53 protein-coding genes and 2 tRNA genes (1 of these 55 only partly in view) are annotated in these 56,264 nt (G+C 65.5%); 21 read left to right on the plus strand and 34 right to left on the minus strand.

Features of this window, described 5'->3' with window-relative positions; translation table 11 throughout:
* The first annotated feature begins 14 nt into the window (after window positions 1–14).
* From FGU64_RS18140 to FGU64_RS18190, 11 genes are all read left to right on the plus strand, one after another.
* On the plus strand, window positions 15–1,331 hold the full coding sequence (locus FGU64_RS18140) for an extracellular solute-binding protein (RefSeq protein ID WP_139954443.1): 1,317 nt from the start codon (window positions 15–17) through the stop codon (window positions 1,329–1,331).
* 42 nt (window positions 1,332–1,373) lie between these two features.
* The gene (locus FGU64_RS18145; protein WP_139954444.1) at window positions 1,374–2,381 is read left to right on the plus strand and encodes a sugar ABC transporter permease; all 1,008 of its coding nucleotides are present in this window, start codon (window positions 1,374–1,376) and stop codon (window positions 2,379–2,381) included.
* A 1-nt stretch (window position 2,382) separates the two neighbouring features.
* On the plus strand, window positions 2,383–3,273 hold the full coding sequence (locus FGU64_RS18150; RefSeq protein WP_139954445.1) for a carbohydrate ABC transporter permease: 891 nt from the start codon (window positions 2,383–2,385) through the stop codon (window positions 3,271–3,273).
* Between the two features lie 67 nt (window positions 3,274–3,340).
* A complete protein-coding gene (locus FGU64_RS18155) occupies window positions 3,341–4,834 on the plus strand; it encodes an aldehyde dehydrogenase family protein (RefSeq protein ID WP_139954446.1) in 1,494 nt (497 codons plus the stop codon).
* Window positions 4,831–5,973: an oxidoreductase gene (locus FGU64_RS18160; protein ID WP_246671146.1), complete on the plus strand. Its 1,143-nt coding sequence runs from the start codon at window positions 4,831–4,833 to the stop codon at window positions 5,971–5,973. Before FGU64_RS18155 ends, FGU64_RS18160 begins: the two co-directional genes overlap by 4 nt.
* Window positions 5,974–6,065: 92 nt before the next feature.
* Complete coding sequence (locus FGU64_RS18165) at window positions 6,066–7,097, plus strand: histone deacetylase family protein (RefSeq protein ID WP_139954447.1); 1,032 nt, start codon at window positions 6,066–6,068, stop codon at window positions 7,095–7,097.
* Between the two features lie 223 nt (window positions 7,098–7,320).
* The gene (locus tag FGU64_RS18170; protein WP_139954448.1) at window positions 7,321–8,862 is read left to right on the plus strand and encodes an ABC transporter substrate-binding protein; all 1,542 of its coding nucleotides are present in this window, start codon (window positions 7,321–7,323) and stop codon (window positions 8,860–8,862) included.
* A gap of 96 nt (window positions 8,863–8,958) precedes the next feature.
* On the plus strand, window positions 8,959–9,873 hold the full coding sequence (locus FGU64_RS18175) for an ABC transporter permease (RefSeq protein ID WP_139954449.1): 915 nt from the start codon (window positions 8,959–8,961) through the stop codon (window positions 9,871–9,873).
* Entirely contained in the window at window positions 9,873–10,805 is a 933-nt protein-coding gene (locus tag FGU64_RS18180) for an ABC transporter permease (protein WP_139954450.1), read from the plus strand. Before FGU64_RS18175 ends, FGU64_RS18180 begins: the two co-directional genes overlap by 1 nt.
* A 2-nt stretch (window positions 10,806–10,807) precedes the next feature.
* Complete coding sequence (locus tag FGU64_RS18185) at window positions 10,808–11,800, plus strand: ABC transporter ATP-binding protein (RefSeq protein WP_246671368.1); 993 nt, start codon at window positions 10,808–10,810, stop codon at window positions 11,798–11,800.
* Window positions 11,797–12,750 carry an oligopeptide/dipeptide ABC transporter ATP-binding protein gene (locus FGU64_RS18190; RefSeq protein WP_139954452.1) on the plus strand — a complete coding sequence of 318 codons (954 nt, stop codon included), beginning with the start codon at window positions 11,797–11,799 and terminating at the stop codon, window positions 12,748–12,750. Before FGU64_RS18185 ends, FGU64_RS18190 begins: the two co-directional genes overlap by 4 nt.
* A 279-nt stretch (window positions 12,751–13,029) precedes the next feature.
* On the opposite strand, the gene FGU64_RS18195 is transcribed toward FGU64_RS18190, so the two are convergent.
* The 11 genes from FGU64_RS18195 to FGU64_RS18245 all read right to left on the minus strand — a co-directional run bounded on the left by FGU64_RS18195 (window position 13,030) and on the right by FGU64_RS18245 (window position 23,251).
* Window positions 13,030–13,488 carry a lipocalin-like domain-containing protein gene (locus FGU64_RS18195; RefSeq protein WP_139954453.1) on the minus strand — a complete coding sequence of 153 codons (459 nt, stop codon included), beginning with the start codon at window positions 13,486–13,488 and terminating at the stop codon, window positions 13,030–13,032.
* 37 nt (window positions 13,489–13,525) lie between these two features.
* Window positions 13,526–14,509 carry an SMP-30/gluconolactonase/LRE family protein gene (locus tag FGU64_RS18200; protein WP_139955438.1) on the minus strand — a complete coding sequence of 328 codons (984 nt, stop codon included), beginning with the start codon at window positions 14,507–14,509 and terminating at the stop codon, window positions 13,526–13,528.
* A 280-nt stretch (window positions 14,510–14,789) separates the two neighbouring features.
* The gene (locus FGU64_RS18205) at window positions 14,790–15,752 is read right to left on the minus strand and encodes an alpha/beta hydrolase (RefSeq protein WP_139954454.1); all 963 of its coding nucleotides are present in this window, start codon (window positions 15,750–15,752) and stop codon (window positions 14,790–14,792) included.
* A gap of 196 nt (window positions 15,753–15,948) precedes the next feature.
* Entirely contained in the window at window positions 15,949–17,097 is a 1,149-nt protein-coding gene (locus FGU64_RS18210; protein WP_139954455.1) for an ABC transporter ATP-binding protein, read from the minus strand.
* A gap of 27 nt (window positions 17,098–17,124) precedes the next feature.
* Entirely contained in the window at window positions 17,125–17,781 is a 657-nt protein-coding gene (locus tag FGU64_RS18215; protein ID WP_180375566.1) for a 3-oxoacid CoA-transferase subunit B, read from the minus strand.
* The gene (locus FGU64_RS18220) at window positions 17,778–18,488 is read right to left on the minus strand and encodes a 3-oxoacid CoA-transferase subunit A (protein WP_139954456.1); all 711 of its coding nucleotides are present in this window, start codon (window positions 18,486–18,488) and stop codon (window positions 17,778–17,780) included. The genes FGU64_RS18215 and FGU64_RS18220 overlap by 4 nt, the downstream gene beginning before the upstream one ends.
* Window positions 18,489–18,513: 25 nt before the next feature.
* Window positions 18,514–19,491: an enoyl-CoA hydratase-related protein gene (locus FGU64_RS18225; protein ID WP_246671147.1), complete on the minus strand. Its 978-nt coding sequence runs from the start codon at window positions 19,489–19,491 to the stop codon at window positions 18,514–18,516.
* Between the two features lie 55 nt (window positions 19,492–19,546).
* Window positions 19,547–20,914 (minus strand): MmgE/PrpD family protein, encoded by a 1,368-nt coding sequence (locus FGU64_RS18230; RefSeq protein ID WP_139954457.1) that lies wholly within the window; start codon window positions 20,912–20,914, stop codon window positions 19,547–19,549.
* Between the two features lie 106 nt (window positions 20,915–21,020).
* Window positions 21,021–21,425 carry an OB-fold domain-containing protein gene (locus tag FGU64_RS18235; RefSeq protein ID WP_139954458.1) on the minus strand — a complete coding sequence of 135 codons (405 nt, stop codon included), beginning with the start codon at window positions 21,423–21,425 and terminating at the stop codon, window positions 21,021–21,023.
* A 3-nt stretch (window positions 21,426–21,428) separates the two neighbouring features.
* The gene (locus FGU64_RS18240) at window positions 21,429–22,601 is read right to left on the minus strand and encodes a thiolase domain-containing protein (protein ID WP_139954459.1); all 1,173 of its coding nucleotides are present in this window, start codon (window positions 22,599–22,601) and stop codon (window positions 21,429–21,431) included.
* A gap of 2 nt (window positions 22,602–22,603) precedes the next feature.
* The gene (locus tag FGU64_RS18245; RefSeq protein WP_139954460.1) at window positions 22,604–23,251 is read right to left on the minus strand and encodes a glutathione S-transferase; all 648 of its coding nucleotides are present in this window, start codon (window positions 23,249–23,251) and stop codon (window positions 22,604–22,606) included.
* 270 nt (window positions 23,252–23,521) lie between these two features.
* Here FGU64_RS18245 and gcvA point away from each other — a divergent pair, with 270 nt between their 5' ends.
* Window positions 23,522–24,463, plus strand: a complete 942-nt coding sequence (gcvA, locus tag FGU64_RS18250; RefSeq protein WP_180375567.1) for a transcriptional regulator GcvA — start codon at window positions 23,522–23,524, stop codon at window positions 24,461–24,463.
* Between the two features lie 15 nt (window positions 24,464–24,478).
* On the opposite strand, the gene FGU64_RS18255 is transcribed toward gcvA, so the two are convergent.
* The 5 genes from FGU64_RS18255 to FGU64_RS18275 are packed head-to-tail and all read right to left on the minus strand — an operon-like array spanning window position 24,479 to window position 28,954.
* Window positions 24,479–25,642, minus strand: a complete 1,164-nt coding sequence (locus FGU64_RS18255) for a CoA transferase (RefSeq protein WP_139954462.1) — start codon at window positions 25,640–25,642, stop codon at window positions 24,479–24,481.
* The gene (locus FGU64_RS18260; protein WP_139954463.1) at window positions 25,639–26,676 is read right to left on the minus strand and encodes a CoA transferase; all 1,038 of its coding nucleotides are present in this window, start codon (window positions 26,674–26,676) and stop codon (window positions 25,639–25,641) included. Before FGU64_RS18260 ends, FGU64_RS18255 begins: the two co-directional genes overlap by 4 nt.
* The gene (locus tag FGU64_RS18265; protein ID WP_139954464.1) at window positions 26,673–27,404 is read right to left on the minus strand and encodes a dienelactone hydrolase family protein; all 732 of its coding nucleotides are present in this window, start codon (window positions 27,402–27,404) and stop codon (window positions 26,673–26,675) included. Before FGU64_RS18265 ends, FGU64_RS18260 begins: the two co-directional genes overlap by 4 nt.
* A 21-nt stretch (window positions 27,405–27,425) precedes the next feature.
* Window positions 27,426–27,821, minus strand: a complete 396-nt coding sequence (locus tag FGU64_RS18270) for an OB-fold domain-containing protein (protein WP_139954465.1) — start codon at window positions 27,819–27,821, stop codon at window positions 27,426–27,428.
* A 2-nt stretch (window positions 27,822–27,823) separates the two neighbouring features.
* Complete coding sequence (locus FGU64_RS18275; RefSeq protein ID WP_210239037.1) at window positions 27,824–28,954, minus strand: thiolase family protein; 1,131 nt, start codon at window positions 28,952–28,954, stop codon at window positions 27,824–27,826.
* Window positions 28,955–29,201: 247 nt separating this feature from the next.
* On the opposite strand from FGU64_RS18275, the gene FGU64_RS18280 reads away from it, so the two are divergent.
* The 4 genes from FGU64_RS18280 (at window position 29,202) to FGU64_RS18295 (ending at window position 34,279) form a co-directional block, all read left to right on the plus strand.
* Entirely contained in the window at window positions 29,202–30,014 is an 813-nt protein-coding gene (locus FGU64_RS18280; RefSeq protein ID WP_139954467.1) for an alpha/beta fold hydrolase, read from the plus strand.
* Between the two features lie 188 nt (window positions 30,015–30,202).
* The gene (locus FGU64_RS18285) at window positions 30,203–31,234 is read left to right on the plus strand and encodes an extracellular solute-binding protein (protein ID WP_139954468.1); all 1,032 of its coding nucleotides are present in this window, start codon (window positions 30,203–30,205) and stop codon (window positions 31,232–31,234) included.
* Entirely contained in the window at window positions 31,231–32,988 is a 1,758-nt protein-coding gene (locus FGU64_RS18290; protein ID WP_139954469.1) for an iron ABC transporter permease, read from the plus strand. Before FGU64_RS18285 ends, FGU64_RS18290 begins: the two co-directional genes overlap by 4 nt.
* Entirely contained in the window at window positions 32,978–34,279 is a 1,302-nt protein-coding gene (locus FGU64_RS18295) for an MFS transporter (protein WP_139954470.1), read from the plus strand. Before FGU64_RS18290 ends, FGU64_RS18295 begins: the two co-directional genes overlap by 11 nt.
* A 42-nt stretch (window positions 34,280–34,321) precedes the next feature.
* Here the strand turns inward: FGU64_RS18295 and FGU64_RS18300 are convergent.
* The 9 genes from FGU64_RS18300 to FGU64_RS23355 all read right to left on the minus strand — a co-directional run bounded on the left by FGU64_RS18300 (window position 34,322) and on the right by FGU64_RS23355 (window position 40,018).
* A tRNA-Phe gene (locus FGU64_RS18300) sits at window positions 34,322–34,397 on the minus strand.
* Window positions 34,398–34,579: 182 nt separating this feature from the next.
* Entirely contained in the window at window positions 34,580–34,810 is a 231-nt protein-coding gene (gene yacG / locus FGU64_RS18305; RefSeq protein WP_139954471.1) for a DNA gyrase inhibitor YacG, read from the minus strand.
* Between the two features lie 10 nt (window positions 34,811–34,820).
* Window positions 34,821–35,450: a Maf-like protein gene (locus tag FGU64_RS18310; protein WP_139954472.1), complete on the minus strand. Its 630-nt coding sequence runs from the start codon at window positions 35,448–35,450 to the stop codon at window positions 34,821–34,823.
* Window positions 35,451–35,475: 25 nt separating this feature from the next.
* Window positions 35,476–35,694 (minus strand): translation initiation factor IF-1, encoded by a 219-nt coding sequence (infA, locus tag FGU64_RS18315; protein WP_006200926.1) that lies wholly within the window; start codon window positions 35,692–35,694, stop codon window positions 35,476–35,478.
* Window positions 35,695–36,005: 311 nt separating this feature from the next.
* Window positions 36,006–36,491: a UPF0262 family protein gene (locus FGU64_RS18320; RefSeq protein WP_136360219.1), complete on the minus strand. Its 486-nt coding sequence runs from the start codon at window positions 36,489–36,491 to the stop codon at window positions 36,006–36,008.
* 6 nt (window positions 36,492–36,497) lie between these two features.
* Window positions 36,498–37,790 carry a histidinol dehydrogenase gene (gene hisD, locus FGU64_RS18325; protein WP_139954473.1) on the minus strand — a complete coding sequence of 431 codons (1,293 nt, stop codon included), beginning with the start codon at window positions 37,788–37,790 and terminating at the stop codon, window positions 36,498–36,500.
* 8 nt (window positions 37,791–37,798) lie between these two features.
* Window positions 37,799–38,233 (minus strand): DUF2948 family protein, encoded by a 435-nt coding sequence (locus FGU64_RS18330; protein ID WP_139954474.1) that lies wholly within the window; start codon window positions 38,231–38,233, stop codon window positions 37,799–37,801.
* 192 nt (window positions 38,234–38,425) lie between these two features.
* The gene (gene murA, locus FGU64_RS18335) at window positions 38,426–39,727 is read right to left on the minus strand and encodes a UDP-N-acetylglucosamine 1-carboxyvinyltransferase (protein WP_139954475.1); all 1,302 of its coding nucleotides are present in this window, start codon (window positions 39,725–39,727) and stop codon (window positions 38,426–38,428) included.
* Between the two features lie 126 nt (window positions 39,728–39,853).
* The gene (locus FGU64_RS23355; RefSeq protein ID WP_168734618.1) at window positions 39,854–40,018 is read right to left on the minus strand and encodes a hypothetical protein; all 165 of its coding nucleotides are present in this window, start codon (window positions 40,016–40,018) and stop codon (window positions 39,854–39,856) included.
* 133 nt (window positions 40,019–40,151) lie between these two features.
* On the opposite strand from FGU64_RS23355, the gene FGU64_RS18340 reads away from it, so the two are divergent.
* The 3 genes from FGU64_RS18340 to FGU64_RS18350 all read left to right on the plus strand — a co-directional run bounded on the left by FGU64_RS18340 (window position 40,152) and on the right by FGU64_RS18350 (window position 42,880).
* A tRNA-Thr gene (locus FGU64_RS18340) sits at window positions 40,152–40,226 on the plus strand.
* A 696-nt stretch (window positions 40,227–40,922) separates the two neighbouring features.
* On the plus strand, window positions 40,923–41,681 hold the full coding sequence (locus FGU64_RS18345) for a WecB/TagA/CpsF family glycosyltransferase (protein ID WP_139955441.1): 759 nt from the start codon (window positions 40,923–40,925) through the stop codon (window positions 41,679–41,681).
* Window positions 41,678–42,880 (plus strand): NAD(P)/FAD-dependent oxidoreductase, encoded by a 1,203-nt coding sequence (locus FGU64_RS18350; protein ID WP_139954476.1) that lies wholly within the window; start codon window positions 41,678–41,680, stop codon window positions 42,878–42,880. Before FGU64_RS18345 ends, FGU64_RS18350 begins: the two co-directional genes overlap by 4 nt.
* 42 nt (window positions 42,881–42,922) lie before the next feature.
* On the opposite strand, the gene FGU64_RS18355 is transcribed toward FGU64_RS18350, so the two are convergent.
* Complete coding sequence (locus FGU64_RS18355; protein ID WP_139954477.1) at window positions 42,923–44,071, minus strand: GNAT family N-acetyltransferase; 1,149 nt, start codon at window positions 44,069–44,071, stop codon at window positions 42,923–42,925.
* Between the two features lie 299 nt (window positions 44,072–44,370).
* Between FGU64_RS18355 and FGU64_RS18360 the strand changes: the two genes are divergently transcribed.
* Entirely contained in the window at window positions 44,371–45,837 is a 1,467-nt protein-coding gene (locus FGU64_RS18360; protein WP_139954478.1) for a hypothetical protein, read from the plus strand.
* Between the two features lie 9 nt (window positions 45,838–45,846).
* Here FGU64_RS18360 and FGU64_RS18365 read toward each other — a convergent pair whose 3' ends face one another.
* The 6 genes from FGU64_RS18365 to FGU64_RS18390 all read right to left on the minus strand — a co-directional run bounded on the left by FGU64_RS18365 (window position 45,847) and on the right by FGU64_RS18390 (window position 53,597).
* Window positions 45,847–46,941 carry a glycosyltransferase family 4 protein gene (locus FGU64_RS18365; RefSeq protein WP_139954479.1) on the minus strand — a complete coding sequence of 365 codons (1,095 nt, stop codon included), beginning with the start codon at window positions 46,939–46,941 and terminating at the stop codon, window positions 45,847–45,849.
* Window positions 46,938–48,341: a lipopolysaccharide biosynthesis protein gene (locus FGU64_RS18370; RefSeq protein WP_139954480.1), complete on the minus strand. Its 1,404-nt coding sequence runs from the start codon at window positions 48,339–48,341 to the stop codon at window positions 46,938–46,940. Before FGU64_RS18370 ends, FGU64_RS18365 begins: the two co-directional genes overlap by 4 nt.
* A gap of 180 nt (window positions 48,342–48,521) precedes the next feature.
* On the minus strand, window positions 48,522–50,261 hold the full coding sequence (gene ggt / locus FGU64_RS18375; protein WP_139954481.1) for a gamma-glutamyltransferase: 1,740 nt from the start codon (window positions 50,259–50,261) through the stop codon (window positions 48,522–48,524).
* 98 nt (window positions 50,262–50,359) lie between these two features.
* Window positions 50,360–51,361 (minus strand): Hsp33 family molecular chaperone, encoded by a 1,002-nt coding sequence (locus FGU64_RS18380; RefSeq protein WP_139954482.1) that lies wholly within the window; start codon window positions 51,359–51,361, stop codon window positions 50,360–50,362.
* A 114-nt stretch (window positions 51,362–51,475) separates the two neighbouring features.
* Window positions 51,476–52,387, minus strand: a complete 912-nt coding sequence (argF, locus tag FGU64_RS18385) for an ornithine carbamoyltransferase (RefSeq protein WP_139954483.1) — start codon at window positions 52,385–52,387, stop codon at window positions 51,476–51,478.
* Between the two features lie 13 nt (window positions 52,388–52,400).
* A complete protein-coding gene (locus FGU64_RS18390; RefSeq protein ID WP_139954484.1) occupies window positions 52,401–53,597 on the minus strand; it encodes an aspartate aminotransferase family protein in 1,197 nt (398 codons plus the stop codon).
* Between the two features lie 348 nt (window positions 53,598–53,945).
* Here FGU64_RS18390 and FGU64_RS18395 point away from each other — a divergent pair, with 348 nt between their 5' ends.
* On the plus strand, window positions 53,946–54,464 hold the full coding sequence (locus tag FGU64_RS18395; RefSeq protein ID WP_139954485.1) for a GcrA family cell cycle regulator: 519 nt from the start codon (window positions 53,946–53,948) through the stop codon (window positions 54,462–54,464).
* Window positions 54,465–54,577: 113 nt separating this feature from the next.
* Here FGU64_RS18395 and FGU64_RS18400 read toward each other — a convergent pair whose 3' ends face one another.
* Both FGU64_RS18400 and phoU read right to left on the minus strand, forming a co-directional pair.
* Complete coding sequence (locus tag FGU64_RS18400; RefSeq protein WP_139954486.1) at window positions 54,578–55,585, minus strand: magnesium and cobalt transport protein CorA; 1,008 nt, start codon at window positions 55,583–55,585, stop codon at window positions 54,578–54,580.
* Window positions 55,586–55,684: 99 nt separating this feature from the next.
* Window positions 55,685–56,264, minus strand: the 3' portion of a protein-coding gene (gene phoU, locus FGU64_RS18405) for a phosphate signaling complex protein PhoU (RefSeq protein ID WP_136360260.1). The gene runs 146 nt beyond the window's last position; the window shows 580 of its 726 coding nt (coding positions 147–726); its start codon lies beyond the right edge, outside the window; it ends in the stop codon at window positions 55,685–55,687.

Below are 56,264 nucleotides of genomic sequence, written 5' to 3' on the forward strand. Positions count from 1 at the left end.
CAGGGAGGAATGTCATGGCAGATCGTCGCATTCAGGGGAACAATCGCAGGGAATTCATCCGCAATGTCGGGCTGGCGTCGCTGGCTGTGACGGCAGGCAGTCTATCGCTGCCGCGATTTGCGCGCGCCGCGCCCAAGATCGCTCTGGTTGGCTGGACGTTCCGGCCGGACATGGTTCAGGCCTACATCGACCTGTTCAACAAGAAATACGCGGAGGCCGTCGATTACACGACGTTGCCTTGGCCGACTTTCCATCCGACGCTGGAGCAGCGCTTTTTCGCCGGCGAGATCGTCGACGTCATGTACTGCACCCACAACAACAGGCAGCGCTGGTTCGAGCGGGGCATGATCCGCAACGTCGAGGACCTGGAGGGCTTCGACGAGATCAAGAAGGCCATGCTGCCGGCCGCGCTTGCCAGCCTGACCAGCAAGGACGGCGAGCATGTCATCGCGCTGCCCTACTATTCGGCCTACTACATCATGATGTGGAACGAGCCGATGCTGAAAAAGGCGGGTTTCGACAAACCTGGCGGCTCCTGGGACGAGATCATCGAACAGTGCGTCAAGCTGAAGAAGGACGGGCACTCGGAGTATCCGATGCTGCCCAACTGGAATCCGACGCAGACCGGCACCAACCCGCAGTTCCTCAGCGATTGTTTCGCCGAGGGAGCGGCGTTGTTCGACGACGCCAACAAGCTGCAGGCTGATCAGGACGACGTCGCTCACGTGATGGAGCGCTGGCAGAAGATGTACGAGCTCGGCCTCGTCACGCCGGAGATATTCACCCAGGCCTCGTCGACCGACACGCACCGGATGATGTTCACCGGCAAGTACGCCTACCACTCCAACCATTGCAACTACCTGCAGGACACCGCCACGGACGAGAAGCAGTCGCAGCTCGCCGGCAAGAAAGCGCGGATCGCTCCTTATCCCGGCAAGACCGGCGATACCTATGCCTGGACCGATTCCTACGTGCTCAATGCCAAGACCGAGGCGCTCGACGATGCCTGGAAGCTGCTGCGCTTCCTCGGTGCGAACCTCAACGGCGACTGGTACGTGCAGAAGCAGTGGGCGATCTCGTCGGGCGTGCAGAACCCGTATCCCGCTTTCTATGACGATCCGGAAGTCATCGCCTCGACCGAAACCTGGGTCGACCCGGCGATCCTCAAGCAACAGGCCGCTAAGGGCAAGGTGATCAACGCCTTCAAGGAAAGCTGGTATCCGGAATACGACACCAAGGTGGTGCCGATCATGCACGACATGATCCGCAAGAAGGCGACCGTGCCGGATACGATCAAGGCGATGACCGATCTGTACGCCTCGCTCGTCTGACGCGATCGCATCAGCACAGTGGTGAAAGAGAGAGTCCGGCCGATGGCCCAACTCGCGAGAGACGCGACGACAGCAGCGCCGCCGCTTCGCCCCCACAGGGCAAACGGCGGCCTCGGCCGCCGCTTTCACCTCTACGCCAATTCGCAGGGCGGTTTCGCAACGCTGCTGGCCTTGCCGGCCCTGGCGGTGATCTTCGCCGTGGTGCTGTTTCCGCTCGTCTATTCGATCTGGCTCAGCCTCGCCAAGGTCGATCTGCTGGATACGTCTGGTCCCAGCCTGCATCTCTTCGGCGCCAGCATTCCGTTGTTCAAGTTCGTCGGCCTTGCCAACTACCGGGAACTTGCCGGCGATCCGCTCTACTGGGGCGCCCTGATGCGCACCGTTTACTTCGTCACCGCCTTCGTCGTCGAAGCGACGGTGGTGGGGCTAGCCATGGCGCTGGTGCTCAACACCGAGTTCTTCGGGCGGCCGCTTCTGCGGGCCGCGCTGCTGATTCCGTGGTCGATGTCACGCGTCGTCGTCGGCCTGCTATGGCTCGGCATGCTGTCTTCCGACTTCGGCGCCCTCAACGCGGTCCTGCACCGGCTGGGGCTGATCGATGGCTATATCGCCTTCTTCCGCAACGGTTTCTCGGCGCTCAACACGCTGGTCATGGTCTATGTCTGGAACCAGGCGCCGTTTGCCACCGTCCTCTTCCTGGCTGGGCTGCAATCCATCCCGAAGGATCTCTACGCCGCCGCCGAGGTCGACGGCGCCGGTTTCTGGCGCAAGCTCTGGCATGTCACCTTGCCGTCGCTAAGGCCGATGCTGTTCCTTGTTCTCGTGTTGTCGACGGTCAACGGTTTCCTGATGCTGGACCTGATCTTCGTCATGACTTTCGGCGGGCCCGGCAACGACACCACGACCGTGTCCTGGCTCGGCTACCGCACTGCCTTCAACCTGTTCCAGTACGGGCCGGGTACCGCGATCCTGTTCACGCTGACTGCCATGTGCGCGGCGCTCACCGTGATCTACCGGCGACTTGTCCTGTCGAAGTTCCAGGCGGAGTAGGATGACAACCGTCGCCATCAGCTACCGTCGCCCGCTCATGCCGAGGATAGCGACGACCCTCGGGACGTATGCGCTCGCCGTCCTTGTCGCCGTCTGGCTGATCGGACCGTTCCTGTGGCTGTTCATCACTTCGATCAGCTACCAGCGTGATCTGCTGGCGATGCCGACGCCGCTGATCCCGGTCAATCCGACGCTGGAAAACTACGGCAAGATCCTCGGCCTCACCGAGTTCCACTATGCCGACCAGGCGAGACTGGTCATCTCCTCGCTGTCCAATTCCTTCATCGTCGCCGCCGCTGTGACGGCGATCAACGTCGTCTTCGGCGGTGCTGCCGGCTACGCCTATGCCCGCCACCGCTCGCGCGCGATGAGCGTGACGCTCTACCTGGTGTTGTTCACCCGCATGTTGCCGGTGGTGGTGCTGATCCCGGCGCTTTTCCTGATGTTCAGGCAGGTCGGGCTGCAGAACTCGCTCGTCGGGCTCGCCATTGCCTATTGCTCCTTCACCTTTCCGTTCACGATCTGGATCATGAAGAGCTATTTCGAGACAATCCCGCGGGAACTGGAGGAAAGCGGCCTCGTCGATGGCTGCACCCGCTTCCAGGTTTTCACCAAGCTGATCGTGCCGATCTCCGGCCCCGGCTTCGTGGCGGCGGGTGCGTTCACCTTCGTGCTGTCCTGGAACGAGTTTCTCGTCGCCCAGGTGCTCAACTCCAAACGCTCGGTGACGACGCTGCCGCCGGCGATAGCCGGCATGCTCGGCCAGGCCAATATCGACTACGCGATCATCGCCGCCTCAGGCTTCATCTCGGCTCTGCCGGCGGCGGTGCTCGCGCTCGTCTTCCAGCGCTACATGGTGCAGGGGCTGACCGCCGGTTCGGTAAAGAGCTGAGGTGTCAACCGGGCCGTGCTGCCCGTCATCGGCGCCTATACGAGCGCCCAATAAGGAGATCGACACGATGAACGTCATGGCCAATCCGCTTCCCGCTTTCCTCACGAGCGGCCCCAAGAAGCTGCTCATCGGTGGCAAATGGGTCGAAGCCGCCTCGGGCAAGACCTTTGCCACCGTCAACCCGTCGACCGGCGAGACGATCGCCGAGATCGCCGAGGCCGGACGCGCGGATGTCGATCGTGCGGTTGCCGCCGCGCGCCATGCCTTCGACGAGGGTCCGTGGCGCAAGTTCAAGCCATACGACCGGCAGGAAGTCCTGCTCAGGCTTGCCGATCTGGTCGACAGGAACTTCGAGGAGTTCGCGCTGATCGACGCCATGGAGATGGGCGAGCCGATCACGCGCCGCAACAATGCGCGCCGCCGGGTGCTCAGCCTGCTGCGCTACTACGCCGGCATGGCCACCGCGATCCACGGAGAGACGGTCGAGAATTCGATGGCCGGCGGCGAGTTCACCACCTTCACCCGCAAGGAGCCGGTCGGCGTGGTCGGCGCGATCGTGCCCTGGAACGGGCCGATGGTGTCATGGATTTGGAAGCTCGGTCCGGTATTGGCGACCGGCTGCACGGCTGTCTACAAGCCCTCCGAAGAAGCCTCGCTGTCGGCCATACGGTTGGCCGAACTGCTGTGCGAGACCGGCATTCCCGATGGCGTGGTCAATATCGTCACCGGCTTCGGTCATGGGGCGGGGGCCGCGCTCGCCGAACATCCCGGCGTCGACAAGATCGCCTTCACCGGTTCGGTCGAGACGGGCCAGAAGATCCTCGCCGCATCGGCCGACAATCTCAAGCGCGTCACGCTCGAACTCGGCGGCAAGTCGCCTGACATCGTCTTCGCCGATGCCGACATGGACCTCGCCGTACCGGGCGCGGCCATGGCCTGTTTCGGCAATACCGGCCAGGTCTGCTCGGCCGGCACGCGGCTCCTGATCGAGGACAAGATTTACGACGAATTCAACGAGCGGCTGGCCGCCTATGCGCAAACGCTTAAGGTGGGTAGCGCGCTGGAGGCGGAAACGCAGATCGGGCCGCTCGTATCGCAAAAGCAGCTTACGCGTGTCACCGGCTATCTCGATCTTGGACGCAACGAGGGTGCCAGGGTCATCGCCGGCGGACAGCGGCTGACCGACGCCGGCCGGGACAAGGGCTATTTTGTGCCGCCGACGGTGTTTCGGGACGTGAAGCCGGAAATGCGCGTCGCCCGCGAGGAGATCTTCGGCCCCGTCGTCGGCACCATGCCGTTTTCGAGTATCGACGAGGCGGTCCGGCGCGGCAACGACACGCAATTCGGCCTGGGATCCGGCGTTTGGACGCGCGATGTGAGCAAAGCTCATCACCTTGCGAACAATATTCGTGCGGGTTCGGTGTGGATCAACTGCTATCAGATGATGGACCCGGCCATGCCGTTCGGCGGCTACAAGATGAGCGGTTACGGCCGCGAGTCCGGCATCGCCCAGTTCGACGACTACCTCAACGTCAAGGCCGTCTGGATCAGGACCGCGTGACCGTGTCGAAGCTGTTTTCCCCCATCGCGCTTGGCGGTCTGACCCTGGCGAACCGGATCGTCGTATCGCCGATGTGCCAGTACCGCGCCGTCGACGGCGCCGCCGGTGATTGGCACATGGTCCATCTCGGCCAGTTCGCCCTTTCGAATGCCGGCATGGCGATGATCGAGGCGACCGGCGTCGAGCGCGACGGGCGCATCACCCCCGGCTGCCTCGGCCTTTACAGCGACGATTGCGAGCGGGCGCTGGAGCGCGTCGTATCGGTGTTCAAGACTGTCACGGCCATGCCGATCGGCATCCAGCTCGGCCATGCCGGGCGCAAGGGCTCCAGCCGTCTGCCCTGGGAAGGCGGCCACGGCCTGTCTGTCGGGGAAGGCGGATGGGCGACGGTTTCCGCCTCGGCGGTCCCTTATGACGGCAGGCACGCCGCGCCGGATGCGCTCGACGAGGACGGCATGGAACGCATCGAACGGGCTTTCGCGGATGCGGCGGCGCGTGCGCAGCGCGTCGGCCTGGACGCTGTCGAACTGCATGCCGCGCACGGTTATCTGCTGCATCAGTTCGTCACGCCGCTGGTCAACCGGCGCGACGATCGCTACGGCGGCAGCCGCGAGAACCGGTTGCGCTTTCCGTTGCGCGTCGCCGCGGCACTGCGCGCCGCCTGGCCGCGCGAGCGGGCGCTCGGGGCTCGCATAAACGGCCCTGACGGTGTGCCTGGCGGCGCAACGATAGAAGACACGATCGCCTTCGCGGCCGGCTTGAAAGACATCGGCTACGACTATGTCTGCGTTTCGATGGGGTCGCTCGTCGGCGGCCAGCGTTTCGAGGCCTCGCCCGGCTATCTGCTTCCCCATGCCGAAGCGGTCCGCCGTGCCACGGGCATGACGACGATGGGCGTGGGCATGATCGTCGATCCGTTTTTTGCCGAGAGTGTCGTCGCCGCCGGCAAGGTCGATATGGTCGCGATCGCCCGCGGCTTTCTGGAAGACCCCCGCTGGGTGTGGCATGCCGCTGAGCGGCTCGGCGTGACGATGCCCTTCCCACCGGAATACCGGGGCGCCGATCCGGCCGTCTGGCAGGGCGCGCCGCACAGGCCGTTGATCGCGCCCGGCCCGTGGCCACAGGCGAAGGCGTCGTAGCGCCTGCGCCAGCCGATCCGCAGCTACGGCGTGGGAGATTTCATGCGGCCCCATCCTTGATCGGTCGGAGGCGCGATGCGTGTGGAGGAGCAATGAAGACCATCTTTCATCAGGACCAGCTCGGGCATCGCGTGCGCACCCGCCTGTTCGGCGGCACGTTGATCGGCACGCTCGAGGTGCCGGAGCGCATCAGGGAACTGCGCGAGGTAGCGGAGCGCTGCACCGACGGCATTCTGGCGCCCGCGCCCGCGCCGCGCGACATCATCGACGAACTGCACGAGCCGGGATACCTGCATTTCATCGAGCACGCCTTCCCGGAATGGACGCGCCGTTTTCCCGACAGCCTGGAAATGCGGCCGAGCCTGCACCGCAACCACAATTTGAAGCGCCTGCCGCGCGACATCGTCGGCCGGGCGGGCTTCTACCTCACCGATTCCGCCAGCGTCCTGCTGCACGACAGTTGGCCGGCCATCCTGGCAAGCGCCGCCACCGCGCTCGATGCCGCGCGGCGCGTGCTGGATGGTGAAGGCGCGGCCTATGCGCTGTGCCGTCCGCCAGGCCATCACGCGTTTGCCGACGCGGCCTGCGGCTATTGCTTCCTCAACAATGCCGGGCTCGCCGCGGCGCTGGCACGCCGGAGCGGCCTGCGCGTGTCGATTCTCGACGTGGACGTGCACCACGGTAACGGCGCGCAGTCGCTGTTCTACCGCAGCAAGGACATCCAGACCGTCTCGGTCCATTCCGACCCGCGCGACACCTTCCCGTTCTTCACCGGCTATCCCGACGAGATCGGCGAAGGCGAAGGAGAAGGCTTCAATGTCAATGTCCCGGTCGTGTTCCATTCCACCGACGAGGCCTATCTGGAAGGCGTGCGGCGTGCGGTCGAGGTGGTGCGTGGCTACGCCCCCGACATCGTCATCCTCGCGCTCGGCCTCGACGCCTCGGAGCACGACCCCGCCGATGCCATGAACATGTCCAGCGAAGGGTTCAGGAGGATGGGCGAACTGACGGGATCGCTGCGGCTGCCCACGGTCCTTGTGCAGGAGGGCGGCTATCCCTCTCCGGTGCTTGGCGCCAATTTGCAGGGTTATCTTGAAGGCTTCCGGTCGGCATCCGGCTACTAGAGTGAGTTGAATGTTGAATCGGCATTGTTTGAATGTTTGTATGGCGTAATACGCAAAAATATTTGACAATTTTGGAGGATTTGACAGAATCGTTTTGCAGCCACGATGACGGTGCCGCGCTCGGCGAGGGCCGCGAAGGGAACGGGCAGACGAAGCGAGCGAATGGCCGCATGGCGGGAGAGCCGCCGGTCGGCAGCCGCTTCATACATTGGGGAGGAAACCAATGCGCAGATACATTGCATATGCCGCCATGTGCGCGGCCCTGGTCGCCGGCACGGCAACGGAGAGCCGTGCCGCAAAGGCCGACGATACGCTGACCTGGGCGACGGGTACCGAGATCGATACCTTCGACATCTACTACCAGGGTTTGCGCGAGGTCGTGATTGCGTCGCTCTACAATTGCGACTCGCTCATGTTCCGCGATCCCAAGACCAATGAGTACAAGCCCCTTCTTGCCAAATCCTACAACTGGGCCGACGACAAGACGCTGGACATCGACCTGCGCGAAGGCATCAAGTTCACCGACGGGACGGATCTCGACTCCGGCGATGTCGTCTACACCTTCGATCATGTCATCAAGCCCGACAGCGGCATCAACGTCCGTCTCACCGTAGACTGGATCGAAAGCGTCGAGGCGCTGGGACCTCTCAAGGTGCGCATCCATGCCAAGGCGCCGACGCCGGCAGCGCTTGAATACCTGTCGGGAAACACGCCGATCTATCCGTCCGGTCACTGGGATTCGGCGCCTGAAGTGACGGCAGGCGACAAGACCCGGCGCGACTGGGGAGCGGTGGAGCCGGTCTGTGCCGGCCCCTACAAGCTGACCCACTTCGAGCCCGGCCGCACCGCGACCTGGGAGAAGAATCCCGATTACTATGCCGACAGCCCGAAGGGCCAGCCGCAGATCGGCACGATCGTGTTCCGCACGATCAGCGATCCCGAGGCTCAGGTCGCCGAGCTGCTTGCCGGGTCCGTCGACTGGATCTGGGGCGTGCCGCCCGAGAACATGGACCAGCTCGGCGGCTTCGGCAGCGTCACCGTCGCCGCCGCGCCGACCACGCGTATGGGCTTCCTGATGCTCGACGCCGCCGGGCGCTCCGGCGATACGCCGCTGAAGGACGTTAGGGTGCGGCAGGCGATCGCCCACGCTGTCGACCGCAAGGCGCTGGCCGACCTCGTCGGCAATTCGTCGGCGGTGCTGAAGTCCATGTGCTATCCCGCCCAGGTCGGCTGCACCGAAGACGTCACGCAGTACGACTATGATCCGGAAAAGGCCAAGGCATTGCTTGCCGAAGCGGGTTTCAAGGACGGGTTGAAGCTGCCCTTCTATGCTTACCGCGACAAGCGCTATGCGGAGGCCGTGCTCGCTTACCTGAGGGCCGTCGGCATAGAGCCGGATTTCCAGTTCATCCAGAACGTCGCGCTGCGACCGCTCATCATCGACGGAAAGGTGCCGATGGCGAACCTGACCTGGGGTTCGCAGGGCATGATGGACGCCTCCGCGTCTGTCAGCCTCTATTTCAAATTCGGCGTCGACGATTACGCTCGCGATGAAAAGGTGAGGGATCTGCTCGTAGCGGCCGATACCTCGATGGATCCGAACAAGCGCAAGGACCTCTATGCCCAGGCGCTGAAGCGGATCGCCGATCAGGCCTATGCCGTGCCGCTCTATACCTATGGTCGCGGCTATGCCTTTTCCAAGGACCTGGACTATCAGGTGACGCCCGACGAAATCGCTCACTTCTACCTTGCAAGGTGGAAATGACCGGCTGATCCTCACTCGTATCCTGTCCGGCGCACGGCGCCGGACAGGATGAACCGGGCGCGGTGGTGTCTTCCTGACGCAGCCCTGGAGTCTGCAATGATCGCATTCATCGGCAAGCGTCTTATGGTGACCGCGCTGGTTCTGGTCGTCACGTCCATCCTGGCCTTCTCGCTCGTTCATATGGCCGGCGATCCCGCAGTCGCGATGGCCGGCGAGAAGGCGTCGCCCGAGCAGATCGAGCAGATCCGGCGCCTGTACGGCTTCGACAGACCGCTGGCCGTGCAGTATCTCGGCTGGATGGGCGACGTGCTCAGGGGCGATCTCGGCCGCTCCAATTATCTCAAGGAGGATGTCGCACCGATTCTGGTAAGGCACCTGTCGGTCACGGCCGTGCTCGGTGTTCTTGCGCTGGCTTTCGCGCTTGCGCTTTCCATTCCGCTCGGCGTGGTCGCGGCCCTTTGGCCGAACTCGGTCGTCGACCGTCTCGCGCTGGTCGTTTCCGTGATCGGGCAGTCCATGCCGTCCTTTCTGTCGGCAATCGCGCTTATCTTCGTCTTCGGCGTGATGCTGCATTGGTTGCCGATCTCGGGCAATGCCACCCCGGCGCACTATATCCTGCCGGCGGTGGCGCTCGGCTACTACGCCTCGCCGGCGATCATGCGGCTGACCCGCTCCGGCATGATCGACGTGCTGCAATCCGATCACGTCAGGACGGCGCGCGCCTACGGCCTTTCGCCGTGGCAGACGATCGTGCGCCACGGGCTGCGCCATGCCATCATCCCGGTGGTCGCGGTGGCCTCGGTCCAGTTCGGCTACATGCTCGGCGGCTCGGTCGTCATCGAGGCGGTGTTCTCCATAGACGGCATCGGCAACCTCGCCTGGCTGTCGATCCGCCGCTATGACGTCGAGGTCATCCAGGCGATCCTGCTGGTCGTGGCCGCGAGCTACGCGGTGCTTTCGCTGGTTGGCGACCTTCTCAACGCGGCGCTCGATCCAAGGATCAGGGTCTGATGAGCGGCGTCGCAGGGGAGGAACAGGTGATGACCGGCACGCTCTCGGCCACTCCACGCGAGCCGGACCGCCTGCCGACGCCCGGCCGGCTGGCGCTGCGGCGCGCGCTGCGCCATTCGGGTTTCTGGCTGGGCAGCGTCATGCTCGGCGTCATCCTCTTGGCGATCGTTTTCGCACCGCTCGTCACCGGCGCCGACCCGGCCGCGCAGGACCTGTCCCTCAGGCTCGCGCCGCCGGTCTGGCACGCCGCCGGAACGTGGGAACATCCGCTCGGCACCGACCATCTCGGGCGCGACTACCTCGCGCTGCTGGTTTATGGCGGGCGCATCTCGCTGCTGATCGGCTGCCTGACCATCCTGATGTCGACGCTGATCGGCGTGATGCTCGGCGTTGCCGCCGGCTACTATGGCGGCATGGTCGATCTTGCCGTCAATTTCATTCTCACCATCCGGCTGACCCTGCCGGTCGTGCTGGTGGCGCTCGTCGCGGTCGCGGTTCTCGGGCAATCGCTGCCGCTCCTGGTGCTGGTGATCGGCGGGCTGATGTGGGACCGGCTGGTCATCGTCACACGCGCGACGACGCAGCAATTGGCCGGCCGCGACTTCATCACCGCAGCACAGGCCCTTGGGGCGTCGACGCCCCGCATTTTCCTGCGTGAACTGCTGCCCAATATCATGGCGCCGCTGATCGTGGTGTGCACGCTGGAACTGGCCCGCGCCATCCTGCTGGAATCGACCCTTTCCTTTCTCGGGCTCGGCGTGCTGCCGCCACTGACTTCCTGGGGCCTGATGATCGCCGAGGCCAAGAGCCAGTTCCTGTTCAGGCCGTGGCTGATCGCCATTCCGGGCGCGGCGCTGGCAGCGCTGGTGCTCTCCATCAACCTGCTCGGCGACGCGCTGCGCGACATCACCGCGCCGGACGGAAAGGCGTGACGATGGCTCCGTTGCTCGATGTCCGCGGCCTCAGGATCTCGATCGCCACCGATGGCGGGCTGCTTCATCCGGTGCGTGGCGTCGACCTGTCGGTCGAGCGCGGCGAGACGCTGGCGATCGTCGGCGAGTCCGGCTGCGGCAAGAGCATGACCGCGCAGGCGATCCTCGGTCTGCTGCCGCGCAAGGCGCGCCTGTCGGCCGAGCGGATCGATTTCGACGGCGCCTCGCTCATCGGCCTCAACCAGCGGCAATGGCGCGGGCTGCGCGGCCGGCGCATCGCCATGATCTTCCAGGACCCGATGACCGCGTTCGACCCCTGCTACCGCATAGGCGACCAGATTGCCGAGATCGTGCGCCGCCACCGGCCTGAAAGTGCCGCACCGCGTGCCATGGCGGCCATGCTCGGCCGCGTCGGCGTCTCGGCGCCGGAGGATCGTCTGGGCCAATATCCGCACCAGCTTTCGGGCGGGCTGCGGCAGCGCATGATGATCGCCACCGCGCTGCTGTGTCAGCCGGACCTCATCATAGCCGACGAGCCGACAACCGCGCTCGACGTGACCATCCAGGCGCAAATATTAAGGCTTCTAGCCGATCTTCAGAAGGAAACCTCGGTCGGCCTTGTCGTTATCACCCACGACCTCGGCGTGGTCGCCGGCATCGCCGACCGCATCACCGTCATGTATGGCGGCGAGGTAGTCGAGACGGGCGCGGCCGGCGCAATCCTGACGTCGCCGGGCCATCCCTATACACAGGGCCTGCTTGATTGCATCCCGACGCCGGGCGAGACGGCGCGGCGTACGACGCTAGGCTATATTCCGGGTACGGTGCCGCGGCCGGTCGGCGAACTGACGGCATGCAATTTCGCCGACCGCTGCCCCCATGTCGAGCCGGCCTGCCGCCAGAGCCGGGTCGGGCTTGCCGCCCATGACGGCGGCCGCTCCGTGCGCTGCCTTCTCGCCGGGGCACGGCAATCGAGAAAGGTCGAGCCGGCATGAGTTTCGTTGCCGTCAGGGAGGTCGAGCGCTCCTATGTTCTCCATCCGGGTTCGCCCTTCAGGCAACCGGCGGTGCTGAAGGCGTTGCGCGGCATCAAACTCGACATCGCCGAGGGCGAGATCCTCGGCCTGGTCGGGGAATCGGGCTGCGGCAAGTCCACGCTGGCGAGGCTGCTGCTCGGCATAGAACAGCCGAGCGCGGGCGAAGTCAGCATCGGCGGCCGCGCCATTTCCGCCTTTTCGCCACGCGAGCGGGCAAGGCTGATCCAGCCGATCTTCCAGGATCCCTATTCCTCGCTCAATCCGCGCGCCACGGTATCGGCCGCGATCGCCGCGCCGCTCGAAATCCGCAATTGGGGCGACGCCCGCTCGCGCGCTGCGGCGGTGGCGAGGATGATGGATGCCGTCGGCTTGCCGCGCTATCTCGTCCACGCCTATCCGATGCAACTTTCCGGCGGCCAGCGCCAGCGCGTCGCCATTGCTCGCGCCCTGATCGGGGAGCCCAGAATACTGATCTGCGATGAGCCGACCTCGGCGCTCGACGTTTCCGTGCAGTCCCAGATCCTCAATCTGCTCATCGAATTGCACAAGACCTTCAAGCTGACGATGGTGCTCATCAGCCATAATCTGGCCGTCGTCAGCCATCTCGCCGACCGGGTGGCGGTGATGTATCTCGGTCGCATCGTCGAGATCGGCGAGACGGATGCCGTCTTCAACCGGCCGCGCCACCCCTATACGCGCGAGTTGTTGCGCGCCATGCTTCTGCCCGGACATGGCAAGGGGCTGCCGGAACTGAACCTGAAGGCGGACTTTCCCAGCCCGGTTTCGCCGCCGTCCGGTTGCTCGTTCCATCCGCGCTGTGCCTTCGCCAGCGACATCTGCGCGGCGCGGACGCCGCTGCTGACCCCGGTCGACGGGCGCGAGGCGGCCTGCCACCATCCACCGGCATGAAGCATGTCTCCCGAAGGCGGGAATCGGTTTCGGGAGACATGCGCAAGAACGGGAATCCAGAACGCAGCGAGCCGATCCTGGCGATCGTGATGCGCTTTCAGGCTGCCTCGCTGTGTCCTGGCGGTCGGCTCAGACGAAAAAGCGGCACGCGGCGATGAGGCCGCATGCCGTGCGCAATTCGTCGGGAGGATGCCGCCAAAGCAATTCGCGATTTCTGTCCGCAATTGCGTGAAGCAAGGAGGATGGTTTCAGTGTTTCCGCGCCACCCTGAAGACGGGTTTATTGCGTGACGATGCGCGCCCAGGTCAGGGTTGCGCGCACGATGCGGCCGTCCCAGGGGTTGTTCGACGGCCCCGCGATCAGCGTCAGCGTGTCGCCTTCGACCTTGAAACGGCGTGGCTGGTCGGTGTTCGACCAGGCTTCGTTCCAGGCGATCTCGGTGCGATGGATCAGCGAATCCGGGCCGGTAACGACGTAGTTTCCGGCATAGGCTGTGAGCCCCTTGAAAAGCGCCAGCGCCTCCTCGTCGGTGGGCGAAAGGCCTTTGGGGGCCTTCCGCTCGCCGGGTACGTTGAGGATCGAGAACCGGCCATCGCCAGTATAGGTGACAAGGCCGCGCGGATTGGGTCCGCGCGGATAGGTGACGGCGCCGGTTTCCATGTCCTCCTGCTTGTGGCTGACCAGTCGCCAGGTGGAGACCAGCGGCTTTCTCGCCTCGACTTGATCCAGTTCCGTCACCTTTTACTCCTCCGTCGGGCCGGGGCTCGATGTGTGATCACGCCCCCGTCGCGCCCTGTGTGTTGACATAAAGCGAATAGATCGCGCGGCCCGTCGTCATGTAAAGACGGTTGCGCTTGGGGCCGCCGAATGTGAGGTTGGCGGCGCGTTCCGGCAGGCCGATATGGCCGATCGCCTTGCCGCCCGGATCGATGCACAGCACGCCGTCCCAGCCTGGCTTGACCGCGCCATAGGCCGCCCAGACATTGCCGTCGACGTCGCAGCGAATGCCGTCCGGCGCCTCGCCCTCGCCGCAGGTGAAGAACACGCGGCCGTTCGACAGGCTCTTTTTGTCGGCGGCAACGTCATAGGCGCGGATCGTCACCGGCTTGGCGGCGGAATCGACGACATACATCAGCTTTTCGTCGGGCGAGAAGCACAGGCCGTTCGGCGCCTTGACATCGCCCGCCGCCACCGTGATCGCGCCCGAGGCAGGGTCGATCCGGTAGACGTTGTTCGGCAGTTCGGACTTGGCCTTCACGCCGGAAAAGTTGCCGGCGATGCCGAAGGGCGGGTCGGTGAACCAGACGCTGTCGTCGCTGGCGACGACGACATCGTTGGGAGAATTGAGCGGCTTGCCCTCGAAGCTGTCGGCAAGAACGGTGATCGATCCGTCATATTCCGTCCGCGTCACCTTGCGGCCATGCTCGGCGGCGATCAGACGGCCCTGGTTGTCACGCGTCAGCCCGTTGGCGTAGTTCGAAGGCTCGCGGAAGACGGAAACCTTGCCCGTCGTCTCGTCCCATTTGAGGATGCGGTTGCTCGGGATCTCGGTCCACAGGAGGAACCGATAGTCGCCGAAATAGCACGGCCCCTCGGTGTAGGCCATGTCGCCTCTGTAGACCTGCTCCACGGCGGCGAAGAAGACCATGTACTTGGAAAAACTCGGATCGAGCGCCCTGACGGCGGGATCCGGATACCGGGCGCTGGTGGTGAAATCCGCAAGGGCGCGCGAAGCGATGGTGCTCGCCGCCAATGTCATGCCCATTGTCTGCAAAAGCCTGCGTCTGCTGGTTCCTGACATGATGTTTCCCCTCGGGTTGATACCCGAGGCCATATTGCATCAGAAAATTGATGATTCAACCTTTTTTAGATTCAATATCTGCGAAAACAGCAAAATTGATGGCGACAGGAGAAGCAATCGGCATTCCAGCATGGAAAGGCGCCGGCGGTGCGCGGGCGAGGGAAAGGCTCCCCCGGGCTGGAGGAGCCTTCCATGGCCTCGGCCGCTTCGCCCGCGGTCCGTGCGCCGGGAACGCCGCTCAGGCGTTATGCCGGCCGATGAAGTCCAGCACCATCTCGTTCCATAGGTGCGGCCGCTCCCAGTAGGAGGAATGGCCCGAGTCCGGTGTCAGTCCGAGTTCGGCGCCCGGAATGCGGGACTGCACCAGCCTTGCCATCGACGGCGGCGTGTAGAGATCGGCCGCGCCGGTCGAGACGAGCACCGGCATCTTCCAGGCGGCCAGCGAATCCCAGGTGACGGTGTTGTCGTAACCCTGGCTGTCCATCTTCACCGTCTTGGCCTTGTGTTCGAGCTCGTTCCACAGCTTGCGCCCCTCGGCGTCGATATGCCGGTAGGACGGGCCAAGCTCCTTGAAGTCGTGCGGCAGCGGATCGAACTCATCGGGCCAGAGCAGCTTGTAGATTGCCCGGTAGTCGTCGTTACGAATGCCGACGATGGTGTTGGACAGCACCAGGCTCTTCAACCGGTCGGGATGCGAGACGGCGAAGTCGGTGGCGAACATGGCACCGGCGGCGGTGCCGACGAGATGGAACTTGTCCAGTTCGTAACGATCGACCACCTTGAGCAGATCGCTGGCGCCTGTGCCGGGCTTCTTCGTGTCGCCTACCGTCGAGCCGTAGTAGCCGCGCCGCGAATAGGCGATGACACGGTATCCCGCCTTGGCGAAAACCGGCGTCTGGTAACCCCAGACGAGCGCGCTGCCGGTGCCGGCATGCATCAACACAACGGGCGTTCCATCGCCGCCGCTGTCGAGGCACCAGAGGCTATGGCCGTCGCCGACGTCGACGAGACTCTCGGTTGTCTTCACCTGTTCGGGCAGGGGGATCGGCACGACGCCTTCGTCGGCGGCCGGCGTGGCGGTGGCGAAGCCGGTCGTCGTTGTGCCGCCGAGCGCGACCGCTGCGAGGCTAAAGGCGGCACCGGCCTTGAACAGGTCGCGGCGTCGAAGCGGCGTTGCAGGTTCATGGACTGAATCGGACATTCATATTCCCCTTCTCGTTGTTGACGACGGGACTATGAATTCCTGTTCAGCTTCAATGCAACAAAGTAAAAATCAAGCAGTTTTGAGAATTGATCTACTTTAATACTATATTGATAAGCACGATTCTGCACCGCAGCGATGCGGGTGAAAGACTTGATTGTTTCCGGCCTCGCGAGATGATCCGGATCGCGTTGCTTCAAGCGGTGTGCAGGGTGGCATCCGGCGGCAGGCCGAGCGCCGCGTCCTCGCGGAAATCGAGGCAGACGGCGGCGCCGTTCTCGAACGTCGTTTCGGCACCGGCGGCGACCTGCAGGCTGTTTCCGGCGGCTTTCACCCGATAGCGCGTCATGTTGCCCAGGAAGCCCGCGACCTCGACCTCGCCGTTCAGCCGGCTATGGCCCGGCCGCTGCGGCGCGCCGGCCTGCGTCAGGCAGATCGCTTCCGGGCGGATCGACACCGCGATACGCTGGCCGACCTCGACCGGCTGGCTGAGCAGGCAGCCGATGTCGCCGGCGCCATCCACCGTAACCCGTGCCACACCATGCCCGTCGGGCTCGCCTGCAACCGTCCCAGTCACCAGATTGGTGGCGCCGACGAAGCCGGCCACGAAGCGGTTGGCAGGTCTGAAATAGATGGCGCGCGGCGCGTCGAGCTGGACGACGCGGCCCTTGTCCATGACGGCCACCAGATCCGACATTTCGAGCGCTTCAGACTGATCGTGCGTGACGTAGATGGTGGTGACGCCGACCTCGCGTTGCAGGCGCTTCAACTCGCTGCGCATCTCCTCGCGCAGGGTCGCGTCGAGATTGGAAAGCGGCTCGTCGAGCAGGAGCAGGCGCGGCTGCCGCACGATGGCGCGGGCCAGCGCAACGCGCTGCTGCTGGCCGCCCGAAAGCCGGGTGGCGGAGCGTTTGCCGTAGCCATCGAGGCCGACGCGGCATAGCGCGTCGGCGGTCAGGCTCTCGATTTCGGCGCGGCCGTATTTGCGGTCGTGCGCCACGCGCAGCGGAAAGGCGACGTTCTCGAACACCGTCATATGCGGCCAGATGGCGTAGGACTGGAAGACCATACCGATGTTGCGCTTGTTGAGCGGCACGTTGACGCCGCCGGTATCGTCGAACAGCGTCTCGGCGCCGACGCGGATGCCGCCGCGGTCGGGTTGCTCGAGACCGGCAATGCAGCGAAGCGTCGTCGTCTTGCCGCAGCCCGACGGGCCGAGCAGGGTGAAGAAGGTGCCGGGCGCCAGTCGGAAGCCGACATCGCGGATGCCGCCGGCAAGACCGTCCTGACTGTTGAAGAATATCTTTTCCAGGCCGCTGACTTCGATGGCCGCCGTCGTTTCCATGGTTTCCTCCCGATCCTCGTCCGGCCGTTACCGGAAATGCAACTTCGCGCCGGTCAGTTCCTGCAGCCCGGCCGGCGTCACGCCTGGCGCCATATCGCGCACGACGAAGCCGTCGCCGGTCACGTCGATCACCGCCAGATCGGAATAGATACGCTTGACCGCGCGCAGCGCCGTCAGCGGATAGGTGCAGCGGCTAACCAGCTTCGGATCGCCGGCCTTGGTGCTGTGCGTGGTCATCACCCAGACATTGCGCGCGCCGGCGCCGAGGTCCATGGCGCCGCCCACCGCCGGCACCCTGTCGCTGGCCGAAGTCGACCAGTTGGCAAGGTCGCCGTTCTCGGCCACCTCGAAAGCGCCGAGAACGCACAGATCGAGATGGCCGCCGCGGATCATGGCGAAGCTGTCGCCGTGATGGAAGAGGGCCGCGCCCTTGACCAGCGTGACATTCTCCTTGCCGGCGTTGACCAGCCAGGGATCGGCTTCGCCCGGAGCCGGGAGCGGGCCCATTCCGAGAATGCCGTTCTCGGAATGCAATATGACCTCTCGCTCGGTGGGGATGTGGTCGGCCACCAGTGTCGGCAGGCCGATGCCGAGATTGACATACCACCCTTCGGGAATGTCGGCGGCGACCATGCGCGCCATGGTAGGCCGGTCGAACGGCGCGACCGCTTGCTCGGCGCTCATGATGATGCTCCCTTCTTCTCGCCCGTCGCCGCCAGCGGTGGGTCGCCATCGGGAACGTGCAGGACGCGATGGACGAAGATGCCCGGCGTCGCCACCTCGTCGGGGGCGATGGCGCCCAGCGGCACGATGTTCTGCGCCTGCACCACGCTCAGCCGACCGGCGGTTGCCATGACCGGATTGAAATTGCGACCGCTGCCGCGATAGCTGAGATTGCCCCAGCGGTCGGCGTTCCAGGCCTGCAGCAGCGCCACATCGGCCGGCAGGGCGAATTCCAGAACATGCTCCCGCCCGCCGATCGTCCTCGTCTCCTTGCCTTCGGCAAGTCGCGTGCCGGCGCCGGTCGGCGTGTAGAAGGCGGCGATGCCGGCTCCCGCGGCGCGGATGCGCTCGACCAGCGTTCCTTGGGGCACCACTTCCAGCTCGATCTCGCCCTTCCGGTAGCGCTCGTCGAAAGCGATCGAGCCGCGCGGAAAGCTGCAGATGATCTTTCCGACCGCGCCGCTGCCGATCAGCACGCCGAGGCCCGCACCGGCCTCGAAGCCCGCATTGTTGGCGATGACGGTGAGGTTGCGCACGCCGGTGCGCGCGAGTGCCTCGATCAGCGCGTTGGGCTGGCCGACCGCGCCGAAACCGCCGACGAGCACCGAAGCGCCGTCGCCGATGCCGGCCAGCGCGGCCTCCATGTCTGCGACCTGTTTGTCGATCATGCTCCTGCCCTCCGGCGTCCGTGCGTCAGCGGCCGAGGAAGCGCGGCGCGCGCTTTTCGGCGAAGGCTACACGCCCTTCCTTGCGGTCCTCGGTGTCGCGCAGCAAGCCCCAGACAAAGCGCTCGAGCTGCAGCGCGTCGCTAAGATGCATGTCCCGGCCGTTTCGGGCCAGCCGCTTCACTGCCTTCACCGACAGCGGTGCGTTGGCGGCGATGCGGCGCGCCAGCGCCGTTGCCTCCGCCAGCAACTCGGCCGCCGGCACGATGCGGCTTACCAGGCCGAGCCGCAGCGCCTCGGTCGCGTCGATCGTATCGCCGGTAAGCAGCATCAGCATGGCGTCGCTGGCGCCGATGGCGCGTGGCAGGCGCTGCGTGCCGCCGGCGCCGGGAATGGTGCCGACTTTGACTTCCGGTAAGCCGAAGCGGGCCTCGGGCGCTGCGAGGCGAATGTCGCAGGCCAGCGCCAGCTCCAGCCCGCCGCCCAGCGCAACGCCGTTTACCGCCGCGATCAGAGGTTTGTCGCATTCCAACGCGGCGGCGAAGCCGCGATCGCCGGCACCGGCAAAGGCCTGTGCGGCGTAAGGTCCACCGAGGTCGAGGGTCTTCTTCAGGTCCGCTCCGGCGCTGAAGGCGCGCTCGCCGGCGCCTGTCAATATCGCGACCCGGATGGCGTCGTCGGCGGCGACATCGGCAAATGCGCCGGCCAGCGCTTCGGCGGTTTCCGGATCGATGGCGTTCATTGCCTGCGGCCGGTCGATGACAATCGTGACGACATGATCGTCGACGCTGAAGCGCAGGGACGGGGCGGCGGCAGGCATGGAATTCACGATTCTCCCGGTGCCAGCGCAACCGCTGGCTTTGAAGGCGTAAGGCCGGTGAAGCCGGGGGTCAAACGACTTAACCGGCTCACCAATTGAGCTTTGCTCAATCCTGGAGGCAAAACATGCTCGACGCGTTGGCCCATGAATGGCCGGCTTTTGCCGGATTTCGTCGGTTTGATACAAGCTCGCCGGACGACGAAAAGGCAAATGCCCGTACCATGCCGCCGCACTGTCAAGGCTAGGCGTCAAGCCCGGCGACAGTTTCCACCGTGTCGAGCCGAATGAGGCTCTCGAACAGGCTACGCACCCCGGCCGCGTCGCGTTTGCCGGCCTGCGCGCAGGAAGCGAACTTGCGCCACAGTTCCTCCTCGCTCATCGGCCGTGTCCAGTGGCCGCGCGCGTAGTCGACGCTGGGCGCTTCGACGACCCGACCGCCGGCCAGGTGGATGCGCACGCCGCCGCTGAAGCCGAGATTGGGCTGGGTATCGGCGGCGATCGCACTGTCGGCCACGGTTTCGACACGCCGCATCAAAGCCTGCACGTCTGGTCGGCTGTAGAAGGGCTCGCCGAGCGCGGCGAAGGTCACGCCGCGCTCGATGATCGCCGCCGCGACCGCCAGCGGAACCGAGTGCGAGGGCACGAAATTGATGACCGACGGCGATTTGGAGATGACCGCGTATTGTGCGTCGCTGATGAGCAGTTCAATCCGTTCCACGTCTGCCGGCCGGATGTCGTGTGCCTCGACCAGGTCGAGTACCCCGTCGATGGCCCGTTGGGCCATGTTGCCGAAAGGATATTGCTTGACGTTGATGCCGACCGTCTCCAGTCGCCAGGCTTTGCCGAAATCGCCGATCGGCGTGTCGAGATCGACCGCGCCTTTCGGCGACAGCGCCGCCATCATGCCGCGCCCCGGCCGCTCCAGCGCATCGACCGGCGCCGACATGCCGGCTTCGGCAAGGCGGGCCGCAAGCACGCCGCCGGCGGCGGCGCGACCGATCTGGAAGGGGCCGACATCGGTGTCGAAACTGGCGGTGATGCCGCCTGACATCGAGGCCGCGATGCCCAGCGCCCTGAGAGTCGTCGCAGCGTTGAAGCCGCGCAGGTTTGCAAGCGCGAGTGAGACGGCCACCGCCCCGAAGCAGGCGGTTGCGTGCCAGCCTTTGCCCGAATAGCTGTCGGGGTCGCGCTCGGAAAGTCGCGCCCAGGGCTCGTAGCCAGCGGCATAGGCGGCGATGACGGCGCGGCCGCTGGCGCCGATGCGCTCGCCCTCGGCCAGCAGCGCCGGCATCAGTACCGTAGAGGTATGGCAGCCGGCGAAGGCGACGTCGTCGAACACGACGCTCGATGTGGTGACGGCATTGACCAGCGTGGCGTCGGCGACCGATGCGCGTTCGCGGCCGAACTGCAGGCGCGCCTCCTGGTTCGGCCCACGCGTGCCGATGGTGGCCAGGGCATGGCGCGACACCGGCATGTCGACGCCCGAAAGCATGACGCCGACGGTGTCGGCCATGCCGATGCGCACGGCCTCGACAGCGCGCGCGGGCAGGTGTTCGAAACTCAGCGCAGAAGCGAACTCGGCCAGGGTACGTGACAGCGGTGCCGGCATGATGATCTCCCGTTTGTTTTCACGATCCTTGCGGCCGGCGCTCGGCCGGTCAAACGAACTGTCCGCAACGACCGATGAGATTTTTTGGCCGCGGTCCGGATCGCGATCAATCCTCGTCCCGTTCCAGGCACATCAGCCTGAAGACCGGAAGTGCGGTGCCTTCCACGCTGTGGCCCGGCGCCAGTTCCACCGCCGCGTCGATGGCGATGCGCTCCAGGTCGCCGTCGACGATGTTGGTCATCATCGTCGGCCCCTCCGCCAGCGTGACATAGGCGATGGCATACTGAGGCTGGACGGTGCGGCTGATCGAATAGGAATAGATGCGCCCCTTTCCGCTCGCCTCGCGCCATTCGGTGTCGGTGCCGGCGCAATGGGGGCATACTGCGCGCGGGTACCAATGTGCCCGCTCGCAGGTTCTGCAATGCCGCAGCAGGAAGCGGCCTTGCGCCAGCGCGTCCCAGAATGCGCCCGTCTCCGGCTGATGATCCAGCGCTTCGGTCAGGCTCGCCATCGTCTACTCCCGCTCCAGGATCGCCGTCGCCGAACCGTGCCGCGTGCCAAGCATCCCGCCGGTGCCGTGCACCAGCGCGAGATCGCAATTCCTCACCTGGACGGCCGGATGCGCCTCGCCGCGCAGTTGCCGCACCGCCTCGATGATCTTGGTCATGCCGCCACGGTTGAACGGATGGTTGTTGCAAAGTCCGCCGCCGTCGGTGTTGAAAGGCAACCGGCCGACGCCCGAGATCAGGTTGCCGTCGGCGACGAAGGTGCCGCCCTTTCCTTTCTCGCAAAAACCGAGATCCTCGATCTGGACGATCACGGTGATGGTGAAGCTGTCGTAGAGCGAGGCGTATTTGATGTCGGCAGGCTTGATCGCGGCCTCGGCGAAGGCGGCGGCGCCACTGAAGCGGCCCGCCGAATAGGTGAGATCGATGTCGCCGCCGGACGTTCCCTTGATCGCCTCGCCGGTGCCGCGCAGCCGCACCAGCGGCCGTTTCAGGCTGCGGGCAATTTCCGGTCGCGTCACCACGACGGCGCCGCCACCGTCGGAAATGATGCAGCAGTCCAGCAGATGCAGCGGATCGGCGACCAGCTTGGAGGCCAGCACATCCTCTACGCTGACGACATCGCGCAGCATGGCGTTGGGATTGTGCTGGGCATGGTGCGAGGCGGCGACCTTCACCCAGGCGAGTTGCTCCGGCGTGGTGCCGAACTCGTGCATGTGGCGCATGGCGCACATGGCATAGACGTTGAGGATGGTCATGCCGAACGGCGTCTCCCACGCATAGTCCGGCTGGGCGGGGTTGTCGAAGGTGCGTTTGACGCCGCCCTTGGCCTGGCCTTCCGAGCGCGGCCTGCCGGCAAGCGTGACCAGCGCGACGTCGCATTTGCCGGCCGCGATCGCCTGCGCGGCGTGGCTGAGGTGGAGGATGTAGGAGGCGCCGCCGATGTTGGTGGAATCGACGTGGCGCACCTTCAGATTGAGGTAGTCGACCATCGAGAACGGGCCTGTGCCCGGCACGTCGCCGCCGCAGAAATAGCCGTCGACGTCGTCTTTCGAGAGCCCGGCATCGGCCAGGGCGCCCAAGGCCACTTCCGCATGGAGTTGCGCCAGCGATCTGTCGGGCGCCTTGCGCAGGGGATGTTCGTAGGCGCCGACGATATAGGCCTGGCCGTTGATGCTCATCCTCAGCGCTCCTGTCTTTGCGCGGATGCCGCGAGTTCGTCGTAGTGGGCCGTGGCGCGCATCGACGGTCGTTCCTGCACGGCTTGCCACCAGGCCGCAAGCGCCGGATGGCGGTCGCGCCAGTTCCAGTCGCGCGCGAACCTGAAATCGAGATAACCCAGTGCCGAGGCCAGCGCTACGTGACCGATGTCGAAGGCAGTGGGATCGGTACCGGTCATCTCGGCTTCGAGCGCGCGGAAGATATAGGGCAATTTCTTGCCGGCGGCGGCGATGCGCATGGCGGACTGGTCCGCCTGACGTCTCGACCGTTCGCTGAGCCAGTTGAGTAGAAGCGCGCTCAGCCCATCGCCCAGCGCGTGCCGCCGCTCGGCGGCAAGGCGCGCCCGCGGCGCGGCCGGGTGGAGCCTGCCCATGCCCAGAACGACATCGAGATAGTGGCAGATGGCAGCCGAATCGTAGACGGCCTCACCGTCGTCGGTCACCAGCGTCGGGATCTGACCGAGCGGATTGTGCGCCAGCAGCGCATCGTTCGGCTGGGTGGAGATGATGACGACCGGTATCCGTTCGATAGCGTCCGCTGTTCCCGTCTCATATGCCGCCACCATCACCTTGCGCACGAAGGGCGAGCGCGGCGACCAATACAGCTTCATGCTGCCCACCTTCAGGAAATATCAATCGTCCGTTGAATTTTGCTTCGCCTCACCCCACTCAAAGGACGGCACGCAGAGGCGTTTTTCTCAACGGAATTCATCAAAAAGCTCGAATTTCTATTGCCGTGAATTCGACAATGCAGCATGATCGCTGCACTGTCACGCTAGGCAAAGCCAAATCGTGACTTGGGTCAATCGACTAAATGAAAGGGCGCAATTGAGTAATCCTCAATTATATGCTGTCGGGCGGGTCGCCCGGTGACGCGCCGCTTGCCGCCGCTGAACGCGTTGCGCGCCTTTGAGGCGGCGGGGCGCCACGTCTCCTTCACCAAGGCGGCGGAAGAGCTTTTCGTGACGCCCGGCGCCATCAGCCGGCAGATCAAGCTTCTGGAAGAAGTGCTGGGGGTCGAACTGTTCGAGCGCACCAGCCGCGACCTGCGCATCACCGACGAGGCGAGCGACTACGTCACCGTGTTGGGCGGCGTCTTCGATCAGGTCGATCGGGCGACCAAACGGCTGATGGGAGCGCATCGCGAGCGTTCGCTGCGCGTGCATTGCGCCATGACTTTCACGCTGCGCTGGCTGGTGCCGCGCCTGCCGCTGTTCCATCGGCTCTACCCGAAGCGGGAGATTCAGTTGGCGACATCGCTGTCGCCCATGCCGGTGAACCAGCTTTCGATGGGCGATATCGACATCGCCATCCAGCAAGGCGCCGGCGACTGGCCGGGCCTTGTCGTCCACCGTCTGGCCGGCAGTGCGCTGATCCCGGTCTGCAGCCCGGCTTTTCTCGAGCGGCTCGGCTCGCCGCCGTCGATCGAGGCCCTTGCCGAGCAGACCCTCCTGCATTCGATGGTTCGCAACAACGACTGGCGGGATTGGCTGGACGCGGCAGGGGCACGGCACATAGACGGCGCCACGGGGCTGCATTTTGAAAGCTCGACGCTCGCCTATCAGTCCGCCGTCGAAGGTCTCGGCGTTGCCATCGGCCAGATGGTGCTGGTGATCGACGACCTGATGTCGGGCCGCCTCGTGGCGCCGTTCGATCTGATCCATGACAACGGCGTCGCCTACTACCTCACTTATGTCGAGCACGCGATGAAGAAGCCGGGGCTGGCGGAGTTCCGCGACTGGATCCTGGCGCAGTCTGTCGAATACGAGGCGACGCTGCGCAACGCGCGGCTGCCCGATGGCAGGAGCCTGGCTTCGGGCTGACATCGTTGTGGCAGGTCAACTGCCGAGCTCGATGACCCCCGCCGCCGCCAGCGCGTCGATCTCGGCCGCGCCGTAGCCGCCGACCGTTTCGAGGATCTGGCGCGTGTGGGCTCCGACACCGGGGGCGGGGCGGCGTATCTCCAGCGGTGTTTCGGCGACCTGGACGGGAAAACCCTTGACCATGACGCCGCCCGGCTCGTGCAGCATGGCGTGCGACCATTCGGTGCCATGACGGGCCAGCACACCGGCGCCGTCGAGAACCGGAGCGGCGCTGAGGCCGATGCCCGTAAGGAAGGCCACGGCGTCGTCGCCCGTCCGGCAGCCGACTTCGGCCGTAATCGCGGCGCGCAACGCCTCGGGCGAGGCCGGCTCCGGCGAAGGCAACGCCGCGCCCAGCCGTTCTCGGTCCCGCGCATGGACTGTCACGGCTACCCAGCGCCCGTCGGCGGTACGAAAACAGTCCTGCAACGGTGATGCCGCCTGGGCGTTGCCTTGGCGCGATACGGCTTGCCCTGACGAGGCGGCGACGAAGCGGTCGCCGATCAGGAAGGCCGCGAGGTCGCGTTGGGAAATGTCGAGATGGGTGCCGCAGCCGCCCTGACGCACCGCGCGCAACGCGCTGGCAATCATGCCGGCGGCGAACAGCGCGACGATCTGGTCGGGATAATTGACGTCGCGGCCCGATACTTCCGGTTTGCCGCCTGCGTAACCGGTGACCCAGGCCAGGCCGCTCAGCGCCTCCAGCGTCGAGCCGTAGGAAACGTGGCCGGCGTCGGGACCGGTCTCGCCATGGCTGGAGACGGAGGCGAGCACGATGCCGGGATTGGCCGCGCGCAGGGCGTCGAAGGAGAGGCCGAGATTGGCCATGACGCCGCGCCGGAAATTTTCGACCATGACGTCGGCACGGGTCGCGAGCCTGAGCAGCACGGCGCGTCCCTCGGCTCGCTTCAGGTCGATGCTGATGGCCCGCTTGTTGCGGTTGGTGGCGCGAAACAGCGGCGGCAGCATGTCGGCCTCGTCGTGCCTGGCGTCGCCGGCCCAGATGCGGAAGGGGTCGCGATAGGTCGGCGATTCGACCTTGACGACGTCGGCGCCGAAATCCGCCAGCAGGGCCGATGTCGCCGCGCCGGCTGTGATGATGCCGAGATCGAGCACCAGGCATCCTTCAAGCAGGCTCATTGCACGGCGTCTTCCATTGAACCCTGGACTTCCGCCGTCCCGCGCAGCCAGGCCACCGGCAGACGCGGTGCGCGCGCGTTCGCGCCGATCGGCTGGAACAGGTCGCGGGCGCGATTATGCGGATCGCGCATTGCTTCATCGAGATTCCAGACCGGGCCGAGCGGCAGGCGATGGCGCCGCGCAAGGTCATGGATCTCGCGCCGCGTCATTGCCATGAACCGCCGCTCGATGAGGCCGGCCAGTTCGGCGGCGTTGGCCAATCGTTCCCGCCGTGTGGCGAAGCGCGAATCCTCCAGCGCCGGATCGGCGAGCGCCGCCGTCAGCCGCGGCCAGTCGGGCTCCTGATAGACGAGCACCGCGTGGCCGTCGGCGCAGCGCAGCACCTGCCATTCGGCGGCGGCCCCCGCGCGTCCATGCGGCAACTCGGCTCCGGCCTCGAGCGGAACGGCTTTCCAGTTCAGCCAGATCACCGTTTCCAGCAGACTGGCGCGGACGGTTCGCGGCGCTGCGGCAAGGCCCGGCCGCGCCAGTGCAGCGGCAAGGCCGCAATAGGCGCTGAGGCCGAGCGAAAAGGCTTCCTGGTGGCCTCCGAGGCGCAACGGCTCGCGCGCTGGATCGCCGACCATGGCGAGCAGCCCGCCGAGCGCCGCCAGCGTGAAGGCACTGGCCGGGCCATCGCTTTCGGCAAGCCTGCCGCCGAACATGGACAGCACGGCGCGGACCGGTGGCAGCGCGTCGAGGCCGAGCTTCTTGGCTAATCCGTGGTCGACGATGGCGACGTCGGCCGATGCCAGCAGCTTGGTGATCCCGGCGTCCGGATCATCGCCGCGCGCCACCGTCCTTTTGCCGTGCGACAGGAACAGCCGCGTCGATTCCTCAACCCCGTCGTTCCGGCCGGTCACCGCGATCACCTGCGCTCCGAGGTCGGCGAGAATGCGCCCGGCCATGCCGGCGGCCAGCGCCAGCGCGGCGTCGGCTGTTTCGCAAACCGCCTCGATCACGGTCAAACCCGCATAGGGGCGCGGCACTGTCATGTCAGGGTCCGTTGCCAAAGGTCGAACAGTTTTGCCCAGGTCGCCTCGGCCGCCTGCGGCTGGTAGGCACGTCCGGCGGCAAAGCAGTAGCCATGCTCGCTGCCGGGAAAGACGTCGATGTCGTGACGGGTCCCGGCGGCGGCGAGTGCCGTGCGAAGCGTCTCGATCGTCTTTGGCGGGGCGGCGCTGTCCGTTTCGGCGAAGCCAAAATAGAGCTCGCCCGGCACGTCCGCTACCAGCTTGTGGGGTGAGCCGTCGTCTTCGGTGACAAGGCCCACGCCGTAGAGCGAGGCGGCCGAGGCGAAACGCTTGGCGAATTTCGCGGCGGCGGCGACCACGTAGCGGCCGCTCATGCAAAAGCCGACGCACGATATGCGCTGGGAGATGGCCGCCGCTTCGCCGTCGAGAAAGGCCAGCATGCCAGCGGTGTCCTCGTTGACACGATCATTGTCGATCGAGCGCATGCACGCGCCGACGACCGCCGACATGCGCTCGTCACGCCGCGGCAGGTCGAACCGGACCGTACCGAGGCGATAGTAGAGGTCGGGTAACAGGCAATAGTAGCCGCCGGCGGCGATGCGCCGCGCCATGTTGCGCAGCTCTTCGCGAATGCCCGGCGCATCCATGTATAGGATGACGGTCGGAAACGGGCCGCTGCCTTCGGGATGGACCGCGAAGGCCGGCATGGTGCCGTGCCGGGTTACGATGGAAACGTCTTTTTCGTGCATTGTGCTCTCCGGCCGCTGGGTTCACGTCGGCGCGAGCATGAAGACATGCTGCTTGCGGTCAAGGTGCTGACGGTAGGCGATGGCGACACGGCGGCCGATCCAGTCACTCTCCGGTTCCGGCCCGATCAGGGTCGAGACGAGGATCGGTCCTTCGTCCAGCCGCACGGCGATGGCGTTATAGGGGACGGGGTGGTCGTCGAAATACTGGCGATGGAAGCGCACCCAGGACAGGATTTCGCCGCCGCCGGAAACGGCCGTCCATTCGTGGTCGAGCGAATGGCAGGCGGCGCAGACCGGACCCGGCGGGTAACGGAAGGCGCCGCAATGGCTGCATTTCTGCAATTCCATGTGCTGGCGCTCGAGGCTGTCCCATAGCGGCCGGTCGTAGAGCGTCATGACGCGCGTGCTGTCAGCCATGTTCAGGCACCGTAGATGATGGAGATCGCCTTGCCGGCGACGTCGGAACTGTAGTGGACATGGCGGCAACGCTCGATCTGGCGCTCGCCGGCCTCGCCGCGGACCTGCCGCACGGCCTCGATCTGGTGGTTCCAGCCCTGCATATAGCTTTCGGAGAGGTGGCCCCCGCTGGTGTTGACGGGCAGGCCCTTGGCCAGCGAAATGCCGTTCTCGCGCATGTAGCGGCCTGCGTCTCCGACGGGGCAGTAGCCGTAGCCTTCCAGCGCCAGCGGTATATGCAGCGAAAAGCTGTCGTAGATCTGCAGCGCGTCCATGTCCTTCGGACCGAGGGAGGCCATGTCGAATACCTGCGACGCGACCTTTTTCTGCGCGGAATGGTAGAAATCGAGCAACCTCGGCTCGAGGCTGGTGGCGCCGCGGTTAAGGTCATAACGGCCGATGCCGCGGATCGAGACCGGTGCGCGGCCGATGCGCCGCGCTTTGTCCGCCTCCGCCACGATCAACGCCACGCCGCCGTCGTTGATGAGGCAATAGTCGAACAGATGCAGCGGCTCGCAAATGAAGGGCGAGGCGAGGTAGTCGTCGATGCCGATCGGCTTGCGCATCAGCGCGCCGGGATTGCGCGACGCGGCCAACCGCTGCGCCACCGCGACTTCACCAAGGTCGGCTTCTGTCATGCCGCGCTCGTGCATATAGCGGCGCGCCATCATGGCATAGAGCGCGCCCTGTGATGTGAAACCCCACGGCGCATGGTAGACATAGGCCATGAACGCGGCGCCGCCCTGCGCGTCCGGCCCGCCGTAGTTGATCTGGGCGGAGCGCTGGTCGTTGCCGTAGACCAGCGCCACCACCGAGGCCAGTCCTGCGTGGATGGCCATGCAGGCTTCCATCACCGCCGTCATCGCATCCGCCTGTCCGCCCCAGCGCACGTCGAGCCCAAGCAGTTCGCCGACACGCTCGTAGGCGGTCGTCGGGCCAACGATAAGCCCATCGATCTCGGCGCGGTCTATGCCCGAATCCGCCAATGCCGAGACAAAAGCCTGCGCGGCATAGCCATAGGAATCGTGCGGCTTCTCCCCTGCGCGGACACGGGCGTGGTCGCCGACCCAGTCGGTCTGGCCGACCCCGATCATCGAAGCGATTCCTGAAAGTGATGCAACCATGCCTGTCCTGCGCGATCGGCTTGTGGGCGCGCCACCGGAAGAGGCGCCAGGGGCAGGTTTTTCGCGAGACGGCGCCGGGGTCAAACGAGTTAACAGAAAGCCCAATTGAGCAATCCTCAATCGGACCGCCTCAGCATTGATCAACGGCGGGCGAGTTTCCTTCGTTTGACGCTGGATCCGCCGAACGGCATTGTCGGCGCCGAGGAGAGATTGTGCGATGGCGACGCGCTGGATCGAAGCCAACGGCGTTCAACTGCGTTATGCCCTTGGCGGTAACGGCAAGGGGGCTGGGACGATCGTGCTGGTACACGAGATGGGCGGCGCCCTGGAAAGCTGGGATGCCGTGGCACCGCTCCTGGCGCGGCGTTCGAGCGTGCTGCGCTACGACCAGCGCGGCGCTGGCCTGTCGGAGAAGCCGCGCACCCCGCTGACAGTGGAGGATGCAGCGCACGATCTCGCCGGCCTGCTCGATGCGCTGCGGATCGAGCCTCCCGTTGCGGTGGTGGGTGCGGCCGTCGGCGCCGCGGTGGCGGCAACTTTTGCCGCGCTCCATGCCGAGAGACTCCAGGCCTTGGTGTTGCTTGCCCCGGCCACGGTGTTGGCTGGCGACAGAAAAGCGGCGGCCGCGCGCCGCATCGAGGCGATCGAACGCCTTGGGATACGAAGCGCTTTCGCCGACGAACCGTCCGGGCCGCGCCGGCGTTACGAGCAGATCCGCATGGCCGCCGATCCCGTCGGTCTGGCAGCCACCTGGCGCATGTTGGCCGGACTGGACATGGCGGCTACTTTCGCTGCCGTTTCCTGTCCGACGCTGGTTCTTGCCGGCCGCCGCGACACCGCCCGTCCGCCCGATCATGTCGCGGGAATAGCCGCGCGGATCGCCGGAGCGGAGTTCGCCGTGCTCGATACGGGCCATGTCATGGCCATCGATACGCCCCGGCCGGTCGCTCTCGCCGTGCTCGATTTCCTCGATCGCAAGGGCTTCGGGCCAGACCGGTCCGGGCTTCGCGCCGGAACGCCGATCGATTGAGGATTCCTCATGCACACCTTATCGTTTACTCGTTTGACCCTTCGTGGCGCAGCGGGCAGTTTCGCACCATCGGCGGGTTGCCCCTGAGGAAGGGCGCCCGTCGCAATCGCAGACGATGCCGACGCAGCGCATCTCGCGCGGCGCATCACGATCCGGGAGGAGAACCAGTGCATACGAGACGCGACTTCATGATAAGTGCGGCCTTCGCCGCGGTGCTGCTCGGCGGCGCGAATTTCGCCGCGGCCGAACCCAGCGCTGACATGGTCGCCAAGGCCAAGGCTGAGGGCGAGGTGATCTGGAACACCGGCATGATCATCAAGCAGGTGGTGCGCCCGCTGGTCGAGAGTTTCCACGACAAGTACGGCATCGACGTGAAATACGTCGAGAGCGGCGATTCGGCGAACGTCCTGAAGCTGACCAGCCAGGCGCGCGCCGGCAAGATGGAGATCGATCTGTTCGATTCGCCCGGCACCTCGATTCCGCCGCTGAGCAAGGCTGGCCTGATCGAGCCCTTCCTGCCGGACGCCATGGCGAAGTACCCGGCCATGTTCAAGCCGGAAAGCAAGCTCTACAGCGGCATCTACGCGCTCTACCTGACCACCAACTACAACACCGACCTCGTCAAGGCCGAAGAGGCGCCCAAGACCTACGAGGACCTGCTCGACCCGAAATGGAAGGGCAAGATGGTGTGGACGGACACGCGTGGCATTTCCGGACCGCCCGGCTTCATCGGCAACATCCTGAAGACGATGGGCGAAGAAAAGGGCATGGCCTATCTCAAGGAATTGTCCAAGCAGGGCATCGTGCGCGATCCGGGCAACCAGCGCGTCGTCATCGACAAGGTGATTTCCGGCCAGTATCCGATCGGCCTGATGACCTACAACCATCATGCCGTCATCAGCCAGGCCAAGGGCGCGCCGGTGGCGTGGGTCAAGATGGAACCGCTTGTCGCCAATCTCGGTGTCATCGCGCTGGTCAAGAACGCGCCGCATCCGAACGCCGCCAAGCTGTTCCTCGAATTCATGTTCTCCGACGACGGCCAGAAGATCATTGCCGCCGCAGGCTACCCGCCGGGCGATCCCGACGTGCCGGCGAAGAATCCGGAGATCAGCCCGGTTGCGGGCCATTTCAAGACGACCCTTCTGACGCCCGAGATCTCCTCCCAGGAGAGCGAACCGCTCAAGACGTGGCTCAAGATCTACGACGAGCTGTTCAAATGACCGACGGCGCCATCGCCGGCGCCGACCGGGCCCCGCCGTCGCGAGTGACCGCGACGGCGGGGAGGCGGCCCGATCCGTTCCGCTTCATGTCGCTGGCGATACTCGCCGTCGTCGCCGTTCTGGTCGTGCCGCCGGTCGTCGTGCTGGTGCAGAACAGCCTGTTCGTGATGAATGCGGACGGCTCGCACGGTGCCTTCACGTTCGACAATTTCACGCACCTGTTCGACGACAGCAACATCCTGCGCAGCGGCTGGAACTCGATCCAGTTCGCCGCGCTGTCGACGGTTTTCTCATTGCTGTTCGGCGGCTCGCTGGCCTGGGTGGTGGAACGCACCGACGCGCCGGCACGCGGTCTCGCTTACCTCATGACGACGGTTTCGCTCGGCATCCCGCTCATCATCTATGTGCCGGCCTGGCTGTTCTTCCTCGGGCCGGTCGGGCCGCCCAACACGCTCTATCACATGCTCGGCGGCGAGGGCGTTCTGTTCAACGTCAACTCCATCGCGGGCATGGTGACGATCGAGACGCTCGGCTGGCTGCCGCTGGCCTTCCTGCTGTTTGCCGCCAGCTTCCGCGCCGCCAACGCCGAACTGGAAGAGGCCGCGCGCATGAGCGGGGCCAGCATCCCCACCATGGTATGGCGCGTCTCGGTGCCGCTGGCGGCGCCGGCCGCACTGGCGACCGGCCTGTTCATCTTCATCAACACCTTGCAGGCTTTCGATGTGCCGAAGCTGGTCGGCACGTCGGCCGGCATTAAGCTTCTGACCACCGACATCTACGACGACATCCGCGAGGCGGTGCCGCCGCAGGTCGGCCACGCCAGCGCCTACTCCGTCGTGCTCACCATCGTGGTGGCCGGCCTGATGGTTCTCTACAGCCGGCTCTCGCTGAATGCCTCGCGCTTCGCCACCGTCACCGGCAAGGGCTTCCGGCCACGCCCGCTGCCGCTCGGCCGCTATCGCTGGCTCGGCGGCGCCCTGGTGTGGGCCAATTTCCTGATTATCCTCGGGATTCCGGTGCTGACGCTGCTTTGGCTGTCGCTGAATCCCTATGTTCAGGCGGTGCGGCTCGCCGCATTCAAGAACCTGTCGTTGGACAATTTCAGGGTCGTGCTCGGCGGTGGCCATTATTTCGATCTCGTCGCCAACACCTTGATCTCCGCCGGCGCGGCGGCGACGGCGACGATGGCGCTGATGGTGATTTGCGGCTGGCTGGTGGCTCGGCGCCGCGCCTATCACACGGTGCTCGATCAACTGGTCACGCTGCCCATGCTGCTGCCCGGCATCGTGCTTTCCGTGGCGATGATGGACGTCGCGCTGCGTTCGCCGGTGCCGCTCTATTCGACGCTGACCATCATCGTGATCGCCTTCGTCGTCCACTATCTGCCCTATGGCATGCGCTATACCTTCAGCGGCGTGCTGCAAATCCACAAGGAACTGGAAGAATCGGCCGGCGTGTCCGGCGCTTCGCCGGCGGTCACCCTACGCAAGGTGGTGATGCCCCTGCTGTGGCCGTCCATCCTGGCCGGTTGGCTGTTCATCTTCCTCAACGCCTCGCGCGACCTGTCCACGCCCATCATCCTGGCCGGGCCGGACACCAAGACCATTGCCGTCGCCATCTTCGACCAGGCGACCAACGGCGACTTCGGCGAGGTCGCGGCGCTCGGCCTTGCATGGTCGTTCCTGATGAGCAGCGTGGCGGTGGCATTCTACGTCTTCATGCGCCGCCGCGGCGGCACCGCCTTTGGCCTCTGATCCCGCAGACGGCGATTGCGGGCTCTGCGCGGCGGGTCCGGGCGCCGGCCCGCCGCAAGCCGTCACGACGCGGCGCAGCCTGATGGACCTGTCGGCGCTTGGCAGTCGCGGCTTCCGTATCTACCTCGCCGCCAACTTCGTCTCCATCGTCGGTATATGGATCAATCGGGTGACCGTGGGTTGGCTCGGCTGGTCGTTGACCGGCTCGACCGCCTGGGTCGGCGCGCTGTCTTTCCTGCTCTACGCGCCGACGCTCGTCGCCGGGCCGTTTTTCGGCGCGCTGGCGGACCGCATCGACGTCCGGCGAGGTGCGGTCGCCACCCAGGCTGCGTTGGCGTTGTTGACGTTGGCTCTCGGCTGTCTGTCCATAGCCGGGTTGATGACCATCTGGATGCTTGCCGCGATCGCGCTGCTGTTGGGCGCCGTCGCCAGCGCCAATGGCCCGATACGACTGACGCTGGTGCCGCAACTGGTTGCGCCGGCCGTGATCGCCAACGCCATCACGCTGATCTCGATCAATTTCAACGCCGCGCGCCTCGTCGGCCCGGCTGTCGGCGGCCTGCTGATCGGCCGCTTCGGCGTCGGGACGACATCGTTTGCAAGCCTGGCGCTCATGCTGCCCATGCTGGTCACGCTGCCGCTGCTTTCCATTCGCGACAAGCAACCGCCGACGGCCGGGCGCGGCGTAGCGGCACAGCTTCTCGAAGCGCTTTGGCGTATCCTCGGCAAGGCCGAACTATGCCAGGCCATGGCGGTCACGGCGGTGACCTCAATCGTCGCGGGCGGTTCGCTGGAAGTGATGCCGGCAGTCGTCGACGGGGTATTTGGCCGCGGTGCCGCCGGACTCGGCCAGACGCTTTCGGCCGCAGGTGCCGGCGCGCTCTGCTGCGGCCTTTCCATGATCTTCGCGCGCGGCGCCTTTTCCAGCGCGGCGAGATTGAGGGCGGCCTGCCTGTGGATGGCGGCGGGCACGGCGATCGTGTTTGCGTTCGGCATGATTTCGGCCTGGCCCTTGGCCATAGGCCTGTGCTTCGGGCTGGGAGCCGTCGGCACGTTCACCTCCGTCACCACGCAGGCCGTGGTGCAACTCGACGCCGGGGATGCTTTCCGAGGCCGGGCCATCGGTTTCTGGCTTCTCGTCAGCGTCGGCGGCACGGCGCTTGGCGCACTGCTCTACGGCATGGTGGCGGATGCCGTTGGCATCCGTGCCGCCCTCATCACGCTTGGCGCGCTTGGATCGACAGTCTCGCTTGCTGTCTGCGGCTGGGTCTTTGGTGTTCGCACGCCCTGAACGGCTTGTCCGTCATCGGAACATCTGGTGCGGAAGGCGAAATGGTGCCCAGGGGCGGAATCGAACCACCGACACGCGGATTTTCAGTCCGCTGCTCTACCAACTGAGCTACCTGGGCCCTCGACCGCGAAAGCGCACTCGCCTGCGGTGATCGTCGAGCGCCGGAGCGCCGCCGAAAGCGCGTGGGTTATAGCATGAGAATGACGCCTGTCCAGCGCCGGAAAGTCGATTTCGACGGGAAAGATCAGCCTTTGTCGCGCGGGCCTCGGCGGCGGCGGCTAAGCGGGTTGCGGAACCGTTTCAGCTGTCCTCGCCGCCGGGTGACGTGCGGCCCGAATCCGGCTGGTCTTCCTGCTCTTCGTCCTCGTGCACGGGGATGATGTAGGCGCCCTTCAGCCAGCGGTTGAGGTCGATCGCCTTGCAGCGCGGCGAGCAGAACGGATAGGTCTCGCGCGTCGAGGGGCGGCCGCATTCGGGGCAGGGGCGTTTCGGCCTGAGCGGCGTGACGGGTGCGCCAGGTCCGGTGCTCATCACGCCATGCTCATGAGATTGCGCCCGCCGGCGCAGCCTCGTGCGCCCGGTAGCCTTCGCCGGTAAGCAGCGCCGTGGTCTCGTAGAGCGGCAGGCCGACGACATTGGTGTAGGAGCCGACCAGCTTGACGACAAAAGCGCCGGCAAGGCCCTGCACGGCATAGCCGCCTGCCTTGCCGCGCCATTCGCCCGAGGCGATGTAGCGCTCGATCTCGGCGCGTGGCAGGCGCTTGAAGCGCAGCCGTGTCTCCACCAGCCGCTGGCGCTGCTTGCCGTCCGGCGTGATCAGGCAGACGCCGGAATAGACCCGGTGCGAGCGACCGGACAGCAGTTGCAGGCAGGCTGTCGCGTCGTCGATCGTTTCCGCCTTGGGCAGGATGCGGCGCCCGACCGCGACGACCGTATCCGCCGCCAGGACGTAGGCCGGGGCGTGGCCCGGCTCGGCCCGCAGCGAGGCCGCCGCCTTTTCCGCCTTCTCCTTCGCCAGCCGCTTGGCCAGCGAGCGCGGATGCTCGGAGCGCTGCGGCGTCTCGTCGATGTCGGCCGGCAAGATGCGGTCCGGCTCGATGCCGGCCTGCTGCAACAGTTCGATGCGGCGCGGCGAGCCGGAAGCGAGCACGAGCGTCTGCGAAGGGCTCATGGCAGTTCCTTCGGCCGGCTGGCGATCACTTGAAGCGGTAGGTGATGCGGCCCTTGGTCAGGTCGTAGGGCGTCATCTCGACCAGGACCTTGTCGCCGGTCAGCACGCGGATGCGGTTCTTGCGCATGCGCCCGGCGGTGTGGGCGATGATCTCGTGTTCGTTTTCGAGCTTCACGCGGAACATGGCGTTGGGCAGCAGTTCCGTTACGACGCCCGGAAACTCGAGGACTTCTTCCTTCGGCATTCGTTACCTTTGGTCTGGGTGATTTCCGGCAGGAAGGCCGGATTTGCGCGGAACCTATATGATCGCGAACGGTTTGTGAACACGCTTATTGGGTCGGGGTTGTCTATGGGGTTGAATGAGGATCCTCGCCACCGCCCGGCACCTCGCAGGCTCGGGGCGTTCGTCGCTCGAAAAGCCAAGCAATTGGCTTTTCGTCCGCTTCGCGGACCGCTCCGTGCCGGCCCGGGTCCCGCTGCCTGCGGCAGCTCCCGGGCGTTCGCACCCTTTCGTCGTGCCACCGGCACGGCGAATTTGCTGCGCAAACCAGGCGCTCACCCCCTCCAATGCAGGACGCACACCAGGGTGAACAGACGCCGTGCCGTGTCGAAATCGATGTCGATCTTGCCGGAAAGGCGCTCCAGCAGTGTCTGCGAGCCTTCGTTGTGCAGCCCCCGTCGGCCCATGTCGATGGCCTCGATATGGCTCGGCGTCGAGGACCGGATGGCCTCGTAGTAGCTCTCGCAGATCAGGTAGTAGTCCTTGACGATGCGCCGGAACGGCGTCAGCGACAGGATGTGGGTGACGACGGACGCCCCGTCCTCGCGGCTGATGGCGAAGACCAGCCGCGACTCGGCCAGCGAAAGCTTCAGTCTGTAGGGACCGCCTTGGTCGTCGCCGACGGGCGCAAAACTGTTTTCCTCGATCAGGTCGAAGATCGCCACCGCCCGCTCGTGCTCGACATCGGGCGTCGAGCGGCCGATCGTTTCGTCCAGTTCGACGTCGACCAGCTTGGCGCGGCTATGATCGCCCCCCGACATGGCCGCCTACATATTCAGCCTGACGGCGACGGAGCGGCCATGCGCGTCGAGCCCCTCGGCCTTTGCCAGTGCGATCGCCGCCGGGCCCAGTGCGCGCAACTGCTCGGAGCCGAGCTTGAGGATGGAGGTGCGCTTGACGAAATCGAGCACCGACAGGCCGGAGGAGAAGCGCGCCGAACGCGCCGTCGGCAGCACATGGTTGGAGCCGCCGACGTAGTCGCCGATGACTTCCGGCGTATGCCGGCCGAGGAACACGGCGCCGGCATTGCGCAGGCGCGCCAGAAACCCTTCCGCATCCGCAATGGCGAGTTCGACATGCTCGGCTGCTATGCGGTCGGCGAGCGGCAGCGCGGCCTCGATGGTGTCGACCAGGATGACGGCGCCGAAGTCGCGCCAGCTTGCCGCCGCCGTTTCGCTGCGCGAGAGCGTCTTCAACTGGCGCTCGACCGCCTGTTCGACGGCGGCGGCGAAAGCCGCGTCGTCGGTCATCAGGATGGACTGCGCCGAGACGTCGTGCTCGGCCTGCGCCAGAAGGTCCGCGGCGATCCAGTCAGGATCGTTGTCGGCGTCGGCGATCACCAGCACCTCGGACGGACCGGCGATCATGTCGATGCCGACCGTGCCAAACACCTGTCGCTTGGCGGCGGCGACATAGGCGTTGCCGGGGCCGACGATCTTCGCCACCGGACGGATCGTCTCGGTGCCGTAGGCAAGGGCGGCGACCGCCTGGGCACCGCCGACGCGGTAGATCTCGGAGACCCCGGCGAGATCGGCCGCGACCAGCACCAGCGGATTGACGGCGCCGCCGGAGGCCGGCACCACGATGACCAATCGCTCGACGCCGGCCACCCTGGCCGGCACGGCGTTCATCAGCACAGAGCTCGGATAGCTCGCCGTGCCGCCCGGCACGTAAAGCCCGACCGCCTCGACCGCCGTCCAGCGCGAGCCGAGTTCGACGCCGATAGCGTCGGTGTAGCGGTCGTCCTTCGGCATCTGCCGCGCATGATGGGCGTGGATACGGTCGCGCGCCAGCTTCAGGGCTTCCACCGTGGCCGGGTCGGCCTGCGTATAGGCGCTTTCGATATCCTGCCGCGAGATGGCGATGCCGAGTGTCGTCAGGTCGGCGCGGTCGAAACGGCGCGTATAGTCGATCAGCGCCGCGTCACCTTCGGCGCGCACGCGCGCGATGATGTCGCGGACCGCCGTATTCACGTCGGCGGAAACCTCGCGCTTGGTGGTCAGGAAGGCCGCGAAACGCTGCTCGAAACCGGCATCGGATTGGCGAAGGGTGATGGCCATGATGCCGCTCAGACCTTGTGGAGGGGGCGCGCGGATGCCTGCCAGGCGCCGCCGACATCGGCCAACCGCGCCTCGATGCACTCGACGTCCAGCATGATGGTGCCGCCGCCCGAGAAGATCAGTTCGACCAGCCCGGCAGGCGCGTTGATCGCCACGAAGCTGACGGCCAGCAGCGACAGCACTTCGTCCGGCTTGTCGCGGCGGATGCCGCTGGTTTTGGCGCCCAGCACCCGGTCGAAATGCAGCACCGCCTGGCGGCGTTCGTTGTGGCGGCGCAGGAAACCGGACTTGGCCTCCCAGGCGAACCGGTTCATCGGCAGGACGAAGCGCTTGGCGGCGGGCAGGAACTGCAGGTCGCCCACCTTCATGACGGCGTCCTGCACATGCGCCGAAACGACCTTCAGGTCATCCTCGTCGAGGGCGAGAAGCTTGAGCGCGGTCATGCGGATTTCGCACCTGCGAAGGTTTTTCCAACATCACTCTGTTAGGCGGTCTTTGGCGCAGGCGCAACCGGGGAGGATGGAAGGGCAATAGGGGAATAAGGCAGTAAGGCAGTAAGGCAGTAAGGGAATAGGCTTCGGCTGACGGAAGCCCGCAGGTCACATACTGCCCTATTGCCTTAACGCCCTATTGCCTTAGCCGCTAATTCTCTCGATCACCGCGCCGCAGCCCGACAGTTTCTCTTCCAGCCGCTCGAAACCGCGGTCGAGATGGTAGACCCGGTTGACGGTCGTCTCGCCTTCGGCGGCGAGGCCGGCGATGACCAGCGACACCGAGGCCCGCAGGTCCGTCGCCATCACCGGCGCGCCCTTCAGCTTGGAGACGCCTTCGACGATGGCCGTCTGGCCCGATAGCGTGATGTGTGCGCCGAGCCGCGCCAGTTCCTGGACGTGCATGAAGCGGTTCTCGAAGATCGTCTCGGTGATGCGCGATTTGCCCTTGGCCATGGTCATCAGGCCCATGAACTGCGCCTGCAGATCGGTCGGGAAGCCGGGGAAAGGTTCGGTGGTGACGTCGACCGGGGCGATGCCGGCGCCGTTGCGCTTGACGCGGATGCCGGCATTGGTCGGCGTGATCTCGGCACCCGTCTTCCGGATGACGTCGAGCGCCGCTTCCAAAAGGTCCGGCTGTGCGCCTTCCAAAAGCACGTCGCCGCCCGTCATCGCCACCGCCATTGCATAGGTGCCGGTCTCGATGCGGTCGGGAATGACCCGGACCTTGGCCCCCGAGAGCTCGTCCACACCTTCGATGGTGATGGTCGAAGTGCCGGCGCCGTGGATCTTCGCGCCCATGGCGATCAGGCATTCGGCAAGGTTGACGACCTCCGGCTCGCGGGCGGCGTTTTCCAGCACCGTCTCGCCGCGCGCCAGCGAAGCCGCCATCATCAGGACATGGGTGGCGCCGACCGATACCTTCGGGAAGGTATAGCGGTTGCCGCGCAGCCGGTTCTTTGCCTTGGCGACGACATAGCCTGTATCGACGTCGATGTCGGCGCCGAGCGCCTGCAGGCCCTCGATGAACAGGTCGACCGGCCGCGTGCCGATGGCGCAGCCGCCCGGCAGCGACACTTTCGCTTCGCCCATGCGCGCCAGAACCGGCCCGATGACCCAGAAGGAAGCGCGCATCTTCGATACCAGCTCATAGGGGGCGGTGGTGTCGACGATGTTTTCGGCGGTGAAGTTGATGGTGCGCGAATAGCCGCTGGTAGTGCCGCCGTTCTGGTGATCGCGCTTGCCGTTGACGGAGTAGTCGACGCCGTGGTTGCCGAGGATACGGATCAGTTGCTCGACGTCGGCCAGGTGCGGCACGTTTTCCAGCGTCAGCGTCTGCGGCGTCAGCAGCGAGGCGATCATCAGCGGCAGGGCGGCGTTCTTGGCGCCGGAGACGGGAATGGTTCCGGCAAGCGGGTTGCCGCCGACGATCCTGATGCGGTCCATGAAAAAGCGTCCCTTCGGCCGTATGGCCCGATTCAATCGATTGGTCCTGCCCCGACTCCGTCTAGACGATGAGCCGGGGCGGTTCAAGAAATAGGCGGCCCGTGCCCTTGGGCCAAAGCGTGGCGCTCAGCGTTCGCGCTTGTCCGTCGATGCCGCCAGCCCTTCGGGCCGTGCGTCGGGCTTGCCACTGCGGCGTGAGCGTGCCTGCGTCTTGCGCTTCTGCAAGTTGGCGCGCAGCGCCTCGGCAAGCCGGGCCTTGCGGTTGTCCTTGTCCCTGGAAGTGTCGGTCATGGTGTCCCCGGTCCGCCGTTGAACATAAGGGGGAATGTGGCAGGCGCAAGGCTGCCGCGTGCCGGAGATAAAAGCCTGCACACATAACTTGCGCTGACGGAAACGATGTGGCAGAAGGCGCCGCATTCAAGGCGCTGCAGTAGCTCAGTGGTAGAGCACTCCCTTGGTAAGGGAGAGGTCGAGAGTTCAATCCTCTCTTGCAGCACCATTCTATCCTACTGATAGACAAAAACTACCTGGCTTCCTTGGCCTTTTACCGCCGCTTCCGGTACGCGGGGGCGGTAGATGAGCTGGGGATGCCCGGACGAAATTGGCCGTCACGCCAAAAGCGAGTGACGGCGGCAGCATATGGCGTGTGCCAGTATATCTGCCTGCCTCGGAGCAGGCGGCCCACAAGCGCAATCAACTCGCTCTGTTTGCGAGTGCCGGTCTTGTGAAAGATCGCCTTCAGCCTTTGCCTGACGAGCGGCCTCGCGCTGTTTTCGCAATTCCTTGCACGGCAAGGCAGTGCCGGAACGAAATGAGGCTTCGCCGGTGTCCAGCGCCTGACGAAACAACCGGTCCGGGCAAGTCGATCGGCAAAACTGGTGATGGTTTTTGACAGTTCCAGAAGGTTGGAAAAGCTCACGCTTCTTTGAGTTTATAGATAAAATTTTAATAAGATTTGAAGATTAACCTTCTGTTAAGAACAGACTTAACAGAAATCCGGCATTCGTATACAAATCAATCAAGCGAAGCCACTTGATGTTAATCAGTAGCTGTTTGTTTTCAAAACGCAATTTGCGGGCTTCGTGATAGTCGCAGGCTGCCGGCGGGATTGTTGTCCTGTTTGCGGCCATCGTCGATCGGCCTGGGGTTGCAGGTGCTGATCGGTTGGGAGTTCGAATTGACGTCATACGCACAGATGGTGGCCGCCGTTCCGACCGTCACTGTAGGTGGCTTTTCCGTCAGCGCAGCCGACCGGCAGACGGCCGCGACGATGATGATCCGTGCCGCCAGCGAGCGCGCCGGCGCAGGCCGCCCGCTCTATTTCACCTCCATCAACGGCGAGGTCATTGCCCGCGCCCGCGTAGAGCCGGACATCGAAACGCTGTTCAGCGCCGCCGACCAGATTCTCGCCGACGGGCAGCCGCTGGTACTGGCCTCGCGCTGGCTGTGCCGCGACCGCTTGCCCGAGCGCGTCGCCACCACCGATCTGTTCCACGACGTCGCTCGTCTGGCCGAACAGACTGGCACCACCTTCTATATGCTGGGCGCCGACGAGGAGGAAAATCCGAAGGCCGTGGCGGCCGTGCGCGCCGCCTATCCGAAGCTGCGCCTTGTCGGTCACAGCCATGGCTTTCTGAAGGGCGCGGCGCTGGAGGAAAAGGTCGACGAGATCAACCGGCTGGCGCCGGACATCCTGTGGCTTGGGCTCGGCGTGCCGCTCGAGCAGCGTTTCGTTCGCACCTTCTCGGACCGGCTCGGCAATGTCGGCGTCATCAAGACTTCCGGCGGCCTGTTCAATTTCCTGTCCGGCAAGAACAGCCGCGCGCCCTCGTGGATGCAGAAGGCCGGCTTTGAATGGCTGTGGCGCCTGCTGCTCGAACCGCGGCGGCTGTTCTGGCGCTATCTGACGACCAATCCGCGCGCCCTCTATGCCATACTAAGGTATTCCGAATGACCACCACCGTTGCCCCCGGCACCGGGATCGAGTGCGACGTCGCCGTCGTCGGCGGCGGGTTGAGCGGCACGCTGGCCGCCATCATGCTCGGCCGCGCCGGTTACCGGGTTGCGCTGGTCGACCGCAACGCGGTGTTTCCGCCGGAATTCCGTGTCGAGAAGATCGGCGGCGACCTCGTGTCCCGTATCGAACGGATCGGCCTGCTCGACGCCGTGTCGGCCAATGCCGCCCGTTTCGATGAGATCGTCAATGCGCGGCGCGGGCGTGTCCTCGACCGCACAAGGACCCCGCATTTCGGTTTCCTCTATGAAAATCTCGTGGCCGCGATGCGTGCGAGCCTCCCCGAGACGGTCACCTTGATCGTTGGCCGGGTGAACGACCTGAAGACGAGTTCCGATCGGCAGCAGGTCTTCGTGCATGAGCAGGGCATGGTGGAAGCGCGTCTGGTGGTGCTCGCCACCGGCATGGGCGATCTCTTGCGTCGCACTCTGGGCATGGAACGCCGGGTCATCCACGAACGCCAGTCGCTGACCTTCGGCTTCGATATCCGTCCTGCCGACGGCAGTTTCAAATGTTCCGCGCTCACCTACTACGGCGAGCGCGTGTCCGACGGCATCGACTATCTGTCGCTGTTCCCGACTGTCACCGGCATGCGGGCGAACCTGTTCACCTTCCGCGACCATCGCGATCCCTGGGTCAAGGCTTTCAGGGAAAGCCCGACGGAGACTTTGGCGGCCACCTTGCCGGGCCTGCGCAAGGTGCTGGGTGATTTCCAGGTGGTCGGCCGGGTGCAGAACTGGATCATGGACCTCGCCGTCGCTGAAAACTGCCGGCAGGACGGCGTCGTTCTGATCGGCGACGCCTATCAGACCTCGTGTCCAGCCGCCGGCACCGGCTTCAGCCGGTTGCTGACGGATGTCGAAAGGCTGTGCCACGTCCATGTGCCGCAATGGCTGGCGACGCCCGGCATGACGGCCGACAAGATCGGCTGCTATTACGACGATCCGGCAAAGCAGGCGGCAGACACCTCGGCGCTGGCGCAGGCAAAATATCGCCGCAGTCTGACGGTGGACACCGGCCTCGCCTGGCGCGTTCGCCGGTTGCTGCTGGTCTGGCGCCGTCGTCTGGTCGATCGTCTCGGCAGGCTGTCGCCCGGTACGGTCGCGCGGTTGAGGACATTATCCGGCCGCCCGGCCTGAGCCGCCACCTTCTAGCCCTGTCCGTGGCCCCGGACCGCTCGGTCAGCCGGGTGTGACTTCCTTCGGCACCGATTTCGCGGCATCCGCCTGTCCGCTGGTCTCGTGAGGCTTGTGGAAGATGCGGCGCGCCAGCGATTTCACTGCCGGCATGCGCTCTGTGATCAGCTCGGCCGCGTAGCCCAGCGGGCTGCCGGGACGCGATATCTTCCACATTGCCGCCGGTTCGGCACCAAAGGTAAGTTTGTAAGGCTCGTCGCCGATGGTGAAGTCGAGCACCCGTTCGCCGCGTTCGATGCAGTCGCGCGCGACCTGTTCGAACATCAGGCTGCCGATCGACTGGTTCTTGAAATTCTCGAAGTCGAAACCGCCGAGAATGACAAGGAAAGAGGAATCCCGGTGCGCGAGGCCGAGCACGCCGGCGATGACCCGGTCGTCGAGCCACAGCGTATAGGTACGCGTGGCGTCATCGCGCCCGTCCAGCGCCATGCCGCGATAGAAATCGTAGTAGGCGGGAAGCTGCAGCAGGTCGCCGCCATTCTTGGGATCGCCGAAACGAAGGCCGCGATAGAACTTCATCGCCTCGAAAGTGGCGTCGATGGCCGCCGCATCCCGTGCGCATTCGAACCGCACGGCGCCCTTGCGATGCAACTGGCGCGACTTCTTGTCCAGTTCCTTGCAATAGGAGCGCTCGAGCCGGCGCTGACGCCACAACGGATAGGTTTCGTCCAGCGGCGTCGCATAGGCGTTCATGCCCATGCTTTCGCGCTCGATGTCGAACAACCTTTCCAGCCGCAGGGACTGGTCGGCCAGTTTGCCGATGCGCAACAGGTCGTAAGGCCGGCAAAGCCGTCGGATGGCTGCCACGCAGGCCGGATCGGCAGCGATCTGCGCGAAGGTCGCGGCATCGGTCACCGGCGATACATAGTCGGAAACGCGCATGTCCGCGAACTCGACGACGCGCAGCATGGCATAGCGCTGCCGCACCAGCGGCAGTACCATGGCGAGGCGCTTGTCGTCGGCAAAGCGTATGACGATGATCAGCGGTGCGATCGAATTGCCGATCGCGAGCTTGCCGTAGAGGGCCGACAGCCATCGCGGATGCTGGAAGGCGCTCGCCACCGACCGCGCGAACAGCGAGGCGTATTCGGGTGACTGAAAGTCGAAGGAGTTTTCGACGGCAACTTCGAACATGGGTGCGGAATCGCGCCTGCGGCAGGGAGCGTTGTCGAGCTTCTGTCTGCTTTGGCGGGGCAAGAGTCAAACGGATGTTCGGGGTTTGGTTTACCGACTGCCAAGAATGACCGTGTATAAGGCGGGCTGCAGCCGACCGGATGGGCATGGATCGGATGCGGGAGCGAGGCAAGGGGGTAAGGCATGGGCGACAAGGGGTTGTTCTTGCGAAGCGCCGACCGGCGCGGAGCCGATCCGTGTTGCGGCGTCGCAGCACGAGGATACCGAATGCCGACGACCAGCCGGTCAAGGCTGCTGTCATGGCCGTAGTGGATGTGATCGTTCCCGCCTCGCGGCCGCGGCTGTGGCAGCGGGTTCTTGTCGAGCGGTTGCGGGCGTGCGGCCACGATGTCGCGGTCCTGCACCAGTCCGCCGACCCCTGGCCCGCAGCGGCCTTGCAGATACTGCGATTCGAACGGCGTCTCTTCAGGCGCCGGGCGGTCGGTCTCGCAACGCCGGTGGAGGCGATAACGCAGGTGCAGACGCAGCGTCCTGCAGACCTGAGGCTCGATCTGACCGGAGTGGCGCCGCCGTCGCCGGCGCCGACGGTGCGATTGACCTTCGACGGACGATTTTCGGATTTCGCCGCGGTGAGCGCGGTCGCGGCCGGCCGCCTGCCGGACCTGCAGGCCGTTCTGGCGGACGGCACGGTCGTCGGCCGGGCTGCCCCCATGATCGACAAGCGCGAAGCCACCGCGCTCGGCATCGAGGATGTGCTGGCACGCGCCGTCACCCTTGGGCTGTCCGTGGTCGCTCGGTTCGACGGCGGATGGACGCAGGAGCGGCAAAAAATTGCGCCTGCGACCGGCGGAGCAGGGGGTAGCGGCTTTGTTGGCCGCTATGTGACGTCTGCCTTGCCGCGGCTCGGTCGCGAAGCGCTGCGGCGGGCGCGCTTTCGCCACGCTCACTGGCGCGTCGGCTACCGCTTCATCGACGGTCCCGGCGTGGCTGAAACCGGCATGCTGGGCGATGGCTGGCGGCAGTTGCCGGACGACGGCACCCACTTCTATGCCGATCCTTTTCCCTATGCGTGGAGGCAGGGAGAGCATCTGATCTTCGTCGAAGATTACCCCCACGCCACCGGCAAGGCGATCATCTCGCTCGTGCGCATCGGTGCCGACGGCGCGGTGCGCGGGCCGGTCGAGCCAGTGCTGGAGGAGCCGTTCCATCTTTCCTATCCGCAGGTCTTCGACTGGCGGGGCGATGTCTGGATGCTGCCGGAGGGCAGCGCCAGCAGCCGGCTGACGCTTTATCGAGCGGAGCGTTTTCCCGATCGCTGGGTCACCGAAGCGGTCCTGCTGGAGGGCAAGATCTCCGACGCGACGCTGTTCCAGCAGGATGGTTCGTGGTGGCTTTTTGCCACCGACCGCGACGGTTATGGCAGCACGTCCGACACGATGGTTGTCTTTCGTGCACCGTCTCCTGCCGGGCCCTGGCACCCGCACCGGATGAACCCGATCGTCATCGACCGCGCCATGGCTCGGCCGGGCGGCGCTTTCGCCACGGTTGACGGACGGCCCCTGCTGCCGGTGCAGGACGGCACCGAAGGTTATGGCGGCGGGCTCGGCCTCAGCGAACTTCTGGAACTGGACGAAAATACCGTTCGTTTAGCTCCGCCGCGCCCGGTATCGGGGCGGGGAGACTGGCCCTATCCGCGCATCCATACGCTCAACCGCGCCGGCCGGCTGGAGGTGATCGACGGCATCGCCGCCGTGCGTCGGCGCTGAGGCGATGCCTCAGGCAAGCAGTCTTTCATAGGCAAGACACATGGCGGCGGGCGAATAGCGCTCGGCCAGCCGCCGGCCGTTCTCGGAGAGCTTGTCTGCCAGGCCCGGCGTCCGTGCCGTCTCTTCGAGGGCAGCGGCGAAGCCCGCCGCGTCGCCGCCGTCGACGAACAGGGCCGCTGGTTCACCGCTTGCGGTCGACAAAACCTCGCGCAGAACGGGTAGGCCGTTGGCCACCACCGGCAGGCCGGCGATCGCCGCTTCGGCGACCGAAAGGCCGAAGGTTTCGTTGACGGACGGGAAGGCGAAGACGTCGCCGGCCGAGAGGAATTCGAAGATGCGCGCCGGGGGCACCTCGCCGACGAAATGCAGCCGGTCGGCGACGCCGTTTTCGCGGGCGAAGGCCGTCAACGCCTCGCGCTCCGGCCCTGCGCCGGCAATGGCGACGTGGAGTTCGTTCAGCCGGCACAGCGCGCCGGCCAGCGCGAGATGGTTCTTGTCGCGTGTCAGGCGGCCGGTCGTGACGGCCAGCCATACGTCCTGCGGCAGGCCGAAGGACGCCCTTGCCTCGCGCTTGTCGTAGGTTTCCAGGGGTCCGGGCACGCCATGGTCGATGCGTCGCATGCGCTGCTTGTAGGCTTGCGGATAACCGTCGAACTGCCCTTCCGTCCAGGCCGAGTTGACGACGTTGAACTGGTAGGCGCCGAGCACGCCCATCACCTTGTCGATCCTGCTGAGCAGGCCCATGACGCCGTGGCTCTGCGGTGCGCCGCTCTGGTTGGCGACGACGTGGCGCGCGCCGGCAAGCCGTGCGGCCAGCGTGCCGAAGATGTTGCCGTAGTGCTGGTAGGAGATGACGGCGTCCGGCCGTTCGCGGCGCATGTAGGCGACCAGCCCGGCCGCCGCCCGCATCTGGCCCGGCAGGCCGCCCGGCTGCGAGGACAGCACGAAATCGGCATGGGGATCGTTGTCGTAGGCCGCCGTCTTGCGATACATGAAGACGGTGCGCACGGCATGGCCGCGTGCCCGCAATCCTTCTCCGACCATGTCGGACACGCGCTGGGCGCCGGCGGCCTCGGCCTGCGTCTGGACCTGAACGATCTTCATGCGGTGTGGTCGCGCGGCACGAAGCCGGTTCGTTTCGGCCGGACGGCGGACAGAAGTCCGGCCACCGACGGGTTGATGCCGATCGAGCGGCTGCAGATCATCACCTCCCATATGGTGGCGATCATCACGGTGCCCGCCGTGCCGAGACCGACGCCGAGCGGGCCGAGAAGCCATGTCAGCAGGGCGGTAACGGCAAGCCCTACCACGTTGACGGCGACCAGCAGCTTGACCAGCGAATGCTGGAGGCCCGTCAATTGCATCAGGAGCTCGACCGGACCGCAGGCGGCAGCGACCGTGGCGCCCAGGCCGAAAAGAATGAGTACGGTGTGGATCGCCGGCGTCGCGTAACTGGCGTCGAACGCAGAGAGAATCAACGGGCCGAGCAGCCAGAAAGCCAGAAGAATGACCAACGCCGCCGCGAAGCTGCCGAGCGCCGTCAGGCTGGTCATCTTCTGCACATGCGCCTTGTCACCGCCATAGAAGGCGGCCGAGATTTCCGGCGCCAGCGCCTGGTTGATGCCATTCAGCGCCAAGAGCACCAGGCGCGTCGTGCGGTCGGCAACGAAGACGGCACCGGCGATCTCCGGTCCGAGGATGCCGGCCACCAGCAGCGTGCCGACCTGACCGAGCGCCGGCGGCAATGAAGTGGCGCCCCAAAGGCCCATCGTCACCGTGTTGAATTCGGCCTTCTGCCCGTCGCTGAGCGGCGGCGGCCGCGCACCCAGCGTGTCGCGCAGCAGCGCCGCCGTCTGCGGCAGCACCGACAGGATGAGCAGGCCGGCAGTGAGCAGCGTCGCCATCACGGCGCTGATCTTGATGCCCTCGAAACGCAAGGCCAGCACTGCCGCGATGGTCAGCGCGCGCCACACCACGTCGCGCGGCAAGAGGCCGGAGATCAGCGCGCCCTTGGCGCGGAAGGCACCCGAGGCGAATTCCGACCAGGCGAGGGCGCCCGACAGGATAGCGGCCGAGACGCACAAAGGCAGCCATTCGACCGTATCTTCTCCGAAATAAGGAGCGAAGCCGAAGGCGACGACCAGTAGGCTGGACAGGATGACGCCGGCAAAGGCGACAGCGATCGACCGCACCATCATGCCGTGCGCGGAAGGCAGGTCGCCGGCTTCGGCGTATTGCGGCCAGAATCGGAGCACCGTGCTCTGCTGGCCGACGCTGGCAAAGAACGACACCAGGCTGGCACCGGCATAGGCGGCGCTGTAGAGGCCGAACTGGCGGCCGTCCGTGACCATGGCGACGGTCACGAACATGGCGAAGGAAAGCGCTGCGCTGGCAAGCTTGATGACGCCGGCGACGGCGCCGCTCTTGGCCAGCCCGGCAATCGACATCCGCATGGCGGTGCCGTTACCCGCGGCGTCGCGGGCGGTCTTGTCTCGGTCAGTCATGGACGTCTGCAACGATCATTCACGACGCGGCCGCAAGCATGCGAACAGTCAATTCGGCTCCCTTTCCCCGAAGCGGCCCAGCGATAGTCCAATCGGCGGTTCCCCGCCACAAGGAACCGCGCCGATGGTTACCACCAGACCAACATAGGTCGCGGCCGCGTAGCGGCTGGCGGGAGCCGGCTAGTAACCCAGCGCCTCGCCCGAGCCGGAGCGGCTGTCCATGGCGCCGTTGTAGCGCGCGCCGCCGCCCTTCTCGATCTCGCCGAGGCTCTTGCCGCCGACCAGAATGCCGGCCGCCTGGCCCCATGTCTTGTCGTCCTCGCCGACGTCGAGGTGGTAGCCCATGCCTGCGAGCAGCTTCAGCGTATCGGGCGAAAGACCGTGCGGCTCGACATAAAGCTTATCGGGGAGCCACTGGTGGTGGACGCGCGGCGCATCGATCGCCTCCTGTATGTCCATGCGATGGTCGATGACGTTGAGGATCGCCTCCAGGGTGATGGTGATGATGCGTGATCCGCCGGGGCTGCCGATGATCATGAAAGGCTTGCCGCCTTTCGCCACCACCGTCGGGCTCATCGAGGAGAGCGGCGTCTTCTTCGGCTGGATGGCGTTGGCCTCGCCCTGCACCAGCCCGTAGAGGTTGGGCACGCCGGGCTTCTGGGTGAAGTCGTCCATCTCGTTGTTGAGCAGGACGCCGGTGCCCGGTGCCACGACGCCGGCGCCGAAGGAGCCGTTGAGCGTATAGGTGACGGCCACCGCATTGCCGTCCTTGTCGATGATCGAATAGTGCGTCGTCTCGTTGCTTTCGCCGAAACCCTTCGGCATGAGGTCCTGCGAGATACCGGCGCGGAACGGGTCGATCTTGCTGCGGATTTCGGCGGCATAGGTCTTGTCCAGGAGCTTCGACACCGGATTGTCGACGAAATCCGGGTCGCCGAGCGCCGAGTTGCGGTCGACATAGGCATAGCGCATGGCTTCCGCCATCAGATGCACGGTGTCGGCCGAGCCGGCACCGAGATAGGAAAGCGGATAGCCCTCCAGCACGTTCAGGATTTCGCAGATGATGGTGCCGCCGGAACTGGGCGGCGGCGCCGAGACGATCTCGTAGCCGCGATAGGTGCATGTCACCGGCTTCAGTTCGCGCACCGCATACTGCTTGAAGTCCTCCTTGGTCAGGATGCCGCCCTTGGCCTGGCTGGCGGCTGCGATCAGCTCGGCCGTCTTTCCCTTGTAGAAGGCGTCCTGCCCCTTGTCGGAGATGGCCGATAGCGTGGCGGCGAGATCGGGCTGGACAAGGCGTTCCCCCGCGTGATGGGCCGAGCCGTCCGGCTTGAGGAAGATCGCCGCGGCCGCCGGATCCTCCGCCAGCCGTTGCGCGCCTTTGGCGAAGGTGGCGGCGTCACCCTGGTTCAGCTCAAAGCCCTCGCTGGCGAGCCTTATGGCCGGCGCCATAAGGTTCTGGCGCGGCATCGTGCCGTATTTCTCGCGCGCCATTTCGAAGCCGGCGACCGAGCCCGGCACGCCGACGGCAAGATAACCGTCCAAGCTGGCCCTCTCGATCGGCTTGCCGTTCTTGTCGAGATACATCGTCTTGGTCGCCGCCAGCGGTGCCCGCTCGCGGAAGTCGAGGAAGGTGGTTGTCCCGTCCTTGAAGCGGACGGTCATGAAGCCGCCGCCGCCGATGTTGCCGGCCGTGGGGTAGGCGACCGCCAGCGCGTAGCCGACGGCGACCGCCGCATCCACCGCATTGCCGCCCTGTTTCAGCACGTCGACGCCGATCTCGGTGGCGAGATGCTGTGCGCTCACCACCATGCCGTTCTCGCCCTTGGCTGGAGCCGGCGAGGCGGCGAAGCCGGGATCGGCCAGGGCGATCGCGATGACGGTGGCGAAGGCGAGAGAAGGGATGCGCGCGGTGAACATGGCCGGTCCTCCGGTTGACGGACCGGCCTAGAAGACCGTGCCGACGCCTTCCTGTCCACCCTTGCTGGTGGACAAAAGGGCGCCGGCGCGCTTCCTGCTTACTGCGCTTGCGCGAACTCGCCGGGATCGAACTCGTAGGCGGTCGAGCAGAATTCGCAGGCGACGTTGATCTTGCCGTCCTCGGTGCTGTCGCGGATTTCTTGCGCCGTGAAGCCGGCGAGGATGCCATGGATGCGCTCGCGCGAGCATGAGCAGCGGTCGGCGACCTCGACCGCGTCGAAGACGCGCACGCCGTGCTCGTGGAACAGCCGGTAGAGCAGTCGCTCGGCGCCGACGGTCGGATCGACCAGTTCCGCCGGCTCGACCGTGCCTGCCAGCACGGTGGCTTCCTGCCAGGCGTTGTCGACCGGATCGTGCACGGCTTCCGCCGTGTCGCCGTCACCGCCGGGCAGGTCCGGTACGCGCATGCGCTCCGGCGCCTCGGGAAGGAACTGCGTCAACAGGCCGCCGGCGCGCCATTGCTGGCGGCCGCCGGGCAAGACTTGCTTGGCCACGGCAAGGCGCACGTCTGTCGGGATCTGCTCCGACTGGCGGAAATAGATCCTCGCGGCTTCCTCCAGCGAGATGCCGTCGAGCTGGACGATGCCCTGATAGCGCTGCGTGTGCTGGCCCTGGTCGATGGTCAGCGCCAGCACGCCGGTGCCGAGCAGGGTCGCGTCGGACACCTCGCCGGCCGCAACGAGCGCCGCCAGCCGGTCGGCGTCGAAACGCGCGTAGGCGCGCAGTGCATCCGGGGTGGAGAAATCCGCCACCAGCATGTCGATCGGCCCGTCGGTGCGGGTCTGCAGGATGAACTTGCCTTCGAACTTCAGCGACGTGCCGAGCAGCACGGTGAGCACGCAGGCCTCGGCCAGCAGCCGCGCGACCGGTTCGGGATAGGCGTGCCGCGCCAGTATGGCGTCGAGGACGGAGCCGAGCTGGACGGCGCGGCCGCGCACGTCGAGCGGGCCGACCTCGAAGGGCACAACGTGGTCGTCGCCGGCGTGGTCGAACTCGCCCAACCTTGTTTCGTGTTCACTCACGGTGATTGCTTCCAACATGACAGGATCTCCGGCCGGCCCTGCCATCCCTCACGATGGCACGCCGCCAATGGCGCTAGACTTTGGGTGATGCGCCGGAGATAGGCATCACCCTGACGCCGTTCAAGCGTCCTCTTACGCCCCAAGGCACCAGGCGAGCACCGCCTTCTGCGCATGCAGCCGGTTCTCGGCCTCGTCGAAGACGACGGAATGCGGTCCGTCGATGACGTCGTCGGTGACTTCCTCGCCGCGATGCGCCGGCAGGCAGTGCATGAACAGCGCGTCCGGCTTGGCCTGCTTCATCAACGCCGCGTTCACCTGATAGGGCATGAAGACGTTGTGGCCGCGCGCGCGGTGTTCGGCACCCATCGACACCCAGGTATCGGTGACGACGCAGTCGGCGCCCCGCACGGCCTCCTCAGCCGTCTTCTTGAATTCGATGAGCCCGCCGTTGGCGCGCGACCAGTCGACGAACTTCTCGCCGGGTTCGCTTCCCTGCGGCACCGCTACATTGAGGGTGAAGCGGAAGCGTGCCGAGGCTTCGAGCAGCGAATGCAGCACGTTGTTGCCGTCGCCGGTCCAGGCGAAGGTCTTGCCCGCGACCGGCCCGCGATGTTCTTCGAAGGTCATGATGTCGGCCATGAGCTGGCAGGGATGCGTGTCGTCCGTCAGCCCGTTGATGACAGGAATCGTGGCGTTCTCGGTCAGTTCGGCCAGCCGGTCGTGCGACGTCGTGCGGATCATGATCGCGTCGACGTAGCGCGACAGCACCTTGGCTGTGTCGGCGATCGTCTCGGAGCGGCCGAGCTGCATTTCGGTGCCGGTCAGCATGATCGTCTCGCCACCGAGCTGGCGCATGCCGACGTCGAACGACACGCGCGTGCGCGTCGAGGGCTTGTCGAAGATCATCGCCAGCACCTTGCCGTCGAGCGGGCGCGAGCGTTCGCCGGCCTTGAGGCGGGCCTTGCGCGCCGAGGCGTCGGTCAGGATCGAACGCAGGTCGGTTTCGGAAACGGTTGAAAGGTCGGTGAAGTGGCGAAGCGTCATGGTGGCGTCCGGCTTACTCGGCGGCGGCCGAAGCCGCCTCCGCAAGGCCTTTGGCGGCCGCCCGGATGCGGGCGAGCGCATCCTGGATCTCGGCGTCGGTGACGGTGAGCGGCGGCAGCAGGCGGATGACGTTGTCGCCGGCCGGCACGGCAAGCAGATGCTGGTCGCGCAGTGCCATGTTCACCTTGCCGTTGGGCATGGTGCATTTCAGCCCGAGCATCAGGCCGGTGCCGCGGATTCCTTCGATCACCTGCGGATACTCGTCGGCGACCGCAGCCAACCCCTGCTTGAACAGAAGCGCCTTGCGGTTGACCTCGTCGAGGAAACCCGGCTCCAGCACGACGTCGAGCACGGCGTTGCCGACCGCCATGGCGAGCGGATTGCCGCCGAAGGTGGTGCCGTGCACGCCGGCGGTCATGCCCTTGGCCGCCTCGTCGGTGGCCAGGCACGCACCCATCGGAAAGCCGCCGCCGATGCCCTTGGCGATTGCCATCAGGTCGGGTTCGACGCCCGCCCACTCGTGGGCGAACAGCTTGCCGGTACGGCCGATGCCGCACTGTACCTCGTCGAAGATCAGCAAAAGGCCGCGCTCGTCGCAGAGCTGGCGCAGGCGCTTGAGCGACTGCATGGGGAAGTCGCGGATGCCGCCTTCGCCCTGCACCGGCTCGAGCAGGATCGCGGCGGTCTCTGCGGTGATCGCCTTTTCGGCGGCCCTGAGGTCGTCGAACGGCACCTGGTCGAAACCCTCTACCTTGGGACCGTAGCCTTCGAGGTATTTCTGCTGGCCACCGGCGGCGATCGTCGCCAGCGTGCGGCCATGGAAGGCGCCTTCGAAGGTGATGATGCGGTAGCGCTCCGGCTGGCCGTTGACGTAGTGGTAGCGGCGCGCCGTCTTGATCGCGCATTCCAGCGCTTCGGCGCCGGAATTGGTGAAGAACACTTTGTCGGCGAAAGTGGCGTCGACCAACCGTTCGCCCAGCCGCCGCTGGCCCGGTATCTCGTAGAGATTGGAGACGTGCCACAGCTTGGCGGCCTGCTCGGTGAGCGCCGCGACCAGATGCGGATGGCCATGGCCGAGCGAGTTGACGGCGATGCCGGCGGCAAAATCGAGATAGCGCTCGCCTCGCTCCGTAACCAGCCACGCACCTTCGCCTTTCTCGAAGGCCAGGGGAGCACGGGCAAAGGTCTCGTAAAGCGCCGAACCGCTCATTATATGTCTCTCCGGAAGCGGAAAATCAAAAAGCCGCCAACGCGGCGGCCTTTCCCGGTTTATCGTGGTTTTTCGCTGTGAAGTCAACGATACCGTCGTTGGGCCACGGACGGAAATCTTCCAACGGAAGCTTCTTGTAGCAATCCGGCAAGTTGGGGAAAACCGCAAAAACCGATTCGGTGTTGCCGTCGGGACTCTTGTCACCGAGTCAACGCATACGGTAATTATGAGCAGGAAATAACTAGATTTCGTGCGGCGGATCTAATCACCTCGTATATGTGGTGCCGTCCGGCAGTTGCCGGAACGGGGAACGATTCCGATTCCGTACGGTTCGTAAGGAGCGGCCTCATGAACTGGACTGACGAGCGCGTCGAGCTTCTGCGCAAACTGTGGTCGGAGGGCCTGAGCGCCAGCCAGATCGCGGCGCAACTGGGCGGGGTCAGCCGCAACGCGGTGATCGGCAAGGTGCACCGGCTCAAGCTGTCGAGCCGCGGCCGCGCGGCGGCGGCGCCGACCCGCACCAAGAAGGCTTCGCAGGGCGCGTCCGCCACCAAGTCGGTGGTCCGGGCCGCGAGCGCGCCGCGCCATGTGACGGCGTCGATCGGCGCGACCGCGCTGCAGACGCAGTTCGAAGCCGAGCCGGTCGCCCGCCAGTATCTGCGCCCGGTGGAAGACGTGGTGGTGCCGATCTCGCGCCGCTTGCAGCTCGTCCAGCTCACCGAGCGCACCTGCAAATGGCCGAACGGCGACCCGCTGTCGGAGGATTTTCACTTCTGCGGCAACGATGCCGGCGAAAGCGGACCCTACTGCACCTATCATTCGCGCATCGCCTTCCAGCCGGCGGCCGAGCGCCGGCGGGCGAGATAGGGATTTAGGGGAGTAAGGGAGTAAGGCAGTAGGGCAATAGGTGAAAAAGAGGCTGAGCCGCCTCTCCGGTTTTCCCTATTCCCTTACTGCCCTATTGCCTTACTCCCATAAACCTACAGCCACCCGTTCTTCCTGAACCGCCAGTACAAAAACAGGCAGATGCCGGCGATCACCGTCAGCACCGCCGGATAGCCGTATTCCATCTTCAGTTCCGGCATGTCGGAAAAGTTCATGCCGTAGATGCCGGCGAAGGCGGTCGGCACGGCGAGGATGGCAGCCCATGAGGCGAGCTTCTTCGAGACGGCCGTTTCCTGGCTCTGGCCGACCAGCACGCTGGCTTCGAAGGCAAAGGCCAGCACCTCGCGCAACGAGTCGATCTTTTCCTGCACCGTGCGGATATGGTCGGTCACGTCGCGGAACATCGGGTGCATTGCGGGCTGGATCTGCGGCAGTTCGGCGCTCGTCAGCCGGCGGCAGACCTCGACCAGCGGCAGGGCCGCGTTACGCAGGCGTAAGAGGTCGCGCCTGAGCATGTAGAGCCGCTCGATGTCGCGCGTGTCCATCGGCTTGACCAGCACCTGGTCCTCGATTTCTTCGACCTCCGTCTCGATCTGCTCCAGCACCGGCATGTAGTTGTCGACGATGAAATCGAGGATGGCGTAGAGCACGAAGTCCTCGCCCTTGGCGAGCGCATGCGGGCAGGATTCCCAATGCTGGCGCACCACCGTGTAGGAGGTCGACGGCCCGTGGCGGACGCTGACGATGTAGCCCTTGCCGACGAACAGGTGCGTCTCGCCGAAGGTGACGCGGCCGTCGATCAGTTGCGCCGTGCGCGCCACGATGAACAGCGCATCGCCGTACTGCTCCAGTTTCGGCCGCTGGTGCGGGTGCTCGGCATCCTCGATGGCGAGATCGTGCAGGTTGAACTGCGCCTGCACGCGGGCGAGCAGATCGGCACTGGGTTCGAGCAGGCCGATCCACACGACATGGCCGTCCTTGCCTGCCCATGTGCCTGCTTCCTCGATGGAAATGTCGGCCACCCGCTTGCCCGAGGCATAGACACTGCAGGCGATCACGCCCGCCGTCGGCGGCGCCGGCTTGAGCTCACCCACATGGTCCATCGCGGCCTCCCGAGGACGATGTCCTCTCTCGCGGCAGTGAGTTCGTGAACGCCGTGAAGTCTAGCCCAATCGCGGTGCCGCTTCGAGGGCCTTCGCCGTTCAATTCGATGCGATGGTTCCCGGCGCCGTCACGCGGTCGGTCTTGTCGCCTTTCGGCCGTTCCACCGGCATCTGCTCGCCGGTGGCGATATGGTAGATCGTCTCGGCGATGTTGGTGGCGTGATCACCGATGCGTTCGACGTTCTTGGCGCAGAACAAGAGATGCGTGCACGGCGTGATGTTGCGCGGGTCTTCCATCATGTAGGTGAGAAGTTCGCGGAACAGCGAGGTGTACATGGCGTCGATCTGGTCGTCGCGGTCGCGCACGAAGCCGATGCGATCGACGGCGCGGGTGGCGTAGATGTCCAGCACATCCTTGAGTTGCGTCAGCGCCAGCTCGGCCAGCGCCTCGATGCCGCGGAACAGGCTGGTCGGCTGCCGCGCCTCGGTGACGGCGACTACGCGCTTTGCGACGTTCTTGGCGAGATCGCCGACCCGCTCGAGGTCGGCCGAGATGCGGATAGCGCCGATGATCTCGCGCAGGTCTGTTGCCATCGGCTGGCGGCGCGCGATGACGACGATCGCCTTGTCGTCGATCTCGCGCTGGCCGTCGTCCAGCACCGCGTCGTCGGCGATCACC

This window comes from Mesorhizobium sp. 8, from assembly GCF_006351905.1.
Lineage (GTDB): Bacteria > Pseudomonadota > Alphaproteobacteria > Rhizobiales > Rhizobiaceae > Mesorhizobium > Mesorhizobium composti.

Coding starts and splice junctions, on each gene's coding strand:
- FGU64_RS18170 (WP_139954448.1), top strand. CDS start 7,321: ATGCGCAGATACATTGCATATGCCGCCATGTGCGCGGCCCTGGTCGCC.
- argF (WP_139954483.1), bottom strand. CDS start 52,387: ATGACGCTTCGCCACTTCACCGACCTTTCAACCGTTTCCGAAACCGAC.
- FGU64_RS18220 (WP_139954456.1), bottom strand. CDS start 18,488: ATGATCGACAAACAGGTCGCAGACATGGAGGCCGCGCTGGCCGGCATC.
- infA (WP_006200926.1), bottom strand. CDS start 35,694: ATGCCGAAGGAAGAAGTCCTCGAGTTTCCGGGCGTCGTAACGGAACTG.
- FGU64_RS18330 (WP_139954474.1), bottom strand. CDS start 38,233: ATGACCGCGCTCAAGCTTCTCGCCCTCGACGAGGATGACCTGAAGGTC.
- FGU64_RS18255 (WP_139954462.1), bottom strand. CDS start 25,642: ATGAGCCTGCTTGAAGGATGCCTGGTGCTCGATCTCGGCATCATCACA.
- FGU64_RS18345 (WP_139955441.1), top strand. CDS start 40,923: ATGGTGGCCGCCGTTCCGACCGTCACTGTAGGTGGCTTTTCCGTCAGC.
- FGU64_RS18150 (WP_139954445.1), top strand. CDS start 2,383: ATGACAACCGTCGCCATCAGCTACCGTCGCCCGCTCATGCCGAGGATA.
- FGU64_RS18390 (WP_139954484.1), bottom strand. CDS start 53,597: ATGAGCGGTTCGGCGCTTTACGAGACCTTTGCCCGTGCTCCCCTGGCC.
- FGU64_RS18380 (WP_139954482.1), bottom strand. CDS start 51,361: ATGTTGGAAGCAATCACCGTGAGTGAACACGAAACAAGGTTGGGCGAG.
- FGU64_RS18215 (WP_180375566.1), bottom strand. CDS start 17,781: ATGAGCGCCGAGCAAGCGGTCGCGCCGTTCGACCGGCCTACCATGGCG.
- FGU64_RS18275 (WP_210239037.1), bottom strand. CDS start 28,954: ATGATCGGGGTCGGCCAGACCGACTGGGTCGGCGACCACGCCCGTGTC.
- FGU64_RS18230 (WP_139954457.1), bottom strand. CDS start 20,914: ATGCCGGCACCGCTGTCACGTACCCTGGCCGAGTTCGCTTCTGCGCTG.
- ggt (WP_139954481.1), bottom strand. CDS start 50,261: ATGTTCACCGCGCGCATCCCTTCTCTCGCCTTCGCCACCGTCATCGCG.
- FGU64_RS18285 (WP_139954468.1), top strand. CDS start 30,203: ATGATAAGTGCGGCCTTCGCCGCGGTGCTGCTCGGCGGCGCGAATTTC.
- hisD (WP_139954473.1), bottom strand. CDS start 37,790: ATGGCCATCACCCTTCGCCAATCCGATGCCGGTTTCGAGCAGCGTTTC.
- FGU64_RS18350 (WP_139954476.1), top strand. CDS start 41,678: ATGACCACCACCGTTGCCCCCGGCACCGGGATCGAGTGCGACGTCGCC.
- FGU64_RS18290 (WP_139954469.1), top strand. CDS start 31,231: ATGACCGACGGCGCCATCGCCGGCGCCGACCGGGCCCCGCCGTCGCGA.
- FGU64_RS18265 (WP_139954464.1), bottom strand. CDS start 27,404: ATGCACGAAAAAGACGTTTCCATCGTAACCCGGCACGGCACCATGCCG.
- FGU64_RS18185 (WP_246671368.1), top strand. CDS start 10,808: ATGGCTCCGTTGCTCGATGTCCGCGGCCTCAGGATCTCGATCGCCACC.
- FGU64_RS18360 (WP_139954478.1), top strand. CDS start 44,371: ATGGCCGTAGTGGATGTGATCGTTCCCGCCTCGCGGCCGCGGCTGTGG.
- FGU64_RS18180 (WP_139954450.1), top strand. CDS start 9,873: ATGAGCGGCGTCGCAGGGGAGGAACAGGTGATGACCGGCACGCTCTCG.
- FGU64_RS18205 (WP_139954454.1), bottom strand. CDS start 15,752: ATGTCCGATTCAGTCCATGAACCTGCAACGCCGCTTCGACGCCGCGAC.
- FGU64_RS18155 (WP_139954446.1), top strand. CDS start 3,341: ATGAACGTCATGGCCAATCCGCTTCCCGCTTTCCTCACGAGCGGCCCC.
- FGU64_RS18355 (WP_139954477.1), bottom strand. CDS start 44,071: ATGTTCGAAGTTGCCGTCGAAAACTCCTTCGACTTTCAGTCACCCGAA.
- FGU64_RS18165 (WP_139954447.1), top strand. CDS start 6,066: ATGAAGACCATCTTTCATCAGGACCAGCTCGGGCATCGCGTGCGCACC.
- FGU64_RS18310 (WP_139954472.1), bottom strand. CDS start 35,450: ATGAGCCCTTCGCAGACGCTCGTGCTCGCTTCCGGCTCGCCGCGCCGC.
- FGU64_RS18395 (WP_139954485.1), top strand. CDS start 53,946: ATGAACTGGACTGACGAGCGCGTCGAGCTTCTGCGCAAACTGTGGTCG.
- FGU64_RS18200 (WP_139955438.1), bottom strand. CDS start 14,509: ATGACATTGGCGGCGAGCACCATCGCTTCGCGCGCCCTTGCGGATTTC.
- FGU64_RS18320 (WP_136360219.1), bottom strand. CDS start 36,491: ATGTCGGGGGGCGATCATAGCCGCGCCAAGCTGGTCGACGTCGAACTG.
- FGU64_RS18140 (WP_139954443.1), top strand. CDS start 15: ATGGCAGATCGTCGCATTCAGGGGAACAATCGCAGGGAATTCATCCGC.
- FGU64_RS18280 (WP_139954467.1), top strand. CDS start 29,202: ATGGCGACGCGCTGGATCGAAGCCAACGGCGTTCAACTGCGTTATGCC.
- FGU64_RS23355 (WP_168734618.1), bottom strand. CDS start 40,018: ATGACCGACACTTCCAGGGACAAGGACAACCGCAAGGCCCGGCTTGCC.
- murA (WP_139954475.1), bottom strand. CDS start 39,727: ATGGACCGCATCAGGATCGTCGGCGGCAACCCGCTTGCCGGAACCATT.
- FGU64_RS18270 (WP_139954465.1), bottom strand. CDS start 27,821: ATGGCTGACAGCACGCGCGTCATGACGCTCTACGACCGGCCGCTATGG.
- FGU64_RS18400 (WP_139954486.1), bottom strand. CDS start 55,585: ATGGACCATGTGGGTGAGCTCAAGCCGGCGCCGCCGACGGCGGGCGTG.
- FGU64_RS18175 (WP_139954449.1), top strand. CDS start 8,959: ATGATCGCATTCATCGGCAAGCGTCTTATGGTGACCGCGCTGGTTCTG.
- FGU64_RS18245 (WP_139954460.1), bottom strand. CDS start 23,251: ATGAAGCTGTATTGGTCGCCGCGCTCGCCCTTCGTGCGCAAGGTGATG.
- FGU64_RS18365 (WP_139954479.1), bottom strand. CDS start 46,941: ATGAAGATCGTTCAGGTCCAGACGCAGGCCGAGGCCGCCGGCGCCCAG.
- FGU64_RS18145 (WP_139954444.1), top strand. CDS start 1,374: ATGGCCCAACTCGCGAGAGACGCGACGACAGCAGCGCCGCCGCTTCGC.
- FGU64_RS18190 (WP_139954452.1), top strand. CDS start 11,797: ATGAGTTTCGTTGCCGTCAGGGAGGTCGAGCGCTCCTATGTTCTCCAT.
- yacG (WP_139954471.1), bottom strand. CDS start 34,810: ATGAGCACCGGACCTGGCGCACCCGTCACGCCGCTCAGGCCGAAACGC.
- FGU64_RS18235 (WP_139954458.1), bottom strand. CDS start 21,425: ATGGCGAGCCTGACCGAAGCGCTGGATCATCAGCCGGAGACGGGCGCA.
- FGU64_RS18210 (WP_139954455.1), bottom strand. CDS start 17,097: ATGGAAACGACGGCGGCCATCGAAGTCAGCGGCCTGGAAAAGATATTC.
- FGU64_RS18370 (WP_139954480.1), bottom strand. CDS start 48,341: ATGACTGACCGAGACAAGACCGCCCGCGACGCCGCGGGTAACGGCACC.
- FGU64_RS18240 (WP_139954459.1), bottom strand. CDS start 22,601: ATGAGCATCAACGGCCAGGCCTATATCGTCGGCGCCTACGAACATCCC.
- FGU64_RS18260 (WP_139954463.1), bottom strand. CDS start 26,676: ATGACAGTGCCGCGCCCCTATGCGGGTTTGACCGTGATCGAGGCGGTT.